34 protein-coding genes, 11 tRNA genes and 1 other RNA gene (1 of these 46 only partly in view) are annotated in these 42,541 nt (G+C 65.8%); 11 read left to right on the top strand and 35 right to left on the bottom strand.

All coding sequences use genetic code 11. From position 1 onward, the window contains the following. Positions 1-204: 204 nt before the first annotated feature. Positions 205-999, bottom strand: coding sequence for an isocitrate lyase/phosphoenolpyruvate mutase family protein (locus tag J2X70_RS13325; protein ID WP_309910706.1), 795 nt, complete (start codon positions 997-999; stop codon positions 205-207). A 123-nt stretch (positions 1,000-1,122) separates the two neighbouring features. Here J2X70_RS13325 and J2X70_RS13320 point away from each other — a divergent pair, with 123 nt between their 5' ends. After that, the gene (locus J2X70_RS13320) at positions 1,123-1,566 is read left to right on the top strand and encodes a GNAT family N-acetyltransferase (RefSeq protein WP_025878169.1); all 444 of its coding nucleotides are present in this window, start codon (positions 1,123-1,125) and stop codon (positions 1,564-1,566) included. 55 nt (positions 1,567-1,621) lie between these two features. Here J2X70_RS13320 and J2X70_RS13315 read toward each other — a convergent pair whose 3' ends face one another. From J2X70_RS13315 to sugE, 3 genes are all read right to left on the bottom strand, one after another. Beyond that, on the bottom strand, positions 1,622-10,879 hold the full coding sequence (locus J2X70_RS13315) for an autotransporter-associated beta strand repeat-containing protein (RefSeq protein WP_309910703.1): 9,258 nt from the start codon (positions 10,877-10,879) through the stop codon (positions 1,622-1,624). A 166-nt stretch (positions 10,880-11,045) separates the two neighbouring features. After that, positions 11,046-11,222: a hypothetical protein gene (locus J2X70_RS13310; RefSeq protein ID WP_309910701.1), complete on the bottom strand. Its 177-nt coding sequence runs from the start codon at positions 11,220-11,222 to the stop codon at positions 11,046-11,048. A 25-nt stretch (positions 11,223-11,247) separates the two neighbouring features. Then, the gene (gene sugE, locus J2X70_RS13305) at positions 11,248-11,565 is read right to left on the bottom strand and encodes a quaternary ammonium compound efflux SMR transporter SugE (protein WP_032977375.1); all 318 of its coding nucleotides are present in this window, start codon (positions 11,563-11,565) and stop codon (positions 11,248-11,250) included. Between the two features lie 299 nt (positions 11,566-11,864). Between sugE and ffs the strand changes: the two genes are divergently transcribed. After that, positions 11,865-11,961: signal recognition particle sRNA small type (gene ffs, locus J2X70_RS13300), an RNA gene on the top strand. A 76-nt stretch (positions 11,962-12,037) separates the two neighbouring features. On the opposite strand, the gene J2X70_RS13295 is transcribed toward ffs, so the two are convergent. The 3 genes from J2X70_RS13295 to J2X70_RS13285 are packed head-to-tail and all read right to left on the bottom strand — an operon-like array spanning position 12,038 to position 13,940. After that, positions 12,038-12,427: a nuclear transport factor 2 family protein gene (locus tag J2X70_RS13295; protein WP_248151016.1), complete on the bottom strand. Its 390-nt coding sequence runs from the start codon at positions 12,425-12,427 to the stop codon at positions 12,038-12,040. After that, positions 12,424-13,191 carry an MBL fold metallo-hydrolase gene (locus tag J2X70_RS13290; RefSeq protein WP_025878163.1) on the bottom strand — a complete coding sequence of 256 codons (768 nt, stop codon included), beginning with the start codon at positions 13,189-13,191 and terminating at the stop codon, positions 12,424-12,426. Before J2X70_RS13290 ends, J2X70_RS13295 begins: the two co-directional genes overlap by 4 nt. Continuing rightward, complete coding sequence (locus J2X70_RS13285) at positions 13,191-13,940, bottom strand: 3-deoxy-D-manno-octulosonic acid kinase (RefSeq protein WP_025878162.1); 750 nt, start codon at positions 13,938-13,940, stop codon at positions 13,191-13,193. Before J2X70_RS13285 ends, J2X70_RS13290 begins: the two co-directional genes overlap by 1 nt. A gap of 20 nt (positions 13,941-13,960) precedes the next feature. Here J2X70_RS13285 and J2X70_RS13280 point away from each other — a divergent pair, with 20 nt between their 5' ends. Continuing rightward, positions 13,961-15,007, top strand: a complete 1,047-nt coding sequence (locus tag J2X70_RS13280; protein WP_025878160.1) for a glycosyltransferase family 9 protein — start codon at positions 13,961-13,963, stop codon at positions 15,005-15,007. Positions 15,008-15,125: 118 nt separating this feature from the next. Here the strand turns inward: J2X70_RS13280 and J2X70_RS13275 are convergent, their stop codons facing one another. Both J2X70_RS13275 and J2X70_RS13270 read right to left on the bottom strand, forming a co-directional pair. Beyond that, positions 15,126-15,530, bottom strand: a complete 405-nt coding sequence (locus tag J2X70_RS13275) for a DUF6165 family protein (RefSeq protein WP_025878158.1) — start codon at positions 15,528-15,530, stop codon at positions 15,126-15,128. A 220-nt stretch (positions 15,531-15,750) separates the two neighbouring features. After that, positions 15,751-15,841: transfer RNA gene (locus J2X70_RS13270), tRNA-Ser, on the bottom strand. 169 nt (positions 15,842-16,010) lie between these two features. Between J2X70_RS13270 and J2X70_RS13265 the strand changes: the two genes are divergently transcribed. Then, positions 16,011-16,715, top strand: coding sequence for a protein phosphatase 2C domain-containing protein (locus J2X70_RS13265; protein ID WP_025878157.1), 705 nt, complete (start codon positions 16,011-16,013; stop codon positions 16,713-16,715). Between the two features lie 283 nt (positions 16,716-16,998). Here J2X70_RS13265 and dnaQ read toward each other — a convergent pair whose 3' ends face one another. From dnaQ to J2X70_RS13250, 3 genes are read right to left on the bottom strand one after another with little or no spacing between them, the layout of a single operon-like run. Continuing rightward, positions 16,999-17,727: a DNA polymerase III subunit epsilon gene (gene dnaQ / locus J2X70_RS13260; RefSeq protein WP_025878156.1), complete on the bottom strand. Its 729-nt coding sequence runs from the start codon at positions 17,725-17,727 to the stop codon at positions 16,999-17,001. 4 nt (positions 17,728-17,731) lie between these two features. Continuing rightward, positions 17,732-18,184 (bottom strand): ribonuclease HI, encoded by a 453-nt coding sequence (rnhA, locus tag J2X70_RS13255; RefSeq protein WP_025878155.1) that lies wholly within the window; start codon positions 18,182-18,184, stop codon positions 17,732-17,734. A gap of 12 nt (positions 18,185-18,196) precedes the next feature. Then, positions 18,197-18,841: a methyltransferase domain-containing protein gene (locus J2X70_RS13250; RefSeq protein ID WP_025878154.1), complete on the bottom strand. Its 645-nt coding sequence runs from the start codon at positions 18,839-18,841 to the stop codon at positions 18,197-18,199. An 11-nt stretch (positions 18,842-18,852) separates the two neighbouring features. Here J2X70_RS13250 and gloB point away from each other — a divergent pair, with 11 nt between their 5' ends. Together gloB and J2X70_RS13240 are read left to right on the top strand one after the other, a co-directional pair. Next, positions 18,853-19,617 carry a hydroxyacylglutathione hydrolase gene (gene gloB / locus J2X70_RS13245; protein WP_309910695.1) on the top strand — a complete coding sequence of 255 codons (765 nt, stop codon included), beginning with the start codon at positions 18,853-18,855 and terminating at the stop codon, positions 19,615-19,617. Beyond that, complete coding sequence (locus tag J2X70_RS13240; protein WP_105163518.1) at positions 19,614-20,816, top strand: lytic transglycosylase domain-containing protein; 1,203 nt, start codon at positions 19,614-19,616, stop codon at positions 20,814-20,816. Before gloB ends, J2X70_RS13240 begins: the two co-directional genes overlap by 4 nt. Positions 20,817-21,177: 361 nt before the next feature. Here J2X70_RS13240 and J2X70_RS13235 read toward each other — a convergent pair whose 3' ends face one another. The 17 genes from J2X70_RS13235 to J2X70_RS13155 form a co-directional block, all read right to left on the bottom strand. After that, entirely contained in the window at positions 21,178-23,133 is a 1,956-nt protein-coding gene (locus J2X70_RS13235) for a peptidyl-prolyl cis-trans isomerase (protein ID WP_032977385.1), read from the bottom strand. A gap of 184 nt (positions 23,134-23,317) precedes the next feature. After that, positions 23,318-23,394: transfer RNA gene (locus tag J2X70_RS13230), tRNA-Asp, on the bottom strand. Positions 23,395-23,501: 107 nt separating this feature from the next. Next, positions 23,502-23,578 (bottom strand) — tRNA-Asp (locus J2X70_RS13225). An 89-nt stretch (positions 23,579-23,667) separates the two neighbouring features. After that, positions 23,668-23,744: transfer RNA gene (locus tag J2X70_RS13220), tRNA-Asp, on the bottom strand. Positions 23,745-23,769: 25 nt separating this feature from the next. Beyond that, positions 23,770-23,844: transfer RNA gene (locus J2X70_RS13215), tRNA-Val, on the bottom strand. 11 nt (positions 23,845-23,855) lie between these two features. Beyond that, positions 23,856-24,128, bottom strand: coding sequence for an HU family DNA-binding protein (locus J2X70_RS13210; RefSeq protein ID WP_004146343.1), 273 nt, complete (start codon positions 24,126-24,128; stop codon positions 23,856-23,858). Between the two features lie 218 nt (positions 24,129-24,346). Next, positions 24,347-26,800, bottom strand: a complete 2,454-nt coding sequence (lon, locus tag J2X70_RS13205; RefSeq protein WP_309910692.1) for an endopeptidase La — start codon at positions 26,798-26,800, stop codon at positions 24,347-24,349. Positions 26,801-26,942: 142 nt separating this feature from the next. Then, the gene (clpX, locus tag J2X70_RS13200) at positions 26,943-28,232 is read right to left on the bottom strand and encodes an ATP-dependent Clp protease ATP-binding subunit ClpX (RefSeq protein ID WP_025878143.1); all 1,290 of its coding nucleotides are present in this window, start codon (positions 28,230-28,232) and stop codon (positions 26,943-26,945) included. A gap of 126 nt (positions 28,233-28,358) precedes the next feature. After that, on the bottom strand, positions 28,359-28,985 hold the full coding sequence (gene clpP, locus J2X70_RS13195) for an ATP-dependent Clp endopeptidase proteolytic subunit ClpP (RefSeq protein ID WP_025878142.1): 627 nt from the start codon (positions 28,983-28,985) through the stop codon (positions 28,359-28,361). A 76-nt stretch (positions 28,986-29,061) separates the two neighbouring features. Then, complete coding sequence (gene tig, locus J2X70_RS13190) at positions 29,062-30,357, bottom strand: trigger factor (protein WP_025878140.1); 1,296 nt, start codon at positions 30,355-30,357, stop codon at positions 29,062-29,064. A gap of 191 nt (positions 30,358-30,548) precedes the next feature. Further along, positions 30,549-30,633 (bottom strand) — tRNA-Leu (locus J2X70_RS13185). Between the two features lie 123 nt (positions 30,634-30,756). Continuing rightward, positions 30,757-31,083 carry a hypothetical protein gene (locus tag J2X70_RS13180; RefSeq protein WP_309910689.1) on the bottom strand — a complete coding sequence of 109 codons (327 nt, stop codon included), beginning with the start codon at positions 31,081-31,083 and terminating at the stop codon, positions 30,757-30,759. 255 nt (positions 31,084-31,338) lie between these two features. Then, a tRNA-Lys gene (locus tag J2X70_RS13175) sits at positions 31,339-31,414 on the bottom strand. Positions 31,415-31,565: 151 nt separating this feature from the next. Next, positions 31,566-31,641: transfer RNA gene (locus tag J2X70_RS13170), tRNA-Lys, on the bottom strand. A 79-nt stretch (positions 31,642-31,720) separates the two neighbouring features. Then, positions 31,721-31,797, bottom strand: a tRNA-His gene (locus J2X70_RS13165). 173 nt (positions 31,798-31,970) lie between these two features. Next, positions 31,971-32,047 (bottom strand) — tRNA-Arg (locus J2X70_RS13160). 39 nt (positions 32,048-32,086) lie between these two features. Continuing rightward, positions 32,087-32,163 (bottom strand) — tRNA-Pro (locus tag J2X70_RS13155). A 181-nt stretch (positions 32,164-32,344) separates the two neighbouring features. Between J2X70_RS13155 and J2X70_RS13150 the strand changes: the two genes are divergently transcribed. Next, positions 32,345-33,103 (top strand): Bax inhibitor-1/YccA family protein, encoded by a 759-nt coding sequence (locus tag J2X70_RS13150; RefSeq protein ID WP_309910687.1) that lies wholly within the window; start codon positions 32,345-32,347, stop codon positions 33,101-33,103. Between the two features lie 96 nt (positions 33,104-33,199). Then, the gene (locus J2X70_RS13145) at positions 33,200-33,832 is read left to right on the top strand and encodes a flavin reductase family protein (protein ID WP_309910685.1); all 633 of its coding nucleotides are present in this window, start codon (positions 33,200-33,202) and stop codon (positions 33,830-33,832) included. Between the two features lie 4 nt (positions 33,833-33,836). Here J2X70_RS13145 and J2X70_RS13140 read toward each other — a convergent pair whose 3' ends face one another. From J2X70_RS13140 to grxC, 6 genes are all read right to left on the bottom strand, one after another. After that, on the bottom strand, positions 33,837-34,598 hold the full coding sequence (locus J2X70_RS13140) for a sulfite exporter TauE/SafE family protein (RefSeq protein ID WP_309910683.1): 762 nt from the start codon (positions 34,596-34,598) through the stop codon (positions 33,837-33,839). A gap of 27 nt (positions 34,599-34,625) precedes the next feature. Next, entirely contained in the window at positions 34,626-35,534 is a 909-nt protein-coding gene (locus J2X70_RS13135; protein WP_309910681.1) for a LysR family transcriptional regulator, read from the bottom strand. Positions 35,535-35,587: 53 nt separating this feature from the next. After that, on the bottom strand, positions 35,588-36,331 hold the full coding sequence (locus J2X70_RS13130; protein ID WP_088101161.1) for a cysteine hydrolase: 744 nt from the start codon (positions 36,329-36,331) through the stop codon (positions 35,588-35,590). Between the two features lie 219 nt (positions 36,332-36,550). Beyond that, the gene (locus J2X70_RS13125; RefSeq protein ID WP_025878127.1) at positions 36,551-37,555 is read right to left on the bottom strand and encodes an isocitrate dehydrogenase; all 1,005 of its coding nucleotides are present in this window, start codon (positions 37,553-37,555) and stop codon (positions 36,551-36,553) included. Between the two features lie 349 nt (positions 37,556-37,904). Then, positions 37,905-38,297 carry a carboxymuconolactone decarboxylase family protein gene (locus J2X70_RS13120; protein WP_005408260.1) on the bottom strand — a complete coding sequence of 131 codons (393 nt, stop codon included), beginning with the start codon at positions 38,295-38,297 and terminating at the stop codon, positions 37,905-37,907. Next, positions 38,294-38,584 (bottom strand): glutaredoxin 3, encoded by a 291-nt coding sequence (gene grxC / locus J2X70_RS13115; RefSeq protein WP_025878124.1) that lies wholly within the window; start codon positions 38,582-38,584, stop codon positions 38,294-38,296. Before grxC ends, J2X70_RS13120 begins: the two co-directional genes overlap by 4 nt. Positions 38,585-38,676: 92 nt before the next feature. On the opposite strand from grxC, the gene J2X70_RS13110 reads away from it, so the two are divergent. The 3 genes from J2X70_RS13110 to phoR form a co-directional block, all read left to right on the top strand. Further along, the gene (locus J2X70_RS13110; RefSeq protein ID WP_181950205.1) at positions 38,677-40,377 is read left to right on the top strand and encodes a M48 family metalloprotease; all 1,701 of its coding nucleotides are present in this window, start codon (positions 38,677-38,679) and stop codon (positions 40,375-40,377) included. A gap of 116 nt (positions 40,378-40,493) precedes the next feature. Continuing rightward, on the top strand, positions 40,494-41,183 hold the full coding sequence (gene phoB, locus J2X70_RS13105) for a phosphate regulon transcriptional regulator PhoB (RefSeq protein WP_025878121.1): 690 nt from the start codon (positions 40,494-40,496) through the stop codon (positions 41,181-41,183). A 105-nt stretch (positions 41,184-41,288) separates the two neighbouring features. Further along, on the top strand, positions 41,289-42,541 hold the 5' portion of the coding sequence (phoR, locus tag J2X70_RS13100; RefSeq protein ID WP_025878120.1) for a phosphate regulon sensor histidine kinase PhoR. It continues 79 nt past the right edge of the window; only the first 1,253 of its 1,332 coding nucleotides appear in the window; its start codon is at positions 41,289-41,291; its stop codon lies beyond the right edge, outside the window.

Raw genomic sequence — 42,541 nt, 5'->3', positions numbered from 1 at the left:
CGCTTCGCCCCAAACGTTGCTGCGCAACGTTCGGGCCCCTCCCTTCGCCGGCCTCTCCCCGCCCCTGTCGGGGCAGCCCCTCAACAGAGGGGCTTGTTCCTCCAGCTATGGCAGTAGATCCACGCCATGCGTGGATGCCTCGGCCCGGTCGCATCGACTACCCGCCCGTGGTCGAGCCTGTCGGCGCGCCCCGTCTTGGCGCCCTCACCTTTCGCTGAACAGCTGGTTCAAGGCCGCATAGCCCGGTGCGCCCTCGGGCATCGCCATCACACCGCCGAGAAAATCCGTGGTCGCCGCAGCCATCGCCGCCCATGCATGCATGAACAAGGCCGGGCCCGCGCTCAGCCGCCGCACACCGGCCTGCGACAGCGCAGCAAACGGCGCCATCCCCGGCAGCCACATCAGGTTGAGAGGCAGCGACACGCCGCCGGCAACCGCAGCAACCTCGTCCAGCGCGCGAAGCCCGGGCACGAAGCCGCCGTCGGCACCGGCACGTGCATAGGCCTGCAGCCGATCGATGCTCATCCTGACCGCCTCATCCTCTTCAGCCAGGCCGCGCAGATACACATCGGTGCGCGCATTGATGAACAGCGATCGTCCGCTCAGCGCCGAACGGATGGCTGTGATCTTGCCCACCAGCGCCGCAGGGCTGCCGGCACCGTCTTCGATGTTGATCCCTACCGCACCCGCCTCCACCAGGCGCAGCACCCGCTCAGCGACCGCATCGGGGACATCGCTGTAACCGTCCTCGATATCGACCGTGACCGGCAGCGAAGTCACACCAACAATTTCCGAAACCCGCTGCAGCAGCGCGGTATCCGGCAGCGCACCGCCATCGGCATAACCGCAGGACCACGCCATGGCAGCACTCGATGTTCCCACCGCGACAGCTCCCAGCTGCTGGACCAGGCGGGCGCCACCGGCATCCCATACGTTGGGCAGCACATAGAGACCAGCGCGTTGATGGAGTTGAACGAAGTTCTGGTGAACGTTGGACATGGAACCTCCTGATGACGGGGACCCGCAGTCTGCGTCCGGACCGGTTTCCGGGCTCGCCATATCCGGACATCAATGGTCCGGACCTCGCGCACAATGTGCCCGCCACCACGATGACAGTCATTCATGACACCCCGCCCCTACCGCTGCACCGACATCACCGCCTGCCTGTCGATCTTCGACAGCAACGTGCCCACCTACTTCGCACCCGCAGAGCGGGGTGACTTCGAGCGCTTCCTGCACGAACATGCCGTGCAGCGCGCCTTCCAGGTGATCGAGGTCGAGGGCCAGGTGGTGGCCTGCGGCGGCCTCTGGCACTGCGGCGATGGCAGCGCCAGCTTGTGCTGGGGCATGGTCGAACGAAGTCGCCACAGACAGGGGCTGGGACGCGCGCTGGCAGTGGCCCGCCTGCATCAGGCTGAAGCAGACCCATCGATCCAGCGCATCACGCTCAGCACCAGCCAGCACACGCAGGGCTTCTATGCCGGCCTCGGCTTCCAGGTGGTACGCGTGGTAGCCGATGGCCACGGTGCCGGAATCGACGCCGTGGAGATGCAGCGGGTGCTGTAACCCGGCTCTCGACGGATCCACGCATGGCGTGGATCCGTCGAAGACACGCGCTGGCTCAGAACCCGACGCGCAGGTTCAACTGGCCACCGATATCGTTGCGACCGTCGCCATGCTGGCCCTGCACGAACAGCGACAGCTGGCTGCTGCGTCCCAGGCCGACGGCCACACCGACCTGGCTGACCAGTGCGTTGCGCGCCATCACGGCACTGTAGGCATCGAACGCAGTGCCGCCGACGGCGAAGCTCTGCCGGCTGGCCACGTCGGTGTCACCGGACGCATGCTGCCAGCCCAGGCCGACCGTCAGCTGTGCCGGATAGCGCTCGCCGCTGCCCACATCCCAGCGGCCGCGTACGCCGACGGTGCTGACATTGAGCGTGTCCTTGCCGCCCTCCAGCACCAGCGCCGCGCTGCCGCCCTGCTCCACCGCGCGATCGCTGTCCACCCAGTGCTTGGTGAACTGCACATACGGTTGCAGTTGCGTCCTGCCATGGGTCCAGGTCCAGCTGCCTTCGATCTGGGCGATGGTGACATCCGAATCCTGGCGGCTGTGCAGCGTCTGTGCCAGCAGCGGCACTTCACGCGTGGTGCGCGTGCGGTAATCGCCGCGCGACACACTGCCACCGACCGCAAATCCGTTGTTCCACTCGCCCTGCGCATACAGTCCATAGGTGTTGCCACGCAGGCGTGCGCGCGACTGGCGATCGTACAGCCGCGTATCCAGCCGCTCGCTGCCCGCCGCCGCACCCAGCACCACATGCTCGCCGAGCTTCCAATCGACGCCGGCCATCAGTGCATTGCGGTTGGCACGGATCTCGTCACCGTTGCCATCGCCGTCCTGCTTGAACACCTTGCCGCTACCCGCCAGCCATGCCGAAGCACGCTCGCCACGCACCGTCGGCAACTCGCTGCCAAGACGCTGGCGGATGCCCTCTTCCAGGTAGTTGTCGTACAGCAGCACTGCACGGCTGGCTGCATGCACTTCACCGGAGAGCTGGTTGAACGCGTTGCGCGCGGTGGCGGTGTCGTAGGCCAGCAGCGTGTTGTACAGGCCCAGCGCCGCGCCGGTCTGCGGCAGGCTGTCCAGCGCCGATGCCACGCCCAGCTGGTTGCGGGTCTGCGCAGCCGTGACGAAGGCCGCTGTCTGCTTCACATCGATCTTCAGCTGCGCGGCATTCGCTGTGTAGACCGGGCTCAGTGAGAGGAACGCCGAGGTGGTGGTGGGAGGCACGAACTGCCCGCTGACGCCGCCGCCTGCGTTGATGATCGTGTACTGCTGGCCCTGCTGGTAGCTGGTGTTCGGGTCGATGGCATTGACCACCACCGATGCACCACCGATGTTCGCGCTGCCGCCCACCTGCACCACGTCACTGCCGGTAGCGCCCAGGTCGACCGACAGCGTGCTGCCCGGTGCCAGGGTCAGGTTGCCGCCCACGGTGATCGCGCCCGTACCGTTGCCGCCACTGCTGCCATTGCCCGGGCCGTTGCCCGGCGACAGCACACCGCCGCTGCTCACGGTGACGCCGCCAGCGCTGCCGCCGATGGTGCCGGTACCCGACAACGTGGTGCCGCTGCCGATGGTCCATTGGCCACCGACGGTGCCGGTGACATTCAGGCCACCACCGGTGACCTGACCGGTACCGGTGAATCCGCCACTGTTGCCGCCCAGGTTGAGCAGGCCAGGGCCGGCCTGCACGATGCTGCCCGCGCCACTGATGCTGCCACCCAGCGTGGTGGTGCTGCCGGTGTTGACCACCAGGCCACCGTTGTTGGTGATGTTGCCGGTGACCGCGCCGCTGGCGCCGCCGTTGCCGATCTGCACGGTACCGCCGGTGTTGATCGTGGTGCCACCGGTATAGGTGTTGTTGCCGGTAAGGACCAGCGTGCCGCTGCCGGCCTGGGTCAACCCGCCGCTGCCACTGACCACGCCACCAAGCGTGGTATTGCCGCCGACGTTGAACACCAGGCTGCCGTTGTTGCTGACGTTGCCGGTGATCGCACCCGTGGCGCCACCATTGCCCACCTGCAACGTACCGCCGGTGTTGATGGTGGTACCGCCGGTGTAGGTGTTGTTGCCGGTCAGGGTCAGCGTACCGGCACCGGCCTGGGTCAGACCGCCGCTGCCGCTGACCGCGCCCGCGAGCGTAGTGTTGCCACCCACGTTGAACACCAGGCTGCCGTTGTTGCCGACGTCGCCGATGATCGACCCCGTTGCACCACCATTGCCCACCTGCAGGGTGCCACCGGTATTGATGGTGGTGCCGCCGGTATAGGTATTGTTGCCGGTCAGCGTCAGCGTGCCGCTGCCGGCCTGGGTCAGGCCACCGCTGCCGCTGACGGTGCCACCGAGTGTCGTGTTGCCCGACAGGTTGACCACCAGTGCGCCGTTGTTGGTCACGTCGCCGACGATCGCACCGGTCGCGCCGCCATTGCCGATCTGCAAGGTGCTGCCACCGTTGATGGTGGTTCCACCGGTGTAGGTGTTGTTGCCGGTCAGGGTCAACGTGCCGGTGCCGGTCTGCACCAGGCCACCGCTTCCACCGATGGTGCCACCGAAGGTGGTGCTGGCATTGCTGCCGCCGGTGGTCAGGGTGGAACCGCCGAGCACCACGTTGCCGCTGGCAACACCGGCCAGGCCACCAATGGCCTGGTTGCCGGCCGCACTGATGTCCAGCGTTCCGGCGCCGGCCAGGTTCACCGTGCTGGCCGAGGACAGGCTGCCACCGGCGGCGACCGCCAGGGTGCCGCTGTTGATCGTCGTGGTGCCGGTGTAGCTGCTGGCGCCGCCCAGGGTCACCGTCGCCGCACCATCCTTGAGCAGGCTGCCACTGCCGGCGATGTCACCGTCCAGCGTCAGCGGCGTGCCCCCCAGCAGGGTCAACGTGCCGCTTGCCAGCTGCACGTTGTTGGCCAGGGTCAGCGGCACACTGCCGTCCAGCGTGGCGTCACCGCCTACGGTCAGCGTGCCGGTGCCCAGGGCACCACTGCTGCCCAGCGACAGACCACCGGCGTTGAGCGCCACTCCGCCACCGAAGGTGTTGCTGCCGGTGAGGCCGAGCACGCCGGCACCGTTCTTGACCAGGCCACCGGCGCCACTGATGTCCCCGGCAAAGGTGCTGTTGCCCGCTGCGTTGGTGGTCAGTGTGTTGCCGCCAAGGCTGATCGTGCTGCCGGCAACGCCGGACAATGTACCGATGGCCTGGTTGCCACCGCTGGAGATGTCAAAACCGGTACCGGCGTTGGCCAGGTTCACTGCGCCGGTTGCGGCCAGGCTGCCACCGGCGCCGATCGCCAGCGTGCCGGCGTTGATGGTGGTGCCGCCCGTGAAAGTGTTGGTGCCGGTCAATGTTTCGGTACCGGTGCCCTCCTTGATCAGTCCACCAGTGCCGCCGATCGAACCACTGAACACACCATTGGTGGCATCGCCGATGGTCAACGTGTTCGCGCCGAGGTTGACCGTGCCATTGCCGATCAGCGTGCCGAATACCTGCGTGCCGCTGCCGGCCGAAAGATCGAAGGTGGCACCCGTGGCCAGATTGACGATACCGCCTGCGCTGAGGCTGGCACCGGCACCGAGCGCGAGCGTGCCCGCGTTGATGTAGGTGCCGCCGGTATAGGTGTTGGTGCCGTTCAACGTGAGGGTAGCAACGCCGTCCTTGGTCAAGCTGCCGGCCCCCGACAGGTTGCCGTTGAGGGTGAGATCGTTGCTGCCAAGTACGGTCAGGCCCGCGTTGAGCACCACGTTGTTGGCCAAGGTCACCGCACTGCTGGAATCAAGCGTGGAAGCGCCCCCCACCGTCAACGTGCCGGTTCCCAGCGCAGCGTTGTTGCCCACCACCAGGCCGCCGGCATTGAGGGTGACGCCGCCACCAAACGTGCTGGCACCGTTGAGGGTCTGCACGCCGCTGCCATTCTTGACCAGCCCACCGCTGCCGGTCAGGGCACCGTTGAAGGTCGCGTCGGTGGTACCTCCCAGCGTCAGGCTGTTGCCCCCCAACGACACCGTGCTGCCGGCCACGCCCGCCAGCGAACCGACGCTCTGGTTGCCGCCGGCGGAGATGTCGAAGGTGCCGGTACCGGCCAGGTTCACCGCGCCGGTCGGCGACAGGCTGCCGCCCGCCCCGATCGCCAGCGTGCCGCTGTTGATGACCGTGCCGCCGGTGAAGGTGTTGCTGCCGGTCAGGGTGACCGTCGCCGCGCCGTTCTTGATCAGGCCACCATCGCCGATGACCGCCCCGCCCAGCGTCAATGCATTGCTGCCAAGCAGGTTGAGCGTGGCACCGGCCAGCAGGCCGATGTCGTTGCCGAGGTTCGCAGCGATGCTGCTGTCCAGTGATGCGTTGGCGCCCACGGTCAGCGCGCCGGTACCCAGCGCGGCATTGTTGCCCACCACCAGGCCGCCACCGTTGAGTGCCCCCCCGCCACCGAAGACGTTGGCGCCGCCCAACGTCTGGATGCCCGTACCGTTCTTGACCAGCCCGCCGGTCCCACCGATCACGCCATCGAAGGTCCCGTTGCCAACGCCGCCGAAGGTCAGCGTATTTCCGCCCAGCGCCACGGTGCTGCCAGCGACGCCGTTGAGCGCGCCGATGGTCTGGTTGCCAGCAGCGGAGATGTCGAAGCCGGTGCCCGGCGCGGAAAGCGTGACTGCACCGGTTGCCGCCAGGCTGCCACCGGCACCGATCGCCAGCGTTCCCGCATTGATCAGGGTGCCACCGGTGAAGGTGTTGGTACCGGTCAGCGTTTCAGTACCGGTCCCCTCCTTGATCAGGCCGCCGGTGCCGGCAATGGAGCCGCTGAAGACACCGTTGGTCGGTCCGCCGACAGTGATCGAGTTTGCGCCCAGGTTGACCGTGCCACTACCGGTCAGGGTGCCGAAGGTCTGGGCACCGTTGCCCGCGGAGAGATCCAGCGTAGCGCCGGTTGCCAGGTTGACGATGCCGCTGGCGGCCAGGCTTGCACCTGCTCCCAGGGCCAGCGTGCCGGCGTTGACGTTGGTGCCGCCGGTATAAGTGTTCACGCCGTTCAAGGTCAGCGTGGCAGCACCATTCTTGGTCAGGCTGCCGGTGCCGGAGATCACCCCGTTGAGCGTCAGCGCGTTGCTGCCCAGCACGGTCAGGCCGGCATTGAGGGCGATGTTGTTGACCAGTGTTGCCGCCAGGCTGGTGTCGAGGGTGGCCGCGCCACCCACGGTCAGCGCACCACTGCCCAGTGCCGCATCATTGCCGAGCAGCAGGCCACCGGCATTGAGGCTGACGCCGCCGCCGAAGGTGTTGGCAGCGGACAGCGTCTGCACGCCCGCGCCCACCTTGACCAGGCCACCGCCTCCGCTGATCACGCCATCGAACACCGCATCGGCTGCCGTACCAAAGGTCAGCGAGTTTCCTCCCAGCGCGACCGTCGAACCGACCACGCCATTCAACGCGCCGATGGTCTGGTTGCCGGTTGCCGCCGATAGGTCAAAGCCCGCGCCAGCGCCGCCGAGGGTGACGTCACCCCCGACAGCCAGGCTGCCGCCTGCGCCAAGCGCCAGGGTTCCGGCATTGATCGTGGTGCTGCCGGCGTAGGTGTTCGCATTGGCCAGGGTCAGTGTGGCTGCACCGTTCTTGACCAGTGCACCATTGCCGGACACCACGCCGCCGAGCGTCAGCGCATTGCTGCCCTGCAGGGCAAGCGTCGTGCCCGAGGCCAGGTTGATCGCGTTGCCTACGGTGTAGGCGGCGGCAGTATCCAGCGTTGCATTGCCGCCGACGTTGAGCGCACCCGTTCCCAGAGCGCCAGCGTTGCCCAACTGCAGGTTGCCGCCATTCAACGCCAGGCCGCCACTGAAGCCGTTGGCGTTGCCGAGGGTCAACGTACCAGCGCCGTTCTTGACCAGACTGCCGGTGCCGGAAATCACGCCATCGAGCGTGAGTGCGTTGCTGCCGATCAGCGTCAGTGCCGAGCCGGCGCCAAGGTTGACCGCATTGGTCAGGTCAAGCGCAATGCTGTTATCCAGGCTGGCGTTCGCAGCAACGTTCAGCGCACCGGTTCCCAGCGCTCCACTGTTGCCCAGCAACAGGCCGCCGCCCGCCAGGTTCAGGCCGCCACCGAAGGTATTGGCACCGTTGAGCGTCAACACCGTGGCGCCGTTCTTCGCCAGGCCACCGTCGCCGGACACCACGCCGCCCAGCGTGATGTTCTGGCTGCCGGGGAGCGTAAGAATCGCACCGGTACCCAAGGCCACGTTGTTGCTCAGGTTCAGCGCAACCGCCGCGTCCAGCGACACGTTGCCGCCGATGTTCAGCGCGCCGGTGCCGGCCGCCGCACTGCTGCCCAGCAGCACGCTGCCGGCATTGAGGTTGAGGCCACCACTGAAGCCATTGGTGCCGTTCAAGGTCAACAGCGAGGCGCCGTTCTTGGTCAGGCTGCCGACGCCGGAGATGTCGCCGGTCAGGGTGATGTTGTTGCTGCCGCCCAGGGTCAGTGCGGCACCGAGGTTGACCGCGTTGCCCAGGGTCAGCGCAGAGCTGCCGTCCAACGTCGCGGCACCGTTGACGCTGAGCGCGCCGGTGCCCAGTGCACCGCTGTTGCCCAGCAGCAGACCGCCAGCATTGAGCGCGACGCCGCCGGTGAAGGTGTTTGCGCCGGTCAACGTCTGTACGCCACTTCCGTTCTTTACCAGGCCTCCGCCGACGCCACTGATCACACCGGCGAAGACCTGGTCGGCCGCACTACCAAAGGTGAGCGTATTGCCGCCCAATGCCACGGTGGAACCTGCCACGCCGGACAGTGCACCGATGGTCTGGTTACCACCCAGGGAAAGATCCAGCGCCGCCCCAGCCCCCGACAGGCTGACCGCGCCAGTCGCGGCCAAGCTGCCACCACTGCCCAGCGCCACCGTGCCGGCAGCAACGTTCAAGCCACCGGTGAAGGTATTGGCGCCGTTGAGCGTCAGTGTCGAAGCCCCGCTCTTTATCAGGCCGCCACCACCGGAAATCGCACCGCCCAGTGTCAGCGCGTTGCCACCCAGCACGTTCAACGAGCCTGCCGCGCCGATGATCACGTCATTGCCCAGGGTCAGGGCTGAAGAGGTATCCAGCGTCGCAGCGTTGTTGATGTCCAGCAGGCCGGTACCGAGCGCACTGCTGTTGCCCAGCAGCAGGCCGCCACCGTTGACGACGAGGCCGCCACTGAACGTGTTGGTGCCGTTCAACGTGAGCAGAGATGCGCCGTTCTTGCCAAGGTTGCCGACGCCGGAGATCACCCCGTTCAACACCACGGGCTGGCCGCCCTGCAGCGCGAGCGAGCCACCGGCGCCGAGCGTGATGTCGTTGGCCAGGGTGAGCGCTGCGGTGGTGCCATCCAGCGTGACCTCGCCGCCCACGCTCAGCACACCCGTTCCCAATGCACCGTTGTTGCCGAGCAGCAGGCCGCCGCCATTCAGGGCAAAACCACCGGTCAAGCTGTTGCTGCCGGACAGTGTCTGCACTCCGGTACCGACCTTGACCAGGCCACCGGTAGTGCCAGTGAAGTTGCCGGCGAAGGAGGTATTGCCGAGACCGCCTAGAGCAAGTGTGCGAGTGCCCAGGCTGACCGTTCCACCAAGCCCGGACAGCGAGCCGACGGTCTGGTTGGCTGCGGCAGTGAGGTCCAGCGACGTGCCTGCCGTGAGCGAGATCGCAGCGGTCGGTGACAGGCTGCCACCTGCACCGAGCGCCAACGCGCCGCCCGCGATCGAGACATTGCCGGTAAGCGTGTTTGCACCGCCCAGGGTGAGCGTGCCGGCGCCGTTCTTCACCAGGTTGCCGGCACCAGACAGCGCACCGTTCAACGTCAACGCATTGGTGCCGACCAGATTCAGACTGCCACCACCGTTGACGACGATGTTGTTGGCGAGATTGAAGGCCCCGCTGGTATCCAGCGACGCGGCACCACCTACCGTCAGGTTGCCGCTGCCCAGCGCACCTGCGTTGCCCAGCAGCAATCCGCCAGCATTGAGGTTGACGCCACCACCGAACAGGTTCGCGCCGCCCAGCGTGACCACACCGGTGTTGGTCACGGTCAGGCCGCCAGCACCGGACAGCACACCACTCAAGCTGAAGGGGTTGGTGCCGCCCAACGTCAGTCTGCCAGTGTTGAGCGCAAAGGAATTTGCAAGCGTGAGCCCGCCCGCCGATGCCGCGATGGCGCCGCCGTTGACGTTGAAGGTACCGGTACCGAATGACGCCGCGTTGTTGAAGTTGACCAAGCCATCGTTGATCGTGGCACTGGTTCCGGTCCAGGCACCTTGCAGATTCCAGGTACCACTGTTGACGGTCAGGTTCTCGAATCCAGTGTAATTGCCCCAAACGAGGTTGGTCACCGTCCCGCCGGTACCCGCGCCCGGGCCCGAAGCGCTGTTCTGCAGCAGCAGGCGATCGCTGGCACCGGTACCGCCATCGACAATGCCGGCAGCGGCCAGATTCACGCCTACGGTGCCCAGAACGCCCGCAATGCCCGTTGCCAGCACGCCGCGGTTGACGCTTGAACCGGACACGGCGGTGAACGTGTTTCCCGTCGTCGTGGAGTTGCCCAGGTGCACGCTGCCGGTGATGCTGCCGGCGTTGATCACATGGTTGCCCGCTGTTGATCCGCCCAGACCTATGCGGCCGGTGATGCTGCCGCTGTTGGTGAGGTTGGTCTGCGCACCGCCGTAGCTGACGATGGCAGCGGCGTCGGCAGTGGTGAACAGCCCCGCCCCGAGGATGGACATGTCCACGGTGCCGTCATTGGTGATGTTGGTGACACCACCGGCAGCGTTCTGCGTGACCAGTGCCTGTCCACCAAACCCAAGAATCGAACCGATGTTGACCAGGCCCTTGATGCTGCCGCCCGCCTGGTTGTTGACGTTGATGGTATTGCCACCGGCAGTGTTGTTGCCCAGCACCATGCCTGCCGCCGCAAGGCTCAAGCCGCCGTTGATGGTGGGATCGATCGTGCCCTGGTTGTTCACCGTGATGCCGTTGCCGGACAGCGTCACCGCAGTGCCCCCCAGTACCGGCGGCACGCTCAGCACCGCGCCGGTGGCGATGTTCAGGGTCACGCCATTGGCGGTACTGGAAAGATTGTTCTGGTCCGTCGCGCCATCGCAGGTAATCACCGCACCGGCCGTGGTGCAGGCTGCAAACGCCGAGCCGCTGGCCAGTGTGGCCGCCAACGCCACTGCCAATCGCTGTAGTTTCATCCCGCGCCGTGTTGCCGTGATACCGCCTCCCGTCGGATTCTGGGTGATTTCCGAGGCCACCTGCATCACACCCAGGGCACGGTTGAAAACCAGACGGTAAATGCGGTTCATCGGTGAATCTCCATGATAATGACCGGTGGCACAGCAGGCAGGTTTTTTGGAGGTGATGTCGTCCTGCCCTGCTCCACTCGGGAACAAGACCTGCGGTATCAACCTTGAAAAACAGTCACACTTTCACGTGCAAGCGCTGCAGGAACTGCGCGCCGCTGCACGTCCGTCAGCGCGAAAACTCCCCGGTTTCGCTTGACGAATGGGCGCACTGTGCGGCCGTCAACGCCAGCACCACGTGAATCCGGCGCGTTATTTTCATGATGGCCGTCAAATAATCACGGCAGTCGTCACGACTTTGCCGAAAATGCATATTCTCTTGTTTCTGCAGAACGGGAATATCCATATTCCCGCCGCATTCGTAACCGGCCTCAGCTGCTGGAGAGTTTCATCAGAACCAGGCCGGCGACGATCAGTACCGCCGCGCCAATCCGCATCGGGCTGACCTGCTCGCCCAGGAACACGATGCCGACCACGAAAGCACCGACCGCGCCGATACCGGTCCAGATCGTATAGGCGGTGCCCAGCGGCAGGCTGCGCATGGCGACGGCCAACAGCCAGAAGCTGGCGATCATGCCGACGATGGTGATGACGGTGGGGGTGAGTTTGGTGAAGCCTTCAGACTGCTTCATCGACACGGCCCAGACGATTTCCAGCAGGCCGGCAAACAACAGATAGATCCAGGCCATGACAGCCCTCCTTTGGTAGGGCCAGGCCGTCCTGGTCATTGAATCCCGATGTGGGGGAGGTCGTTCCTCCTGGGACCGGATTCTAGCAACGGCGGCAGCCACCGGCCGACGCTGGGCGCACAGGGTTACATCGGATTCAGTGCATGAAGCTGGCATCAACGCACCTGCCTGCGCTAGAATGCGCGTCTGCCATCGGTAAGCCGATGTGCAGTCCGGCTGTGGTCTCCGGCGCACAATGCGCTGCTTCCCCTGATCCGTGAATCGGCCGCCTCCGGGCGGCCAACGTCTCTATGGTGGCCCCGTCGGCCCCTCGCGACGCTAGGTCGAAAACTCCGCCAGGGCCGGAAGGCAGCAACGGTATCGATCGACGCGGGCGCCGAGGTCAGCCGGCGGGGCCACCGCCTTTTCGGCGAAGCCCCGCTCCGGTAGATGCCAACCTTGGTTGGCGCCCTTCGCCGGGCATGCCCCGGCGCTACCGCGCCTCAGGCGTACCCTGATGGAACACCATCCGCCAGCCCGTTGAATGCTGACGCCACAGCGAGCTGCGCAGCACCCACCGCTGCGGCTGGTCATCGACGTGATAGCGACTGCGGTAACGCACCTGGGCCAAGCCCTCTGCCAGCATCCACACGGCGTACTGGTCCGACTCGATCACCACCTGCGCACGCTCCAGCGGGATCTCTTCCAGCGCGGCCTCACGGCCGTAGCACTGGCCGGAGCTGCCGATCTCGCTGAAATCCTCATCCAGCAATGCCGCCAGACGCTCATGGTCTGCGCGCACCTGCGGGCAATGCAGTGCGCGTTCCAACCCCTCCAGTTCGGCGGCCAGCGCCGGTGAAGCGGCGGCGCCAGCGCTGCTCACGGCGGATCCTGCGCCAGCACGTGCGGGGCGGTCGGCGCGGCCAGCACAACACACTGGCCCGGCTGTGCCACCCGGTGCCCGCGCGCGGCCAGGGCCTGGCCATCGGCCACGCTGGCGTAGTGGTACAGCATCATCCGTGCCTGCAGCTCGGCGCTGTACTCGCGCTCCAGGTCATCCACCCCGGTATGCGAAGGATTGCCGTGCAACCCGCAGTCGTGGGCGATCAGTTCGTTGTCACTGGCATAGCGCGCCAGCATTTCCGGAATCGGCCTGGTGTCGCCGCTCCAGGTCAGCGCGCCCTGCAGGCGCAGGCCATAGGCCGTCTCCGGCCAGTGGTGCCGCACGGGGAACACCTCCAGCCGCACACCCTCGTGCCAGAACGCATCGCCCACCACGATCAGCTGGAAGGCATCCCAGAAGTTGGCGCCGCCCTCGGCCAGCACGTTCGGGTAATCGCCGATGCGCTTGTGCAGCAGCGGCACCACCGTGGCCGGCACGTACAGGCGCACCTTGCCGCGCCGCTGCGCGCTGAAGAAGGTATCCACGAACAGCCGTTCGAAACCGGCCACGTGATCCAGGTGCACATGGGTAACGAACAGCGCCTGCGGCATATGCCCGTAATGGGCCTTGAAGGCAGTCAGGCCTTCGCCGCCGCAGTCGATGGTCAGCCACGGCCGGCCATCACGCTCGATCACCGACATCGGCGAACCCAGCTCGACCGCCGACGCATTGCCGACGCCGAGGAAACGCAACGACCAGTCCATCAGGTGCCCCGGTTCCAGGCCATGTCATAGGCGCGGCGCAGGCGCGCGTAGTCTTTTTCCACGTCTTCCACGCTGCGCTCACCGCGCAGCTTGATCAGCGAGCGCAGCAGGCGCTTGAGATTGCGCTCGCGCCAGGCAGTGGCCGGGATGCGGATCACCCCGCGATCGAAGTCGATCAGCCAGCCATGGCCGTTGCCATCGAACAGGATGTTGTGCGCATTGAGATCGGCATGGTCCAGCCCGGCACGGTGGAAGCGCGCGATCATCCGCCCGGTTTCCTCCCACGGCGCCCCGCGCCCGGCCACCAGTGCGCGGTCGGCCAGCGAGCGCACCCCTTCGATCCGTTCCATCAGGATCGCGGCGCGGTAGCGCAGGCCTTCACGCATGTAGAAGGCGGCAATCGGCCTGGGCACCGGCAGCTTCTTCTCGCGCAGCGCGCGCATCAACCGGAATTCGGCAAAGCTGCGGGTCCGGTCCGCCCCCCGCCAGATGTACTGGTCGTGGCTGATCCGGGCCGCCAGCCCCCCGCGCAGGTAGTGCCGCAGTACGCTGGCGCCGAACGGCGCATCCACGAACCAGGCGCTGCCACGGCCGCCCTCACCCACCGGCCGGGCCTTGCCGGCCCAGTGCTGTGGCGAGAACAGACCGATGTCGGCTTGCCGCAGCCGCTCGCGGTCGAACAGAATGGCCCCGATGCCGCGACCCTCGCGGCATGGCGTCAGCGCTTCATTGGCGTCGAATGCGACCATTCCTTTGAGTCTAACAACACATGGCATCAGCGTCCTCCTCCTTGTGTCTTCTGCGCCTGTCCGCTCTTGGCGATGTGACCCACGTAGTGCCGCTGGTGCGCACCCTGCAGGCCGCGCGCCCGGACACGCCGATCCACTGGATCATCGACAAGGTCGGGCAGAAGCTGCTCGATGGCCTGCCGGGCGTCACCTTCCACGCCTACGACAAGAAGACCGGCATGGCCGGAGTGAAGGAGCTGCGCAAGCAGTTGCCACCCGGGCGTTTCGAGGCCCTGCTGCAGATGCAGGTGGCGTTCCGCGCCAACGTGCTGTCCGCCTTCATTCCTGCCGAGCGCCGCATCGGTTACGACCGCAGCCGCTCCAAGGATCTGCACGGCCTCTTCATCAACGAACGCATCCCTGATCGCCCGGGCATCCATGTGCTCGATGCCATCGGCAGCTTCTGCGAGCCGCTGGGCCTGCGCCAGACCGATGTCAGCTGGGACCTGCCCGTGCCGCAGGCAGCCTATGACTGGGCCGCTGCGCAATGGCAGGACGATGGCCGGCCGGTGCTGATGATCTCGCCCTGCTCCAGCCACGTGCGCCGCAACTGGTACGCCGACCGCTATGCCGAGGTCGCCAACCATGCCGTCACGCGCGGTTGGCGGGTCGTGCTGTGCGGCGGCCGCAGCGAACTGGAGCGCAGCATGGCCGACGCCATCCAGGCCCAGCTGGATGTTCCGGCACTGGACCTGGTCGGCAAGGACACGCTCAAGCAGTTGCCGGCCCTGCTGGCCCGCGCCAATCTGGTGATGACCCCGGACTCTGGCCCGATGCACATTGCCAACGCAATGGGTACCAAGGTGCTGGGCCTGCATGCGGCCAGCAACCCGAACCGCAGCGGCCCGTATTCGGACCGCCGCTACTGCGCGGACCGCTACGACGACGCGGCGCGCAAGTATCTGGGCAAGCAGGCAGCCGACCTCAAGTGGGGCACCAAGATCGAATTCGACGACGTGATGGAACTGATCACCGTCGAGGACGGCATTGCCGCGTTCGAGCGTTACGTCGCCGACCATCTGGGGTGAGTGGCACGCCGGGCAGCTGAGCGCTGTCTACTGGGTGCGGACCTTGGTCCGCACCGTCCCGCAACCCGGGAGATCCATCCACGCATGGCGTGGATCTACTGCGTCGGGCCGCCCGGGATTACGCGCGCTGCGTGTAATCCTGGTAGGACTTCTCTTCCACGTACGCCGAACCCAGCGCCAGGTTGATCGCCTTCTTGATGCGTGCGCGTTCGTCGTTGCGCAGGTACACGCTGCGCGCCAGGTCGATGAACCCCTGATCGAACGCCTGCGCCTTGTCCTTCAGGCGGATGTCGTCCTCGATCTCCCACAGCTGCTCGTTGACCGACTTCAGCTCGGCGCGCAGCTTGGCGATGTCCTTCACTGCCGCCGGGTGCGCCATCCACGTGGTTTCCAGCGCGGACAGCTCCTTGCGTACGTTGGCCAGCTTGCCTTCGTCACTGATGCGCTCGGACTTGATCTGCAGGATCGAGATCTTGTCCAGCAGCTCGCCGAATGAAACGGGGACGAGGATTTCAGCGGTCATCGTGGCGGCTCCAGCAGGTGATGACGTACATGGTAACCCGCCGCACGCGAACAGCATCCACGCATGGCGTGGATCTACTGAAGCATCCGCAGGAAGGCCGGCAAAGGGAGGGGCCCGAACGTTGCATCGCAACGTTTGGGGCGACGCGCGAAGCGTCGTCGCATCCCCGCGCCAGATTAAAAAAGAAGGGCTGCCTTTCGGCAGCCCTTCTTTTTTAATCTGGCGGAGAGGGGGGGATTCGAACCCCCGAGGCGCTATAAACGCCTGCCTGATTTCGAGTCAGGTACATTCAACCGCTCTGCCACCTCTCCAGATGTTCCCCGGCGAACCGGGGACGCGCATCATACGAGGAAGCGCGGCTGACGACAAGTCATTGCGCCCAATGAAGTGAAATTTTCCTGACTGCATGGCTTGCCGGATGTCCGCTTGGCCGTGATGATGCCGTTCTCCCCGGCATTACCCCCTCGCCCAGCACCCACCATGATCGAATTCGGACATCTCACCCACCCCGGCCTGCGCCGCGAGCTCAATGAGGACACCTATTACGGTGACGGCGAGCTGGCCCTGTGGCTGGTAGCCGACGGCATGGGCGGGCACGCCTGCGGCGAGGTGGCCAGCGCACTGGCGCGCGAGACCATCGTGCGTGAGATCCGCCGTGGCGCGCCGTTGGCGCAGGCGATCCGCACCGCCGACGAAGAGATCATCCGCGCCTCGCGCCGGCGCAACGACAGCCTGCCGATGGGCACCACCGTGGTCGCTGCACGGGTGCAGGGCAACCGTTACGAAGTGGCCTGGGTCGGCGACAGCCGCGCCTATCTGTGGCGCGATGGCCAACTTGCCCAGCTCAGCCAGGACCACAGCGTGGTGCAGGAACTGGTCGCGCAGGGCAACCTGACCGCCGAGCAGGCGCGCGCCCATCCCCACCGCAACGTGGTCACCCAGGCACTGGGCGTCACCGACCCGGCACACCTGAACGTGGCGACCACCAGCGGCGAGCTGCGCCCGGGCATGCAGTTGCTGCTGTGCAGTGATGGCCTGACCGAGGAAGTGGATGACCGCGGCATCGCCCGCACCCTCGCCTTCGACGACGCCAGCGCGCAGGAATGCGTGGACAGCCTGGTCGCCTCCGCCCTCGACGGCGGCGGCTCGGACAACATCACCGTGATCCTGGTGCGCTGCCACTGATGCCGGCTGGAGGCAAGCCCCCTGAGTCAGGGGGCGGCCGCGAAGCGGCGGGGGTCTGGGTGCTGGTGAGACGGGGCCCACGATTTGCAGCGCAAATTGTGGGGCGCCAGCGCGATTGCGCTGGCGCGTCATCGGACAACATCACCGTGATCCTGGTGCGCTGCCACTGATCCACGCCATCCACGCATGGCGTGGATCTACAGTAGAGCCACGCCATGCGTGGCTGCATTTCACACGCATCACCACGCCATGCGTGGCTGCATTTCGCACGCCACCGCTGCGCCTACGCGCTCGCGGCTTCTTCCACCTTCGGGCCGTCCCACAACGCGTGGCCGGCCTTCTTGCGCAGCCGTTCCAGACGCGCCGCATGCGCTTCCTGCTCCGACGGCGTGGCCACCACGCGCGGCCGCGGCAGCAGCTTGGACGCATCGAACGCCTGCAACGCCGCAGCGCCACCGGCATCGTCATCGCCCAGCCCGAAGCCAATCTCCTCCTGGCCCGAGGTCAACGCGATGTACACATCACCCAGGATCTGCGCATCCAGCAGACCGCCATGCAGGGCCCGGTGCGAGTTGTCCACGCCCAGTCGCTTGCACAGGGCGTCGAGCGAGTTGCGCTGGCCCGGGAAGCGCTCGCGCGCCAGCGCCAAGGTATCGATCACCGTGCAGCGGTCGGTGATCTTCCCGTACTGCTCTCCCAACAGGGAAAGCTCATTGTCGAGAAAGCCCAGGTCGAACGCGGCGTTGTGGATGATCAGCTCGGCGCCATCGATGAAGGCCAGGAACTCCTCCACGACCTGCGCGAACTCCGGCTTGTCGGCGAGGAATTCCAGGGTCAGGCCGGTCACTTCCTGCGCACCCTGTTCGAATTCGCAGTCCGGCTTCAGGTACTGGTGATAGGTATTGCCGGTCGGGCGGCGCTTGAACAACTCGACGCAGCCGATTTCGACGACGCGGTTGCCCTTCTTCCACTCCAGGCCGGTGGTTTCGGTATCAAGGATGATCTGACGCATGGGCTCAGTTTACCGGGCTGCCGTCGCGGATCTGGATCGCGGCGTTGCGGGCCAGGGTATCCACGCGTTCATTGTCCGGGTCGCCGGAATGGCCTTTCACCCAGCGCCAGTCGATCTGGTGCCGCAGCGTGGCGGCCTGCAGGCGCTCCCACAGTTCACGGTTCTTCACCGGGTCACCGCCGGCGGTCTTCCAGTTCTTGCGGATCCAGCCCGGCAGCCACTGGGTCAGGCCCTGCCGTACGTACTGCGAATCGGTATAGAGGACGATCTCACAGGGCTCGGTCAACGACTCCAGCCCGGAAATGGCCGCCATCAGCTCCATCCGATTGTTGGTGGTATGCGCTTCGCCACCGCTCAGTTCGCGCTCGTGCCCCTTGTAGCGCAACAGCGCTGCCCAGCCACCGGGGCCGGGATTGCCGAGGCAGGAACCGTCGGTGTGGATTTCGATGGTTTTCAATACAACTCCAGATCAGGTAGCAACGGTGCCGTGCCAGCGCACGGGCAACGGGGTCGGCCCGGGCAGGGCCAGCGTGCGTTTTTCAGCGTGGAACAGGCAGGCCGCGCGCAGGGGGGCCCAGCCGCCGCGACGGCGGCTGCCGGCACCCTGCCACATCGGCCCCAGGTAACGCATGTCCTCGCATTCCAGCCCATGGCGCTCAAGCAGCTGGCGGATCCGCTGCGGCGTGCGCACCACCAGCCCGTGCTGGCGCCAGCGCGTGCGGAACGGGCTGAACGGGTTGAGGCTGGTCAGCCACAGATGGCCGCCGGGCATCAGCACGCGCTCGCATTCGTCCAGCAGATGGTCGGCATCGCCGACGGTCACATGCTGCAGCACGATGGCGTTGACACTCTCATTGGGCAGCGGCAACGGCAGTGCACAGCGGGTATCGCCGGCGTAACCACTGCCCTGGCGATGCAGGCGCAGACCCCGACCGCCCAGCTGCGCATCCGCCAGCCAGGCGGCGCTGGGGGCGATCCACAACCAGGGCCGGGTCGGCAGCAGCGACAGCTGCGGCAGCAGCAGCTGCCGTTCGAGCACGCGCAGGGCCTCCGCCGGTTCACTGTCGAACCACGGGGCCTGGCTCGCTTGACGGGTGCTCTGCAGCGCGGGCATGGTCCAATTCTATGCGACTGACTGCCCTGCCCGCATTTGCGGACAATTACATCTGGATGCTGATCGCCGACGACGGTGCTGCCGTGGTCGTCGATCCCGGCGACGCTGCGCCGGTACTGGCGCTGGCTGCCCGAGGCGTGCGCGTGGACACCATCCTGCTCACCCATCACCACGACGATCACATCGGCGGAGTACCGGCGCTGCAGGCGCGTTTCCCCGGGGTGCGCGTGGTCGCACCGGTCGACGAGCGCATCCCGATGGCCACCGAGCGGGTCGGTGAAGGTGAACGTGTTCAGGCACTGGGCCGGATGTTCCACGTACTATCCGTCCCCGGGCACACCCGCAGCCACATCGCGTTTCACACCGCTGAACAGCTTTTCAGCGGAGATTCGTTGTTCAGCCTGGGCTGTGGACGCCTGTTCGAAGGTACGCCGTCCCAGCTGCTGGCATCGATGCGCAAGCTGGGTGCCCTGCCCGCGCAACTGCTGCTGTGTTGCGCTCACGAGTACACCGTGTCAAATGCCGTCTTCGCGCGGCATGTCGACCCCGCCAACGCTGCCTTGTTGCAGCGCCAAGAGGAGGCTTTGGCCATGCGCCGCGATGACCGTTCCACCCTGCCAGTATCCCTGGCCGATGAAATTGCCTGCAATCCGTTCCTGCGTACCCACACGGCGCCCATCCGCGCGGCCGTGTCGGCGCACCTGGGACGCGAAGTCGTGGACGACGTCGACGTCATGGCCGGTCTCCGGCACTGGAAAGACGGCTTCCGCGCATGAGTCGCCGAAGTCTGCCGCTGGCCCTGGGTCTCGTCCTGGGGTTGGCCGGAACTGCCGGCGCACAATCGCTGGGCGCCGGCATCAGCCAGAACCTGACCGCCGCCTCGGCCCTGCCGCTGGATCCGTCAACGCTGCCGGCCGCATCGGTACGTAACGGCCAGGAGATCTTCTCCAGCTTCCGCGACGGCCTTGCAGAACCTACCTGTGACGCCGAAGCCACCAGCCCGCGCTGGCAGAAGCAGTTCGCCCATGCGCCTTCGCGGTTGGCCAACCAGGATGACGACGCGCTGGTGCTGTTCGGCTATGTGGTCGAAGAGCTGCGCAAAGCCAACCTGCCCACCGAATTCGCCCTGATTCCCTTCGTCGAAAGTGGCTACCGGCCCAATGCCCGCAACGGCAGCGGCCCGACCGGCCTGTGGCAGTTCATCGCCACCACGGCACGCAACCATCGCGTACCGATGAGCAACAACTACGACGGCCGACTGTCGGCAGTGGAGTCCACCCAGGCCGCCGTGCGCTACCTGAAGACCCTGCATGGCATGTTCGGCGGTGACTGGCGCCTGGCCACGATGGCCTACAACGCCGGTGAATACCGCGTGCTGCAGTCCATGCGCAAGGCCGGCATGAATGCGCAGAACGCCAAACCGGCCGGCCTGCCCGGGCTGTCGCCGGTCACCCATGCCTACGTCGAGAAGCTGCATGCCCTGGCCTGCGTGCTGGAAGACGTGGAAGACCAGCCGGGCGTGATGGCCTCGCTGGACCGCACCGTGCCGGTGCTGAAGGACCACACCCTGCCGGCGGGCACCAGCGTCCAGCAGTGGGCCGCCCAGCGCGCGCTGGACCCGGCGAAGATCGCCCGCCTGAATCCGGCACTGGCCGCCGGCAACCGCCCGTCGGGCACCGCCCGCGTACTGGCCCCGGTTTCGGCGTCCAACGCGGACGTTGCCGACATCACCAGCACGGCCGTTGCCACCGCAGTGGCCAGCACCGCCAGCGCCGCGCCGAGCCCGCAGGTGGCCAAGGTGGTCGCCTCGGCTGCCGATCGCCCGCGCAACCGTCGCCACACCGTTCGCAATGGCGAATCGGCATGGACCATCGCCCGCCGCTACGGCATGCCGGTAAAGGCGCTGTTGTCGCTGAACGGCTTGAGCGGCAGCAGCGTGCTGAAGCCAGGCGCGGTACTGCGCGTCGAAGACTGAGGTCGGTGCGGCGCTGACGCGCGGTTTCCGGCCAACGGCGAAGCCCCTCGCGGGTGGCGGCAGCAGCATTCATGAGTTGGGACGAGCGAGGTGGACCCACGGGGGACGCCGTGAACCCATCCTTGGGGGCTTGGCCGCGGCATCCATGCCGCGGACACCCCCGCGCGCCCACCCCGCCCGTCCCCTGGTGGTTTCCGGTGGCACCACCCACGGGTTGGAAGATGAAGAGCAGGAGCCGGTCGCTTCTGGTAGCGGCCGACCTTGGTCGGCACTCATCGCGCAGGTCACGGATCGATCAGGGTTGCGACAACAAAAAAGGCCCGGCAATGCCGGGCCTTTTCGTTCCTGCTCGCCGAAGGGCTTACAGGTTCGCTTCGGTGGTCTGGATCAAGAACTTCTTGCGCATCGCCTCGATGTAGGCCTTGGCCGCGGCCATGCCGTCGATCTGGCTCAGCTGGTCCTTCAGCTGCTTCTGCTGTTCGGCGGTCACTTCCTTGATGTCGCCCGGGTTGACCTTGTTCACCGCGAAGACCAGCGCATGGCCGTTGACGTCGACCTTGCCGTAGCTCGGCTTGCCCTCGGCAGGCAGCGGCGCACTGAAGATCGCACGGTTGATCTCCGGGGTCGGCACCGGCTGGCTGCGCGGCAGGCCCGGCATCGGGCTCAGCTGCAGCTTCTCGCTGGCAGCCAGCGACTGCAGGGTCGCGCCGGCCTTCAGCTTGGCCAGCAGGGCATCGGCGGCCTTGTCACCGGCCTGGCGCTGACGGTCGGCACGGATCGCGGCGATCACCTGCTCACGCGCCTTGTCCAGCGGCAGCGCCTGCTCCGGGGTATGCGCGGCAACGCGGATCACCACGCTGTGGTTGCTGCTGCCGCCCAGGGCGATCGGATCGCTGGCGGTACCGTCCTGCACCAGGACGTCGGAGAAGGCGGCACGCAGCACGGCCGGATCAGCGGCAATACCGGTGGCGGTGGTGCGCGTGATCGGGCCCAGCGTCTGCATCGACAGGCCGACCGCCTTGGCGGCCGCGGACAGGTCGCTCGGGCTCTTGTTGATGGCATCGACCAGGCGGCCCGCCAGATCGTTGAAGCCGCGCTCGCCGTCGGCCTTCAACTGCTCGGCAGCCAAGGTGTCGCGCACTTCTTCGAAGGACTTGCCCTGGCCGCCACGAACCGCTGCGACCTTGATGATGTGGTAACCGAAGTCGGTCTTGACCGGGCCGATCACCTCACCCGCCTTGGCACCAAACAGTGCATCTTCGAACGGCTTGACCATCGCGCCCCGCTCCACCCAGCCCAGGTCACCGCCCTGCGCCTTGGAGCCGGGATCTTCCGAGTTCGCCTTGGCCAGCGCGGCAAAGTCGGCACCTGCCGCCTTTGCTTCGACAGCCAGCTTGGCGGCCTTGGCTTCAGCACCGTCGCCGGTGATCAGGATGTGCGCCGCCTGGCGCTGTTCCGGCGTGGTGAACTTGGCCTTCTCATCTTCATAGCGCTTGCGCAGGGTCGCTTCATCGGCCGCAGTCGGCGCCGGCAGGTTGGCACCATTGAGCTCGACATATTCCAGCGACACCGATTCGGCCTGGCGGAAATCCTTGCCATGGCTGTCGTACCACTGCTTGATCTGCGCGTCGGTCACCGGCGCGGTATCCACCGGAACTTCCGGCAGCGCGGCCAGTTCCACATCGCGGGTCTCGCCCAGCAGCTTCAACAGACGCTCGGTCTCGGCCTGGGTGACAAAGCCGGAATTCTGCAGGCCCGACGGGATCACCGACTGCTGCAGGCTCTCACGCACCAGTTCCTGGAACTGGGTCGGCGTGCGCGGCGGATTGCCACCGGCCAGGGCCAGACGGTAATTGCTTTCGCTGAACTTGCCATCGGCGCCCAGGAAGCCCGGAATGGTGGTGATGTATTCGCGCACAGCGCCGTCGCCAATCACGACACCGGCCTGCTCACCGACCAGGCGCACGACCTGCTCGTCGATCAACTGGTCGAGCACGGCCAGCTTGTTCTCGGTGCTTTCGAACGCGCGCGGGTCGAAGTTCTCGCCCTGCTGCTGGCGTTCGCGCATGCGTTCCTGCTCGAAACGGGTGCGGAAGTCCTGTGCACTGATCTCATGGTGCTGCCACATCATGCGCACCGGCCACCAGGACGGTGCCGAGCGCCACCAGGTCGGCGGTGCCGAAACCTTGGCGACGTTCTGTGCGCCGACGCCACCGAGGTAGCTGTTGTCGATCACGAACAGGAACGGAATCATCAGCAGCCCCAGGATCACGGTGACGATCCAGCCTGAGGTCTTGTCGCGGAGTTTCTGCAGCATGGTGAGGAATCACAAGGCTTGATTGGCGAGCCCGGCAGTGTAACCCGCTTCGCGGCGTGGACCAAAAGCAGTGGCAGCAGGGCCTGGCGCCATCCCGCCCAGGCGATCTACAGGTTCGCGCGCATCGAATGATGGAAACGGCGCAAAGAAAAAGCCCCCGACTTGCGTCGAGGGCTCTTAGAGTTGGCGGAGCGGACGGGACTCGAACCCGCGACCTCCGGCGTGACAGGCCAGCATTCTAACCAGCTGAACTACCGCTCCGCGCTTGAAACTTTGCAGGCGCTCAGTATATCCGAAGACTTCCTGAAAACCTACCCCGCTGAACACTTTTTTCAAAGTTTTTTCACGAGGATTTAAGAGTTTTGCAATGGCGGAGCGGACGGGACTCGAACCCGCGACCTCCGGCGTGACAGGCCAGCATTCTAACCAGCTGAACTACCGCTCCGTATTGCAGACCTCTTTGTTTTCTCTACAACCGGTTGGTTGGAGAGAAAACAAGGCCCCCAGCTTTTCGGCCGGGGGCCTCGTTGAAAATGGCGGAGCGGACGGGACTCGAACCCGCGACCTCCGGCGTGACAGGCCAGCATTCTAACCAGCTGAACTACCGCTCCACATTTCAAACTTACCGCGGTGCTGTGGTGGGTGCTGAGGGTTTCGAACCCCCGACCCTCTCCGTGTAAAGGAGACGCTCTACCGCTGAGCTAAGCACCCCAGCGAGCCGCTTAGTTTACAGCATCCTTCAGGGCCTTACCAGCCTTGAACGACGGATTCTTCGAAGCAGCGATCTTGATGGTGTCGCCGGTCTTCGGGTTGCGGCCGGTGCGGGCAGCACGGTCGCGGACCTGGAAGGTACCGAAGCCAACCAGGGTGACCGCATCGCCGTCCTTCAGCGCCTTGGTGACGGCAGCAACGACGGCATCGACAGCGCGGCTGGACTCGGCCTTGGTCAGGTCGGCAGCTTCAGCAACGGCATCGATCAATTCGGTCTTGTTCATTCTTTACAACTCCTTTGGCGGTGGGTTCCGCGTATTCGACAGGGAAGCAACCGCACGACGTCTGCATGCGGTTGCCATGTGGAAACGGTTCGCCGAATTCAGTGAGCGCTGACTGCGATCACTCATTCGCGAGTGCTGCTTTTATACCAGCGGCCCTACCCCCACGCAAGCTGGAAAGCCAGCAACGACGCGGGTTTCAAGCATTTCGACAGGACGCATCAATGCTTGACGCGCGCGTTTCCACTCGGTTTGGCCTTGCTGCGCACCGTGACGCGCTGCGCACTCTTGCGCGTCTTCTTCAGTGCCAGCGGACGTTCCAGGGCCAGATCGAGCACTTCCTCGATGTACTTCACCGGCACGATCTCCAGGTCGCGGGTGACGTTGGCCGGAATGTCAGCAAGATCCTTGCGGTTCTCATCGGGGATGATCACCGTGCGGATTCCGCCGCGCAGGGCCGCCAGCAGCTTCTCCTTGAGGCCGCCGATCGCGGTGACGCGACCACGCAGGGTGATTTCGCCGGTCATCGCCACATCGGCGCGCACGGCGACCTTGGTCAGCATCGACACCAGCGAGGTCACCATTGCCGCACCGGCACTGGGGCCATCCTTCGGCGTCGCACCATCGGGTACATGCAGGTGCACGTCGTGCTTCTGCAGGAAGTCCGCATCGATGCCGAAGCGCTCGGCACGCGAACGCACCACCGACAACGCCGCCGACGCTGATTCCTTCATCACGTTGCCGAGCTGGCCGGTCAGGATCAGCTGGCCCTTGCCCGGTACCAGCGTCGATTCGATCTGCAGCAGATCGCCACCGACTTCGGTCCAGGCCAGGCCCGTGACCAGGCCGATCTCGTTCTCTTCTTCGGCACGGCCGAAGTCGAAGCGACGCACGCCCAGGTACTTGTCCAGGCTCTTGCTCGACACGCTCACCAGCGCCTTGGACTTGCGCGCGCCCTTCTTCGCCTTCGCCACCGGCTGCGGCCCACCCAGCGCGATTTCCTTCACCACCTTGCGGCAGATCTTGGCGATCTCGCGTTCCAGGTTGCGCACGCCGGATTCGCGCGTGTAGTAGCGCACGATGTCCTGGATGGCATCGCTGCCGATCTCCAGCTCTTCCGGCTTCAGGCCGTTGGCCTTGATCTGCTTGGGCGACAGGTAACGGGTGGCGATGTTGAGCTTCTCATCCTCGGTGTAACCGGGGATGCGGATCACTTCCATGCGGTCCAGCAGCGGGCCGGGGATGTTGAGCGAGTTGGAGGTCGCCACGAACATCACTTCGGACAGGTCCAGGTCCACTTCCAGGTAGTGGTCGTTGAACGCGTTGTTCTGCTCGGGATCGAGCACTTCCAGCAGCGCCGAGGACGGATCGCCACGGAAGTCCATCGACATCTTGTCGATCTCGTCCAGCACGAACAGCGGGTTCTTGCTGCCGACCTTGTTGAGGTTCTGCACGATGCGGCCCGGCATCGAACCGACATAGGTACGACGGTGGCCACGGATCTCGGCTTCATCGCGCACGCCGCCGAGCGACATGCGCACGAACTTGCGGTTGGTGGCCTTGGCGATGGACTGGCCCAGCGAGGTCTTGCCCACGCCCGGCGGCCCGACCAGGCACAGGATCGGACCCTTCATCTGCTTCACCCGCGACTGCACCGCCAGGTATTCAAGGATGCGTTCCTTGACCTTCTCCAGGCCGTAGTGATCGGCATCGAGGGTGTCCTGCGCGGCCTTCAGGTCCTTGCGCACCTTGCTGCGCTTCTTCCACGGCACGCCCAGCAGCCACTCCAGGTAGTTGCGCACGACCGCCGCTTCGGCAGACATCGGCGACATCTGCTTGAGCTTGTTGAGCTCGTTGCGCGCCTTGGCTTCCACCGGCTTGGGCATGCCCGCTTCGGCGATCTTGCGCGCCAGCTCTTCCAGTTCGCCCGGCGCATCGTCCAGGTCACCCAGTTCCTTCTGGATGGCCTTCATCTGTTCGTTGAGGTAGTACTCGCGCTGGCTCTTTTCCATCTGCGACTTCACGCGGCCGCGGATGCGCTTTTCCATCTGCTGCACGTCGATCTCGCCGTCGACCAGGCCGACCAGCATCTCCAGGCGTTCGCCCACGGCCAGCGTTTCCAGCAGGCGCTGCTTGTCCGACAACCGCACGCTGATATGGGCGGCGATGGTATCGGCCAGGCGTGTCGGCTCATCGATGCCGGCCAGGGTCTGCAGCAACTCCGGCGGCAGCTTGCGGTTGGTCTTGACGTACTGCTCGAACAGCGACATCAGCGAGCGGGCGATGGCCTCGATTTCGCGCGGCTCGCGTGCATCGACGGCCTCGATTTCCACGGCCTGGCCGTGCAGCGATCCATCGCGTTCGCTCACGCTGGTCACCTGCACGCGCGACAGGCCTTCGACCAGCACCTTGATGGTGCCGTCGGGCAGCTTCAGCAGCTGCAGCACCTGCGCCAGCGTGCCGACCTGGTAGAGGTCGGCGGCCTGCGGGTCATCGGTCTCGGCCGACTTCTGCGCCAGCAGCAGGATGCGCTTGTCTGCTTCCATCGCCTGTTCCAGCGCGTGCATGGACTTGTCGCGGCCGACGAACAGCGGGATGACCATGTGCGGGAATACCACTACGTCGCGCAGCGGCAGGACCGGCAGGTCGAGGGTCTCACTTGGGGAACGGGCCATGGGGGCTCCAGGGAAGGGGAAAACCGTCTCCGGGAGGGCATCTTCCGGAGACAAAAAAAGCCGATGGCCCCGTTATGGGGCCATCGGCTTTCAGATGCAAGACGTTCCGAGAAAATTCTTTCTATTCAACAAGTTGAAAGAATCATTCGGCGCCAGCGGCCTTCTGTTCAGGGACCGGCGGGGTCTGGTAGATCAGGTACGGCTCGGACTTGTGCTCGATCACCGATTCATCCACGACAACCTTGCTGACGTTTTCCTGCGACGGCAGGTCGTACATGGTGTCCAGCAGGACCGATTCGACGATGGTGCGCAGGCCGCGGGCGCCGGTCTTGCGCTTGAGCGCCTTCTTGGCGATGGCCGACAAGGCGTCCGGACGGAACTCCAGCTCGACGTTCTCCATCTCGAACAGCTTCTTGAACTGCTTGGTGATGGCGTTCTTCGGCTCGGTCAGGATGCGGATCAGGGCCGGCTCGTCCAGCTCCTCCAGGGTCGCGACCACCGGCAGGCGGCCCACGAACTCGGGAATCAGGCCGAACTTGATCAGGTCTTCCGGCTCGACTTCAGCCAGCACCTTGCCCACTTCCTGCTTGCGCTCGCTGCTCTTCACCTTGGCGCCGAAACCGATGCCACCGGCGTCGTTGGAGCGCTGCTGGATCACCTTGTCCAGGCCGGCAAACGCACCGCCGCAGATGAACAGGATGTTTTTGGTGTCCACCTGCAGGAATTCCTGCTGCGGATGCTTGCGCCCACCCTGCGGCGGAACGCTGGCAACGGTGCCTTCGATCAGCTTCAACAGGGCCTGCTGCACGCCTTCGCCGGACACATCGCGGGTGATCGACGGGTTCTCGCTCTTGCGCGAGATCTTGTCGATTTCATCGATGTAGACGATGCCCTGTTGTGCCTTCTCGACGTCGTAGTCGCACTTCTGCAGCAGCTTCTGGATGATGTTCTCCACGTCCTCGCCCACGTAACCGGCTTCGGTCAGCGTGGTGGCGTCGGCCATGGTGAACGGCACGTTGAGCAGGCGGGCCAGGGTCTCGGCCAGCAGGGTCTTGCCCGAACCGGTCGGACCGACCAGCAGGATGTTCGACTTCGCCAGCTCGACTTCGTCGTTCTTCTGGCGGCTCTCGATGCGCTTGTAGTGGTTGTACACGGCCACGGCCAGGGTCCGCTTGGCGCGGTTCTGTCCGATCACGTACTGGTCGAGCACCTCGAGGATCTCGCGCGGCTTGGGCAGCGAACTGCGCGCCGACTGCGCCTTTTCCTCAAGCTCCTCTCGGATGATGTCGTTGCACAGCTCCACGCACTCATCGCAGATGAACACGCTCGGACCGGCAATCAGCTTGCGCACTTCATGCTGGCTCTTGCCGCAGAAAGAGCAGTAGAGGATCTTGCCGGTGTCCGTGGAACGACCTTGGCGGTCTTCGCTCATGCTTCGCTTACCCAGTTACCCCACCCGCTGAACGGGGGTTCGATTCGAGAATAACACAGGGCCGGAGGGACATCAGTCCACCCGACCCTGCAGGAACGGGGCCTGCCATGGCCCCGTGAGTGCCGGTCAGCCGGCCTGGATCGACTCTTCCGGACGACGCTCCAGGACCTGGTCGACCAGGCCGTAGGCGACCGCATCGACCGCGCTCTTGAAGTTGTCGCGCTCGGTATCGCGCGCGATGGTCTCCAGCGACTGGCCGGTGTGCTTGGCCAGCACTTCGTTCAGGCGCGCACGCAGGGTCAGGATCTCGCGTGCGTGGATGTCGATGTCGGTGGCCTGGCCCTGGAAGCCACCCAGCGGCTGGTGGATCATCACCCGCGAGTTCGGCAGCGCATAGCGCTTGCCCGCCGCACCGGACGCCAGCAGCAGCGCGCCCATCGAGGCGGCCTGGCCAACGCAGATGGTGCTCACGTCCGGCTTGATGTACTGCATGGTGTCGTAGATCGCCATGCCGGCGGTGACCACGCCACCCGGCGAGTTGATGTAGATGCTGATGTCCTTTTCCGGGTTTTCCGCTTCCAGGAACAGCAGCTGCGCCACCACCACGTTGGCCATGTGATCGTCGATCGGGCCAACCAGGAAGATCAGGCGCTCCTTCAACAGGCGCGAATAGATGTCGTAGGCACGCTCGCCGCGGCTGGTCTGCTCGACCACCATGGGAACCATGTTCAGGGCTTTGGTTCGGTTGTCCATTTCGTGAGGTACCTATCTTGGGGGGAAACACCCCCGCGCCAGGGCTGGCGCGGGGTATCCGGCAATCCGCCAGCGATTACTGGCGGATCGCGTCCTGGAACGACAGCTTTTCTTCAGTGTGCTGGGCGCGCTCGGCGATCCAGTCGATCACCTGCTCTTCCATCACGCGGTTCTGCAGGCCAGACATCAGCTGGGGGTCGTTGCGGTACATCTCAATGACCTGTTCCGGCTCTTCGTAGGTCGAGGCGATCAGACGCATCGTTTCATTCAGACGCTTCGGCTCCAGGCGCAGGTCGTTGCTGCGGGCCACTTCGCCGACCACCAGGCCGACCAGCACGCGCTTGGCAGCAGCGTCCTTGAAGCCTTCGTGGGCGTCGGCCGGGATCTCGCCCGGGTTGCGGCCACTGCGGCGGATCTGCTCGACCTGCTGGGCCAGCATGGCACGGGCTTCGTTCTCGACCAGGCGCGGCGGCATTTCCACCGACGAATAGGCCGCGATCAGCTGCTCGCCGACTTCACGACGCAGGCGGTTCATCAGTGCGCCCTTCAGCTCACGCTCGAGGTTGGCGCGGATGTCGCTGCGGAACTGCTCGACGTCGCCACCCTTCACGCCGAAGCTCTTGATGAAGGCTTCATCGACGGCCGGCACGACCGGCTCGGACACGTCGCTGACCTTCACGGTGACCTGCACGGTCTTGCCCGCCAGCGCCGGCACGCGCCAGTCAGCCGGGAACTCGACGTCCAGGGTTTTCTCTTCGTCCTTGGCCATGCCGACCAGGCCCTGCTCGATGGTCTCGAACATCATGCCCTGGCCGAGCACGATGCTGCCCTTCTCGGTGCCTTCGGCCGGCAGGCGCTCGTCACCGGCCTGCGACCAGGTTTCCAGTGCGACCAGGTCGCCGTCCTGTGCGGCGCGGGTAACCGGAGACCAGCTGCGACGCTGCGTCTGCAGGTTCTCGATCATCTGGTCGATGTCGGCATCGGTGATTTCGGCGGTGTGGCGCACCACGGTCAGCTTGCTGACGTCGATGTCACCGAAGTCCGGCACCACTTCGACGGTGGCCACGAAGGAGAACTCACCCTCGTCACCCTTGTCGATGCGCGGGCTGCCGACGATGCGCAGGTCGTGCTCACGCACGGCGGCGTCGAAGGTTTCGCGCAGCAGGCCGTCCAGCGCCTCGCCACGGACCTGCGCGCCGAAGCGCTGCTCGATCACCTTGGCCGGTACTTTGCCCGGACGGAAACCCTTGATGCGGGTGGTGCGGGCGATTTCGCCCAGGCGGCCGTTGATGTGGCTCTGCAGACGGTCTTCCGGCAGCGAGAAGCTCAGGCGGCGTTCCAGGTTGCCGATGGTTTCGATCGAAGCTTGCATGTTGACTCCTGCCACCGGTGGCGCCCTGGCCCCCGGCTCGATGATGGATGAAACGGTTGTAAGGACACGACGTCGATGACGCGCCTGCTTGCCGCAGCCCTTTAGTTTCGCCCAATTCGGGCGGCGCCGCCAGCACGGCCGGGCGCAGGGGTTGACGCGGAATGCCCGACTGGGCGGGGGACGGGCCGGCCTGGTGCGAAAGGGGGGACTCGAACCCCCACGCCTTGCGGCACTGGAACCTAAATCCAGGGCGTCTACCAATTCCGCCACTTTCGCGTGGCCGGCTCAGATGTTCATTGTTGCAGGCGGGGGCGGAAAGCGGAAGGCCTCCACAAAACTGAACAGGGAAATTGCCCTTTGGAGTCGGCCTGGGCGCATCCCGCCCCAGGCCGATCCGGGTCAGCGGGCCGCCGGCGCGGGCTCGGGTGTTTCGCCCGCAGGGACGCCGGCCGCATCGTCACTGGGCGTTTCCAGCGTGGCGCCATCGGCGGAGCGCGTCATTTCAACCGCGCCAGCAGGCAGCGCCTCCCCTGTCGCCCCGGTCGACTGCGCGGCGTCGCGACCATCCACCGGCTGTGCAGCGACGTGGTCGACATCCGCAGATCGCTCGACCGTCCGCGCGTAGTCCGGTGCAGCGGCGGTGGCCGCCTCGTCCGCCCTGCAGCCTGACAGCGCGATCACCACCAGGCCGGACAGCATTACGCCCGTGCTCTTGTTGAACGTCATCGAAGCACTCCTCATGCATGCGCCTTCGGCGCGGAACACCTATTGGGAGCGATGCCGACAGCAACCGGTGAGAAGCAGCTCACAGCATTGAACATGCTGATGACGCATGTGACGCTGATTTCAGCCACGCTTCAGTAGAGCCAGGCGATGCGTGGATGAACCCATCAATGCCTGCGATATCCCCCCATGACGGGGATCTGCCGACGCTGCCGCAGGCAAGAAAAAAGCCACTTGGCGGACCAAGTGGCTTTCGTCTGGTGGGCTGTCAAGGATTCGAACCTTGGACCTATTGATTAAGAGTCAACTGCTCTACCAACTGAGCTAACAGCCCGAAATCGGGGGGCGAATTATGACCCGATCCGCGAGGGCGTTGCAAGCACTTTCTTCAACGTCGTTGAAACAAGCACTGCAACCAGCGATCCATCGCGAAGGGTTACATCTTGAAGAAAAAAGCCACCGGGCGGACCCGATGGCTTCTGTCTTGGTGGGCTGTCAAGGATTCGAACCTTGGACCTATTGATTAAGAGTCAACTGCTCTACCAACTGAGCTAACAGCCCTTGAAACTCAGGCGCACATTATAGCCGGCGACCTGTTTATTGCAATACCGTTTCGGCGATGCCGATGCGGTTGAATCAGTGGGGTGGCTGAGGGGATTCGAACCCCCGACCACCGGAATCACAATCCGGTACTCTAACCAACTGAGCTACAGCCACCACTGAAACTTTCGCTTCACCGCCAATGCTGCCGACGCTGACGCTTGATACGTTGCCCGAGGACTGTCACCGAAGTTCAGGTCCGCCGAAGCGAGTCCGACATTCTGGTGGAGTCTGCATGCTTTTGCAAGCACTTCTTCACATCCGCCAGCTACGTTCCGGTGTCGCGCCAATGGCGCGCCCGACAGGAATCGAACCTGTAACCGCCGGCTTAGAAGGCCGGTGCTCTATCCAGTTGAGCTACGGGCGCCCGAACCGGAACGGCGTCCAATCCGACGTGACGTGGGATTGGTCGGGGTAGAGGGATTCGAACCCCCGACATCCTGCTCCCAAAGCAGGCGCGCTACCAGACTGCGCTATACCCCGGTGTTGCAATCCCCTCGGGTGTGAACCCGGGGAGCTGACCATTGTGGCCAAGCGCCGTGCGAACTGTCAACGCGAAATGCCTGCCCTGCCCCGCCATGACCACAGCTTACTCAGTCATCGGCTATGCTCGCAGCCAGCGGCCGGATGGCCGAATCGCCCCCTTTCCGCACGGAGACCTCGCATGCGCAGCGGCAACCCGGCTCTTTCCGAGTCGACCTTCCTCGATCTGGCCAGTGGCTCGGTAGTAACCAGCCCCGACCAGGCCATGACCCTCAATGGCACCGTCAACAAGACCGGCCTCCTGCTGCTGTTGACCGTGCTGACCGCCGCCTTCGCCTGGAACCAGAGCGTGGACGACTATGACCAGGTGATGGCCGGCGCCAAGCTGTACGCCATGGGCGGTGCGATCGGCGGTCTGGTGCTGGCCCTCATCACCGTCTTCAAGAAGGAGTGGTCGCCCGTCACCGCGCCGATGTATGCGCTAGTCGAAGGCCTGTTCCTGGGTGCAATTTCCGCACTGTTCGAACTGCGCTTCCCGGGCATCGTTTTCCAGGCTGTGCTGCTGACCTTCGGCACCCTGTTCGCATTGCTGATCGCCTACCGTAGCGGCGTGATCAAAGCCACCGAGAACTTCAAGCTCGGCGTGGTCGCTGCCACAGGCGGCATCGCCCTGCTCTACCTGGCTTCGTTCGTGTTGTCGTTCTTCAACATCAACGTGCCGGTGATCCATGACGCCAGCTGGCTGGGCATCGCCTTCAGCCTGTTCGTGGTGGTCGTGGCCGCGCTGAACCTGGTGCTGGATTTCGACTTCATCGAAACCGGCGTGGCCCAGCGCGCGCCGAAGTACATGGAATGGTATGGCGCATTCGGCCTGATGGTGACCCTGGTCTGGCTGTATGTGGAGTTCCTGCGCCTGCTGTCGAAGATCCAGCAGCGCTGATCCAGTCCATGCCGTAAACGACAAGGCCGCGGTCCGTCGGGATCGCGGCCTTTTTTTGTAGCGTCGAGCACGCTCGACTCCCGCGGAAACACGCCCATGGCAGACCCCCTCCCTCCCCGCTTCCACAGCTATCGCCCGGCCGATGGCCATCGCCTGCCACACGATCCGTTCAACGCCATCATCGGCCCGCGCCCCATCGGCTGGATCTCCAGTCGTGATGCCGACAGCAATGTGAACCTGGCGCCCTACAGCTTCTTCAACGCGTTCAACTACACGCCGCCGATCATTGGTTTCAGCAGCCAGGGCCGCAAGGACTCGCTGCGCAACATCGAAGCCACCGGCGAGTTCGTCTGGAACCTCGCCACATTCGATCTGGCCCAGGCAATGAACGAAAGCTGCCGCGCAGTCGCGCCCGACGTGGACGAGTTCGTATTGGCCGGGCTGACGGCACTGGCCTCGGAGTTGGTTGCACCGCCGCGCGTTGCGCAGAGCCCGGTGAGCATGGAGTGCCGCTGCACGCAGATCGTGCGTCTGCGTGATGCGGCCGGTAACGACACCAATGGCTGGCTGGTACTGGGAGAAGTGGTCGCCGTGCATATCGATACGCGGTTGCTCGTCGACGGCATCTACGACACCGCAGCGAGCGACACCATCCTGCGCGGTGGCGGACCGGCCGACTACTTCCGGATCACCGCCGATCAACGCTTCCGCATGCTGCGACCCACCTGACCCCTCATCCCGCCGCCCCACGGGACAGCAGGATCGGCAGCGACGAGGCCAGCATGGCCACGCCGGAAGCGGTCAGCAGGCCGAGGACGATCTGCCGGAAACGCGCCTCACTGATACCGATATACAGCTTCGCCCCCAGCAGCGTGGGTACCAGCATCGCCGGCGCGACAATGGCGAAGTACGGCAGCATCTGCCGGGTGACCATGCCGGTACCGACATAGGTGGCCATGGTCACCGCCAGCATCGCCAGGTTGAAGTTCTGGATGACCGCGCGCTGCTCGTCCTTGCCGACGCCGCGCAGCGTGCTCCACAGGGTCGGCACCGGCCCGGCGAAGCCACCGATGCCACTGAGCACACCACCGGCCATGCCGGCCAGCGCGTCGCCGAACCGGCCGCCAACGGTGACCGGTGGCAACGAACGCGCCATCAGCATCACCGGGCACCACAGCGCCAGGAAACCTCCCAGCAGCGCCTTGAACCAGGCCATGTCCAGCTGCGGCAGCACCAGCACGCCAAGCGGAATGCCCGCCAGCCCACCGAGCACGAACGGCAGCAGCAGGCGCAGGTTGAAGCCACGGCGCACCGTGAGCACCGCCAGCAACTGGCCAACCAGCGCGCCGAACACCGACAGCGTCGCCGCAAGCCGGGGATCCAGCCCCCACGCCCAGAACGACATCGCGACCATGCCGAACGCGAATCCCGACAGCCCCTGTACGAACCCCGCGACGATCGCGCCCAGCGCGACCAGCAGATACACCGGCTCCATCCCCACTCCTCACCACTGCCGTGCGACTTACCCTGCCGCACCAGACGCTGCAGCGTAATGCGTGGCGAGATGATCGACCAGCGCGCGCACCTTCGGCGCCAGCGCACGCGCATGGGGATACAGCGCGAAATAGCAGCGCGTGCCACCGTGCCAGCTGGGCAGCACGCGGATCAAGCGGCCGGCGCGAAGATCTTCCTGCACCGTAAGCGCGGTGAACAGACTGATGCCCATGCCGGCCAGCACGGCCGCATACAGCGCCGGCGTGGCATCCACACGCAATCGTTGACCTGCTTCCACGCTGGCGATGGCAGCGCGCGGCCCGTGCAGCTGCCACGGCGTCATCGCCGCAACAGGGTTGAACCCCAACAAGGTGTGGTTCTGCAGGTCGGCCACCTGTCGAGGCAGTCCCTGCCGGGCGAGGTACGCCGGTGCCGCAACCAGGATGCGCGGGCATCGCGCCAGTTCACGGGCGACCAGCTGACTGTCAGGCAGGGACGGTGCGATGCGCAGGGCGAGGTCGAAGCCACCGCCGACCACATCGACGAGCTGATCGTCGGCCGACAGTTCCAGCGCCACCTGGCGATAGCGCGCCAGGAAGCCAGGCAGCCAATGCGGCAGCTCCTGGCTGGCGACCACCTGCGGCACGCTGACCCGCACGCGCCCGCTGGGCTGGGCCTGGCCGGCCCGCGCACGGTCATCGGCGGCCTCCAGCCGGTCAAGCAGCGCCACCGCCTCGCGGTAGTAGTCGCGTCCGGCCTCGGTCAACGACAGCCGCCGGCTGTTGCGATCCAGCAGCCGCACCTGCAGGTGCTCTTCAAGTTGACGCAGCTGCCGCGACATCGCCGAATGGGTGGTACCCAGCCGCTCGGCGGCGGCAGTGAAACTGCCGGCGTCGACGATCGCGCGCAGGGCTCGCAGGGCGGCGAAATGGTCCATCGGCAGCGCGCTCCAGTCGGCGGGGCCCGCAGGCTGCGGACCCCGCCAGCTTATCAAGTGCCGTTGCCTGCCTTGCGCACCGGCAGGGCCAGAATCGCCGAGGTGGTCATCACATCGCCAAAGGCATCCTCGATCTGCGCCAGCGACGCCTCATGCAATGCGCGATGGCCGATGGTCCCGCCATTGGCCAGATCCAGATCACGGCTGGCAGAGGCATCGGAAGCCACGATCACCCGGTAGCCGCGCGGCGCCGCCGCAGCATCGCGTGCAGCACCGGCAACGCAGGCATGGGTCTGCAGCCCGGTGACGATGAGGGTGTCGATACCGGCATCCTTCAGCACCTTGTCCAGTGCCGCTGCCGAGGCACCGGCGAACACGCTGACGTTGTCCTTCTGCACCACGGTCTCGCCCTTGCGCGGTTGCATGTCACGGTGGAATGCCGCGTTGACACTGCCTTCTGCAAACAGCGGCGCGCCTGCCGGCAGTACGTGCTGCACATGGATCACGCGGATGCCGTTGGCATCAGCGAAGTCGACCACGCGACGCGTCTGCCGCAGGGCCGCTACACCATCGGGAATGACCATGCGACCACCGGCGAAACCGGGCGCGGCGCTGGCGTCGAAGTACTCGTTCTGGAAGTCGATCACCAGCACGGCCGTCTTCGCTGCGTCGAGCGAGGTGGCAGCCGCAGCGCCGGCCATATGGCGGATGGTGGGGTGGACCGGCTCGGCGGCGACAACCGGGGCGGTGGCAGCCATGCCGATCAGGCCGGCCAGGCCGAAAGCAGTGAGGTTCATGGTCAAGCTCCTGTGCGGTGGAAAGTGGGCACAGGATGAGGAGCATTGAATGCACGAACCAGCCGCCGTTGAGCACACAATCTGTGCGGTTTTCGCACAGATCATTTTCCTTGCAGATGATGCCGCCATCCACGCATGGCGTGGATCTACTGGCCGGTGAAACGCAGCGGGGCGCCCGAAGGCGCCCCGCTGTGGATCCAATCGGAGTCGAGCCGCCGCTTACAGGCGGCTGGCGATCGCCTTGGCGAAGCCCATCGTGTTGCCGGTGCCGCCGAGGTCGCCGGTCAGCGAATCCTTGGCTTCCATCGTGGCGACGATGGCCTTGCGCAGGCGCTCGGCGTTTTCCGGCTGGCCGACGTGGTCCAGCATCTGTGCCGCTGCCAGCAGCAGGGCGCACGGATTGGCCTTGCCCTGGCCGGCGATGTCCGGCGCGGTGCCGTGCACGGCTTCGAAGATCGCCGCGTCCTTGCCGATGTTGGCGCCCGGGGCCAGGCCCAGGCCACCGACCAGACCGGCGCACAGGTCGGAAATGATGTCACCGAACAGGTTGGTGGTGACGATCACATCGAACTGTTCCGGACGCATCACCAGCTGCATGCAGCAGTTGTCGACGATCATTTCCTGGAACTCGATGTCCGGGTACTGCGCGGCGACTTCGCGCGCCACGGCCAGGAACAGGCCCGAGGTCGACTTGATGATGTTGGCCTTGTGCACGGCGGTGACCTTCTTGCGGCCGGTGCTCTTGGCCAGCTCGAAGGCGTAACGCACGATGCGCTCGGAGCCCTTGCGGGTGATGCGGGTGCCGGAGAAAGCGGTCTCGCCGTCGGCCGACACTTCCTGGCCTTCGGCCAGGTACGCACCTTCGGTGTTCTCACGAACGGTGATCAGGTCGACGTTGTCGAAACGCGACTTGGTGTTCGGGAAGGTGTGGGCCGGACGCACGTTGGCGTACAGGTCGAAGTGGCGGCGCAGGCTGACGTTGATCGAGGTGAAGCCGCCACCAACCGGGGTGGTCAGCGGGCTCTTCAGCGCGACCTTGTTGCGCGCGATCGATTCCAGGGTCACCGCCGGCATCAGATCGCCGTGCTTCTCCAGGGCCACCAGGCCGGCGTCGGCGTCTTCGTACTCCAGGCCAGTGTTGAGCTGGTCGAGCACGAACAGGGTGGCGTCCATGATTTCCGGGCCAATGCCGTCGCCGCGGATGACCGTAATTTTCTGCGTCATTGATCGATGTTCCGAACAGGGGGAAAAACGCCGTCCGGACGTGCCCGGAAACGCCGGCGCAAAGGAAGTTTCACCCGCAATTATGCCTGAGCCGGGGCCGAGGTCCCAAATAGACCATGGTCCCAGTCCCCGGCTCAGGCAGAATTGCCCGCGCATTCCTCCTAATCCCCGCGCCTTCGGCGCGCCCCCTTAACAACAAGGGGGCTCCTGCGCTGCGGGATCGCGGGGAGGCCCGGCGCATGCGTGGTAGTGCCGGCCGCTGGCCGGCAACCTCTGCCGATTTGGGTCCACCAGATGCCGGCCAGCGGCCGGCACTACCAGAGGGCCCGGTTCGCGGTAGCGGCCGGGCTCAGTGCTCGTGCGCTGCCGGGGCGGCGGCGCCACCTTCCAGCTGGTCGAGGAAGTCCACCGCGCGGCGCAGGTGCGGGATCACGATCGAGCCGCCGACCACCAGGCCTACCGAGAAGGTCTCGAAGAACTCCTCACGGGTGACGCCGGCGTCCTTGCACTGGGCCACGTGGTAGCTGATGCAGTCGTCGCAGCGCAGCACCATCGAGGCCACCAGGCCCAGCAGCTCCTTGGTCTTCACGTCAAGCGCGCCGGCCTGGTAGGTCTGCGTATCCAGCGCGAAGAAGCGGCGCACCACCTGGTTCGGCTCGCCCAGGATGCGTTCATTCATGCGCTTGCGGAAGTCGGTGAACTCGGCGATCCGGTCCTTGCTGCCGTCGTCGGCCGCGCTCATGCCTGGCCCTGCCCGGCCAGCAGCGGCTCGAGCTTGCCTTCACGATGCAGGGCCATCATGTCGTCGTAGCCGCCAACGTGGACGTCGCCCACGAAGATCTGCGGGACGCTGGTGCGGCGGGTCTTGGCCATCATCTTCTCGCGCTCGACCGGGTCCAGGTCGATGCGGACCTCGGTCCATTGCTGGCCCTTGCTCTTGAGGAAGTTCTTGGCGGCCACGCAGTACGGGCAGACGGCGGTGGAATAGATGGTGATGGCGGGGGTAGCGCCGGCGGACTGGGCTGTCACGGGAAACTCCACGATGGATCGACGGTCCATATATGGTACCGGTGCGCTGGAATTTCCACGCCACGCCCGCAACACTGTGGATTGATTAACGAATGGTTGCCCCCTGCCCTGCCACGCTGGGCCGACCCTGCCCGAGGACCGACCGCTTGCGACCCCTGCTGCTCACCGCTGCCCTGACCCTGGCCCTGGCCGCCCCGCTGGCGCAGGCCCAGGAGAAGCTGCCGGACATCGGCTCCTCGGCGGGCGAACTGCTGACCCCGGCCCGGCAGGCCGAGTACGGCGCGATGATGCTGCGCGAACTGCGCAACTATGGCTACCTGCTGGACGATCCCCTGGTCAACGACTGGCTGCAGACCATGGGCACCCGCCTCGGATCCAACAGTGACCAGCCACGCCAGCCCTACACGTTCTTCGTGATGAAAGACCGCCAGATCAATGCCTTCGCCACCCTCGGCGGCTATATCGGCGTCAATGCCGGCCTGGTGCTGACGGCCGAGCGCGAGGACGAGGTGGCGGCGGTGCTGTCGCACGAAATCGCCCACGTCACCCAGCAGCACGTGCTGCGCGGGGTCGAGCGCGCCCAGCGCGACCAGATCCCGATCCTGCTGGGGATGCTGGCGGCGGTGGTTGCCGCCCAGGCCAGCAACAGTTCGTCCTCGGGCAACGCGACCATGGCCGCGATCAGCTCGGGCATGGGCCTGATGCAGCAACGGCAGATCGACTACACCCGCTCCAACGAATCGGAGGCCGACCGGCTGGGCATCCGCACGCTGTCGCGCAGCGGCTACGACGTGGATGCGATGGCCGGCTTCTTCGAACGCATGTCCTCGGCGATGCGCGGCAACGATGGCGGCTACAGCGTTCCCGACTTCCTGCGCACCCACCCGGTCAACACCACCCGCATCAGCGAGGCCAAGGCCCGCGCCGAACAGATGAAGAAGGACACGGTGCTGCTGACCACGCGCACGCCCAGCGGCGAGCGCAAGGAACGAGTGGATCCCGCCGACCCGACCCTGGGCGATCCGCTGCTGCGCGGCATCAACCCGCTGCTGCCCGGCAGCGTGCTGCGGGTTCCGATCGGCCAGCTCAGCCGCGGCGCCAGTGGCGATTTCAACTGGGCCCGTGAGCGCCTGCGCGTGCTCAGCGCCGACAGCCCGGCCGACCTGCAACGCGAGTACACCGATCTTGCGCGCAGGCAGAAGGACGGTCTGGATGACGCCCAGCGCTATGGCCAGGCGCTGGCCACGATGCGCGGTGGCCGCAGCGGTGCCAGCCAGGCCCGACAGACCCTCACTGACCTGCTGAAGACCCACCCGGACAGCCTGTGGGTCGCCCTGGCCCTGGCCGAAGCGGAGTCGCGCACCGGCCAATCCACCCAGGCCAATGCGCGCTTCGAGCAGCTGCTGCACGAACACCCCAACAGCCGGCCGGTGGCCCTGACCTACGCCGAGATCCTGAACGAGCAGGGAGGCCAGGCCGCGGGCCAGCGCGCGCAGGCGATGCTGCGCCCCCTGCTGTCGCAAAGCGGTAACGATCCGGTCTTCCAGCAGCGCTACGCCCGCGCCAGTGAACTGGCCGGCGACAGTGTCCGCGCCAGCGAGGCCTATGCCGAGGCGGCGTTCCTGGGCGGGCGCCCGGAACAGGCCCTGATGCAGCTGCAGGCACTCAAGCGCAACCCCGCGCTGGACTATGTCGGTCGGGCCCGGGTGGATGCGCGGATCGAGTCGATCACGCCTACCGTGCTCGAGCTGCGCCGGCAGGGCGTGCAGGACCCGGATCTGGACCGCCGCTGAGTGCGGCATGACCGGCAGATGGCAGCAATGCCAGATGCCGGCCAGGCAGTCACAAACATGTCATCAAACCGTAGTCTACTGGCACCACTCCAGTAACTGAGCCCTACGGTGCCCTCGTGCAGAAACGCATCCTGATCGTCGATGACGAGCCCGCGATCCGCGAAATGGTCGCCTTCGCCCTTCGCAAGGGCGATTACGAACCTGTCCACGCCGGTGACGCCCGCGAGGCCCAGACCGCCATCGCCGACCGCGTCCCCGACCTGATCCTGCTCGACTGGATGCTGCCCGGCACCAGTGGCCTGGACCTGGCCCGGCGCTGGCGGAAGGAAACCCTCACCCGCGAAGTGCCGATCATCATGCTGACCGCGCGCGGCGAAGAGAACGACCGCGTCGGCGGCCTCGAAGCCGGTGTCGACGACTACGTGGTCAAGCCGTTCTCGGCGCGCGAACTGCTGGCGCGTATCCGCGCGGTCATGCGCCGCGCCCGCGACGATGACGAGGACGGCAGCGTGGCGGTGGGCGCGATCCGCATCGACGGTGCCGCCCATCGCGTGTTCGCCAACGACCAGCCGGTGCCGATCGGCCCGACCGAGTACCGCCTGCTGCACTTCTTCATGACCCACCCCGAGCGCGTGTATACCCGCGCGCAGTTGCTGGACCACGTGTGGGGCGGCAGCGTGTATGTGGAAGAACGCACCATCGACGTGCATATCCGCCGCCTGCGCAAGACGCTGGAACCGTTCAACGCCGAGAACATGGTGCAGACCGTGCGCGGCGCCGGTTACCGCTTCTCCACCGCAACCTGAGCCTCGTCGTGCCGGCGCCGTGCACCCCACGGTGCCGGCGTCGGCAACTCTGCTATAACTTCCGGTTCACCTGCGTGAACCGCCGCAACCCACGACGAGACCGCAATGCCCCGCCACATCCGCTCTGCCTGGTTGAAGACACTGGCCACCGTGGCCACCGTGTTGCTGTTGGCCGGTCTGGTCGGTTGGTTCACTGGCCACCTGTGGCTGTGCATCGCGCTGGCGGCACTGGCGACGCTGGTCTGGCACTACTGGCGGCTGCGCCGCGTGCTGCGCCGGCTGACCGCGCGCCAGCGCTGGGACACCGCCGCCGAAGGCACCGGCGTCTGGAACGAGCTGGACCGCCTGCTGTACCGCAACCAGGTCGAGATGCGCGTACGCAAGCGGCGACTGCTGGACATGCTGCGCAGCTATCGCGCTGCAGCGGCCGCGCTGCCCGACGCCGTGGTGGTGCTGGACCGCAACAGCCAGCGCGTGCAGTGGTTCAACGAAGCGGCCACGGCCCTGCTCGGCCTGCATCATCCGGGCGACTTGGGTGAGGCCTTGGTCGAACGCCTGCAGCCGATGCCGCTGGCCCACTGGCTGGCCGGTGGCCGCAATGCCGAACCGATCCTGGACGTGCCCTCGCCGGTCGATCCTGCGATCCGCCTGAACCTGCGCCTGATTCCCTATTCGTCCGACTACTGGCTGTTGATCGCCCGTGACGTCAGCAAGCTGCTGCGCCTGGAACAGGTACGCCGCGACTTCGTGGCCAACGTTTCACATGAGCTGCGCACCCCGCTCACCGTGGTCCACGGCTACCTGGACATGATGGACCCGGAGGACTTCCCGGGAACCGGACCGATGCTGGAGGAAATGCGCAAGCAGAGCCAGCGCATGGCCCAGCTGGTGGAGGACCTGCTGACCCTGTCGCGGCTGGAATCGCAGGAACACAGCGAGGCCGAGACGGTGGCCATGCAGCCCATGCTGGCCACCCTGCGCCGCGAAGCCGAAGCGCACAGCCAGGGCCGGCACCAGATCAGCATCGACGACCTGGCCGGCGTGGACCTGCAGGGCTCGACCAAGGAACTGCACAGCGCGTTCTCCAACCTGGTCACCAACGCGGTGCGCTACACCCCGGCCGGTGGCCGCATCGCGGTGGAGTTCCGCCGCGAGGGCGACGGCGTGGTGCTGGCGGTACGCGATACCGGCTACGGCATTCCGGCCACCCACCTGCCGCGCCTGACCGAACGCTTCTACCGCGTCTCCAGCAGCCGCTCGCGCGAAAGCGGCGGCACCGGCCTGGGCCTGTCGATCGTCAAGCACATTCTCGGTCTGCACCACGCACGCCTTGAAATCGACAGCGAGGTCGGCAAGGG

The organism is Stenotrophomonas sp. 1337, from assembly GCF_031455455.1.
Lineage (GTDB): Bacteria > Pseudomonadota > Gammaproteobacteria > Xanthomonadales > Xanthomonadaceae > Stenotrophomonas > Stenotrophomonas indicatrix.
This window is presented reverse-complemented; position numbering and strand designations above follow the sequence as displayed.

What these genes read in the sequence shown, in the direction of transcription:
- J2X70_RS13325 (WP_309910706.1), bottom strand. Translation starts at nt 999, where the DNA reads ATGTCCAACGTTCACCAGAACTTCGTTCAACTCCATCAACGCGCTGGT.
- J2X70_RS13280 (WP_025878160.1), top strand. Translation starts at nt 13,961, where the DNA reads ATGGCATCAGCGTCCTCCTCCTTGTGTCTTCTGCGCCTGTCCGCTCTT.
- tig (WP_025878140.1), bottom strand. Translation starts at nt 30,357, where the DNA reads ATGCAAGCTTCGATCGAAACCATCGGCAACCTGGAACGCCGCCTGAGC.
- J2X70_RS13290 (WP_025878163.1), bottom strand. Translation starts at nt 13,191, where the DNA reads ATGGACTGGTCGTTGCGTTTCCTCGGCGTCGGCAATGCGTCGGCGGTC.
- clpX (WP_025878143.1), bottom strand. Translation starts at nt 28,232, where the DNA reads ATGAGCGAAGACCGCCAAGGTCGTTCCACGGACACCGGCAAGATCCTC.
- J2X70_RS13315 (WP_309910703.1), bottom strand. Translation starts at nt 10,879, where the DNA reads ATGAACCGCATTTACCGTCTGGTTTTCAACCGTGCCCTGGGTGTGATG.
- J2X70_RS13120 (WP_005408260.1), bottom strand. Translation starts at nt 38,297, where the DNA reads ATGAGCGCGGCCGACGACGGCAGCAAGGACCGGATCGCCGAGTTCACC.
- J2X70_RS13125 (WP_025878127.1), bottom strand. Translation starts at nt 37,555, where the DNA reads ATGACGCAGAAAATTACGGTCATCCGCGGCGACGGCATTGGCCCGGAA.
- clpP (WP_025878142.1), bottom strand. Translation starts at nt 28,985, where the DNA reads ATGGACAACCGAACCAAAGCCCTGAACATGGTTCCCATGGTGGTCGAG.
- J2X70_RS13320 (WP_025878169.1), top strand. Translation starts at nt 1,123, where the DNA reads ATGACACCCCGCCCCTACCGCTGCACCGACATCACCGCCTGCCTGTCG.
- lon (WP_309910692.1), bottom strand. Translation starts at nt 26,800, where the DNA reads ATGGCCCGTTCCCCAAGTGAGACCCTCGACCTGCCGGTCCTGCCGCTG.
- sugE (WP_032977375.1), bottom strand. Translation starts at nt 11,565, where the DNA reads ATGGCCTGGATCTATCTGTTGTTTGCCGGCCTGCTGGAAATCGTCTGG.
- J2X70_RS13285 (WP_025878162.1), bottom strand. Translation starts at nt 13,940, where the DNA reads ATGGTCGCATTCGACGCCAATGAAGCGCTGACGCCATGCCGCGAGGGT.
- J2X70_RS13310 (WP_309910701.1), bottom strand. Translation starts at nt 11,222, where the DNA reads ATGGATATTCCCGTTCTGCAGAAACAAGAGAATATGCATTTTCGGCAA.
- J2X70_RS13130 (WP_088101161.1), bottom strand. Translation starts at nt 36,331, where the DNA reads ATGAACCTCACTGCTTTCGGCCTGGCCGGCCTGATCGGCATGGCTGCC.
- J2X70_RS13135 (WP_309910681.1), bottom strand. Translation starts at nt 35,534, where the DNA reads ATGGACCATTTCGCCGCCCTGCGAGCCCTGCGCGCGATCGTCGACGCC.
- J2X70_RS13140 (WP_309910683.1), bottom strand. Translation starts at nt 34,598, where the DNA reads ATGGAGCCGGTGTATCTGCTGGTCGCGCTGGGCGCGATCGTCGCGGGG.
- J2X70_RS13110 (WP_181950205.1), top strand. Translation starts at nt 38,677, where the DNA reads ATGGTTGCCCCCTGCCCTGCCACGCTGGGCCGACCCTGCCCGAGGACC.
- J2X70_RS13235 (WP_032977385.1), bottom strand. Translation starts at nt 23,133, where the DNA reads ATGCTGCAGAAACTCCGCGACAAGACCTCAGGCTGGATCGTCACCGTG.
- J2X70_RS13240 (WP_105163518.1), top strand. Translation starts at nt 19,614, where the DNA reads ATGAGTCGCCGAAGTCTGCCGCTGGCCCTGGGTCTCGTCCTGGGGTTG.
- J2X70_RS13180 (WP_309910689.1), bottom strand. Translation starts at nt 31,083, where the DNA reads ATGACGTTCAACAAGAGCACGGGCGTAATGCTGTCCGGCCTGGTGGTG.
- J2X70_RS13210 (WP_004146343.1), bottom strand. Translation starts at nt 24,128, where the DNA reads ATGAACAAGACCGAATTGATCGATGCCGTTGCTGAAGCTGCCGACCTG.
- J2X70_RS13275 (WP_025878158.1), bottom strand. Translation starts at nt 15,530, where the DNA reads ATGACCGCTGAAATCCTCGTCCCCGTTTCATTCGGCGAGCTGCTGGAC.
- gloB (WP_309910695.1), top strand. Translation starts at nt 18,853, where the DNA reads ATGCGACTGACTGCCCTGCCCGCATTTGCGGACAATTACATCTGGATG.
- dnaQ (WP_025878156.1), bottom strand. Translation starts at nt 17,727, where the DNA reads ATGCGTCAGATCATCCTTGATACCGAAACCACCGGCCTGGAGTGGAAG.
- J2X70_RS13265 (WP_025878157.1), top strand. Translation starts at nt 16,011, where the DNA reads ATGATCGAATTCGGACATCTCACCCACCCCGGCCTGCGCCGCGAGCTC.
- J2X70_RS13250 (WP_025878154.1), bottom strand. Translation starts at nt 18,841, where the DNA reads ATGCCCGCGCTGCAGAGCACCCGTCAAGCGAGCCAGGCCCCGTGGTTC.
- J2X70_RS13150 (WP_309910687.1), top strand. Translation starts at nt 32,345, where the DNA reads ATGCGCAGCGGCAACCCGGCTCTTTCCGAGTCGACCTTCCTCGATCTG.
- J2X70_RS13145 (WP_309910685.1), top strand. Translation starts at nt 33,200, where the DNA reads ATGGCAGACCCCCTCCCTCCCCGCTTCCACAGCTATCGCCCGGCCGAT.